This window comes from Streptococcus sp. 'caviae', from assembly GCF_001937065.1.
Lineage (GTDB): Bacteria > Bacillota > Bacilli > Lactobacillales > Streptococcaceae > Streptococcus.
The window spans coordinates 230,687-288,357 of sequence record NZ_MOWR01000002.1 but is presented as its reverse complement, the minus strand read 5'-3'; the positions used below and the strand labels follow the sequence as shown (position 1 = coordinate 288,357).

Genomic DNA, 57,671 nt, shown 5'->3' with positions numbered 1-57,671 from the left:
CCTGCCCGTCCAGTTCAATCAGGGCTGTGCGTCCCGGATGCATATTGGGCATTTCTTTGGCAGCGACAAACTGAACACTGAGATCCAGTTTTGTCAAAATCGCTTCAACAATTCCCTTAGCATAAAAGAAGTCCACCGGAACGGCCTGAGTCTGAAAATCTTTTTCGGCAGTCAGACCGGTCAGAGCTATGGCAAAAGTATCGATTTCCTGAGGCAGGTCTTTTTGAGGGTCAGCCGTTTGTTCAAATACTTTGCCGATTTCATAGAGGGCAAGGTTGCTGCTTTTACGAGCCACATTGTAGGCAATCGTATCGAGCATACCAGAGACCATATTTTGACGCAGAGCCGAACGCTCAACAGTCATGGGCCAGAGCAGCTCTGTCAATTTTGTCGGATTAGGCGTGAAAGCTACCGCTTTTTCCGGTGTTGTCAGCGCATAGGAAATAATTTCTGACAGCCCGGCACCCTCAGCTAAACTTCTCAATTTGCGGCGGAGTTTTTGTGTCTGTGTCAATTCCCCTACAGTTCCGTCAGCCTTTGGCAGAGTTGTTGGCAATTTGTCATAGCCATAAATCCGAGCAATTTCCTCAACCAAATCGGCCTGAATGCTGATGTCCCAGCGGCGGCGCGGAACAGAAACCGTAAAGGAATCCTCATTTCCAGACAGACCAAAGCCCAGGCGGGCAAAGACAGCCTCAATATCCGAATAGGTCAAATCAGTTCCCAAACGAACGTTAACATAATCAAGAGTCGTTGACACTTTGACATCATCTGTCGGCACAGCACCGGCGCTGACTTGACCAGACAGGATTTCAGCGTTAGCCAATTCGGCAATCATGGCAGCCGCAAAATCGAGAGCCTCAACAACATCGCTGTAATTAACACCCTTTTCAAACCGTGATGAACTCTCAGAACGCAAATTCAAGCGGCTGCTGGTCTTGCGGACAGCTTTGCCGTCAAAGACAGCCGCTTCAAGAACAATATTTTTTGAAGCTGCGTCAATTTCAGTTGAGGCGCCGCCCATGACCCCAGCCAAAGCAACCGGCTTGTCTGCCACGGTGATGACGAGGTCTTCATCAATTAAATCGCGTTCTTCCCCGTCAAGGGTCACCAACTTTTCACCTTGGCGCGCCCGACGGGCAATAATCGTATCTGCTTCAAATTTGTCCAGATCAAAGGCATGCATGGGCTGACCAAAATACAGCAAAACATAATTGGTTACGTCAACAACATTATTGATGGGGCGGATTCCCGCATTCATCAGTAGGTTTTGCAGCCACTGAGGACTTGGTTTGATGATAACATTTTCAAGAACGCGGGCCTTGTAGGTCAGGACACCGTCAGATTCGATGGCTACCTTGATAAGATCGGCTGCCTTTTTCTCACTTTCATGCAGCGTTTTCTCTTCAAAGTGAACGCTTTTATCGTAGATGGCGGCCACTTCGTGGGCAACGCCGCGCATGGACAGAGCATCCGCCCTGTTAGGTGTAATGGACAGTTCGATAATTTCATCATCCAAATCAAGATAAGGGAAAATACTGTCTCCAGGAACTGCATCTTCAGGCAGGATTTGAATGCCGTCTGAAAATTCCTTAGGAATAATCGAATCAGAAAGTCCCAGCTCTTGGAGGGAGCAGATCATACCGAGTGACTCCATGCCGCGAATCTTGCCTTTTTTGATTTTATAATTATCGGCAATGCGGGCTCCCGGAAGTGCTACGATTACCTTAATGCCAGACTTGATATTGGGAGCACCGCAGATAATCTGCCTAGTTTCCTCATCACCAGTATCGACCTGACAAAGGTGCAGATGGGTTTCCGGAACATCCTGGCAGGAAAGCACCTGACCGACTACAAGCTTAGAAAGCCCTTGAGCCGGTACCTCAACTCCTTCAACTTCAATACCCGTTGTTGACATTTTCTCAGCCAATTCCTGACTGGGAACATCAATGTCAACCAATTTTTTTAACCATTTATAACTTACTAACATAATTAAAACAGAAAAAGCCTCATGCCTTATCAGAAGGCGAAAATAGTTGATCTTTAAAGATAAAGACAGACTGATATTTGAGCCAGAAAACGTTCAACATTCCAGCTTCCCGCAAGAGGCTTCTTTAATTCCTTCCTTTTTAGTTTAGACATCTGAATGACAGACTCATGCTTGTTTAAGGCTTTTCTTCAGCAGCCAATCGGTATCAGCCTTGTCACCGACCATAAAACGGTGCTGACTAAAGCGCTCAAAACCATATTTTTTGTATAAGGCCTGCGCCTTAAAATTATATTCCCAGACGCCCAGCCATGCCCAGTCACAGCCTGAGGCAGATGCTTTCTCCAGCGCAAATTCTAGTAATTTTTTCCCTAGACCTTGTCCTTGAAAGGCTTTGAGAATGTAAACCCGCTGAATTTCAATAGCATTATCAAGCTTTTGTTCGGTCTGAGCTGAGCCTTGATTAAGTTTGAGAAAACCAGCGATACGGCCATCCATCTTAATAAAATAGTTCTGGGATTCAGAATCTGCCAGCTCTTTAGACAAAACAGCGGTTGATAAATCCGAATCAAAAAATGCCTGCAGCTGCTCCTCGGTATTATCGTGTTCAAAGGTTTCCCGAAAGGTTTTGATGGCAAGTTCCCTTAGCGTTTCAACTTCTTCTAGTAAAATGGGCTCAATTGTTATCATTTAAACTGCTCCGTAAAGCGGCTGTCACCTTGGTAGAAGCCGCGGATATCATTGATGCCGTAGCGCAGCATGGCAATACGTTCCTGACCTAGACCAAAGGCAAAGCCTGAGTATTCTTCGGAGTCAACGCCCGACATTTCAAGGACGCTTGGATGAACCATGCCGGCACCAAGAATTTCAATCCAGCCTGTTTTCTTGCAGACATTGCAGCCTTGGCCGCCACATTTAAAACAGGAAACATCAACTTCGACAGACGGCTCTGTAAATGGGAAATAGGATGGACGCAGACGAATCTTGCGGTCTTCACCAAACATTTTCTTACTGATCAATTCAAGAGTGCCTTTGAGGTCAGCCATAGAAATGTTTTTACCAACGACCAAACCTTCGATTTGATGGAATTGATGGGAGTGTGTCGCATCATCCGTATCACGGCGGAAAACGCGTCCGGGTGAAATCATCTTAAGCGGTCCCTTAGAAAAATCGTGTTTATCCAAGGTACGTGCCTGTACAGGACTGGTATGCGTCCGAAGCAAAATATCTTCAGAAATATAGAAGGTATCCTGCATATCACGCGCCGGGTGATCCTTAGGCAGATTCATGCGTTCAAAATTATAGTAATCCTGTTCAACTTCATAGCCGTCGACAACCTGATAGCCCATTCCTAAGAAAATATCTTCAATCTCTTCGGTGGTCTGGCTAAGCACATGCCTGTTGCCCATAGAAATCTGGCGCCCGGGCAAGGTAACGTCCAGCGACTCTGATTCCAATTGGGCCTGAATTTGGGCTTCGGCAAGAATCTTGCCCTGCTCTTCAAAGGCCTTGGTCAAGACATCGCGTACCTCATTGACCTGTTTGCCAACAACAGGCCGCAGTTCATTGGGCAAATCCTTAAGCCCTTTTAAAAGTTCAGTCAAGGAACCTTTTTTCCCCAGAACCTTGACGCGCAGCTCCTGCAGCTCTTTAGCATTTTCAGCCTTGATGGCCTTCAGCTGAGCCTGTGTGCTCGTTCTTAATTCTTCTAATTGTGCTTGTAAATCCATACGTCCTCCATATAAGGTATAAATAAGCGATCCTAAGCTGGCTGTAACGAATCTTCTGGCCGTAAGATCGGCTTTACGTTGAACTGCCAGTCCATTAAAAAACCGCCTGCCCTCACTCACATCGGAGCGTTGACACGCGGTACCATCCGTTTTTTATCCAGCATCTGCCGGACCTTAATTTCCAAGTCTGCTGCCTGAGTGAATTCACTAAACTTTCATCCAGCGGGCTTCCAGTCACGGCCCGCATTCCCTGTCAGACTGCCATAAAGTTACTAATCTCATAGACTTTTTTATTCAATTGTTATCATTTTATCAAATTTCAAAGACTTTCACAATAGCCGCCTCAAAATTAATATCCGCTAAAGGCAAAGAGTCATATTATTTCTTGAGAAAGGCAAGCTCTTAGTCTTGCAAAACAGAGTCTGCTTCCTTAAGTTTGACAGAGACAATCTTTGAAACACCCGATTCCTGCATGGTTACACCGTAAATGCTGTCAGCCGCAGACATGGTTCCCTTGCGGTGGGTAACAACGATGAACTGGCTGGACTTGTCAAAACGGTTGAGGTAATCACCAAAGCGTTTAACGTTGGCTTCATCAAGAGCCGCCTCAACCTCATCCAAAATAACGAAAGGAATCGTCTTCACGCGAATAATGGCAAACAACAGTGCCAGAGCTGACAGAGCTTTCTCACCGCCCGACATCAGGTTGAGCGACTGAATTTTCTTGCCTGGCGGCTGTACTGAAATATCAATACCGGCTGTCAGTAAATCGCCTTCAGTCAGCAGCAAATCGGCACTGCCGCCGCCGAACATCTGAGTAAAAGTCGTCTTAAAGCTTTCCCGAATAGCTTCAAAGGTCGTCTTAAAGCGCGCCTTTACCTCATTATCCATGTCATGAATTGTGCTCAGCAAAAGGTCTTTGGCACGGACCAAATCATCTTTTTGCCCATTTAAAAACTGCAAACGTTCAGAGACTTCTTCATATTGACCAATAGCGTCCAAATTGACCGGTCCCAGCCGTTTGATTTGTTTTTCTAACTGCCTTAGATGAGTCTTGGCAGCTTCTGGATTATCCACCGCCTGAGCCTGTTTTTTCGCCTCATCTAAACTCAGCTGATAGTCTTCAGCAAGATTTCCGGCAAAATGGCGCAGCTGATCAGATAGCTGATCAATTTTAACTTCAAGCTGAGTCTGGCTGCGGATTAATGCTTCATTTTTCTCATTGGCTTTTAAAAGACTCGCTTCAATTTCTTCCAGCTGGGCTTCACAGTCTTCTAACTCAAAACGATAGCGAACCAAAGCTTTTGCACTGTCTGCTTTTTTGACCTGACTGGCTGTCAGCTGCTCTTCCAGCCTTGGCAGACGATGTTCGTCCAGATCTTCTTCCTGACTGCTGAGAAGCTGAGTCATATTGGCTTCATTTTTTTCCAGTTCAGACAAATCAGCAAGCAAACGATTTAAATTGCTTTTTTCAAATCGCTCTGTATTGGCTAAATCGCGCTCTGACAGACGCAGTGCAGACAATTCCTGACTGAGGTCAGCTGTCTTTTGCTGAATGCTGTCTTTGTCTTCCTTGAACTGGGCAATCTCCTGACTGAGCTTTTCCTTAGCCGCTGCTATTTTTTCAAGTTTTGTCTCCAGATTGGTCTGTTCTTTTTCTAAATTGAGCGTAGAATCCAGTCTGTCAGCCTGCGTCAGCTGTTGATAAAGAAGACGCTGCTCCTCTAAGCGGGCCTGCAGCTGCTGATATTCCAATTCTGCCTTTTGTTCAGACAGTCTGGCCTGATTGCCCTCTTCTCGGAGCTCCAAAAGACCGGCTCTTTGTTCATCTAAAGCCTGCTTGGCCTGACTGACCTTGTTTTCCTGCTGGCTCTGCCTGTCTTCTAAAGCAGCCAATTCCTTAGTCAGGCTGTCCAATTCTGGTTTAATAAAGGTGCTGTTATTTTGACGGCTGGCTCCGCCTGAAAAAGAGCCTCCCGGACGAATTTCTGTCCCATCAAGTGTTACAAGGCGCACTTGATAGCGCAGTTTGCGGGCGGCTTGATTGGCATGGTCAACACTGTCAAAAATAGCCGTAATCCCCAACAAGTTACCAAAGATTCCGGTCAGACGGTCATCAAAACTGACCAAGTCACGGGCTAAGCCGAGAAAACCTTGACTGGATGTCAAAATGGTTTGATGTTGTTCAGATAAACGCCGCGGTTTAATCGTTGTCAGCGGCAGGAAAGTTGCACGGCCCTGACGGTTTCGCTTGAGGAAGTCAATGGAGCGTTTAGCGGCTGCTTCATCCTCAACAATAATATTTTGGCTGCTGCCGCCCAGAGCGATTTCAAGAGCCGTCTGATATTTTTTATCAAAGGTCAAGTGTTCGCTGACAGCACCGATAATTCCTTGAATTTGGTCAGCCCGCTGCAAGACGGATCGGACTCCAGCGTAAAAATTGCTGTGACTTTTTAAAATAGACTCTAAACTGTGCTTGCGGGCTCTTTTGTCTTTCAGCTCATCCAGCAAGGTAAACATCAAGTCCTGCTGCTGATTGTAATCAGCTTCCAGATTTTGAACAAGCTGTGCTGCTTTCTGATAATCAGCCAGCAGTTTCTGAACTTTGTCTTTAGCAGCCTTTAAAACCTCTGCTTCTTTTGCCGCCCGCTGATCAGTCTCATCCAAGTCTGCTTTTAACTGTTGGACTTCAGCCGTCTTATTTTCAGATTCCTGCTTTTGACTGTCAATCTCCGCCTTTAAAATAGTCAGCTGATTAGACACATCAGCTTCGTCCTGCATGAGCCTGACAAAGTCTTCACGCAGATTTTCAATCATCTGGTCAGGATCCGTTGAAAAGCGTGACAACTCAGTTTCTAAATCTACAATGGCCTGCTTTTTTTGCTGACTTTGTGTTTCTAAATCAGCTAATTTATGCTCTTTCTCAGCAATCTCATCTTTAAGAGCAACTTTTTGCTCAGTCAGCTGAGACAGCCGCTCCTGAGTGGACTGTTTCTTTTCTGCTTTCTGGCTGGACTCGAGTTTAATAAGCTCAATCTGCCGCTCATAATCACTGATAAGACGCGTCACTTCAAGCAGCTCAGCCTGCTTTTGGTCAATCTGCTGAGACAAATTGTGGCGTTTCCCCTTTAGCTGCTGATTTTTGGTCTCCAGCTGTTCACGCTCTTGGTAATAGGTTTGAAGGTCTTGTTTGACTGCCTTTAAGCGGCCTTGCTGATCCTCCAGCTGCTCCTTATGATTTAAAATTTGATAGACCAGCAAATCCAGATGCTTTTCCTTGCGCTCTGCTTCTAAAACTAAAAATTCCTCAGCCGTCTTGGCCTGTTTCTCCAGCGGTTTAATCTGTGTTTCCAGCTCATAGATAATATCGTCCAGACGGTCCAAATTGTCCTGGGTCTGATTCAGTTTGGATTCAGTTTCTTTTTTACGTGTTTTGTACTTTAAAACACCGGCCGCCTCTTCAAAAATAGCACGGCGTTCCTCAGGCTTGCTGTTAAAGATTTCTTCAACCCGCCCTTGGGAAATAATCGAAAAAGAATCCCGCCCTAAACCAGTATCCATAAATAAGTCATGAATATCCCGCAGGCGGACCTTTTTGCCATCAATCAGGTAATCACTGTCTCCATTGCGGTAAATGTGACGCTCCACCCGAATTTCTTCCTGAGCGTTCTTAATAAAGGCATCGCTGTTATCTAAGACAACCGTTACCTGTGCATAGTTGAGAGGTTTGCGATTTTCGGTTCCGGCAAAAATAACATCCGGCATTTTGCCGCCGCGCAGGCTCTTGGCACTCGACTCCCCCAAAGCCCAGCGCAGACTTTCGGTAATATTGCTTTTTCCAGAACCATTGGGACCGACAACGGCTGTTACGCCCCTGTCGAATTCAACCTTGGTCTTGTCAGCAAAGGACTTGAACCCCTGCATTTCAATCTCTTTTAAAAACATTAGGAACCTCGTTGAAGTTTTTCAAGCGCATTTTTGGCTGCTTCTTGTTCTGCTAATTTCTTAGAGCGGCCCGCTCCGCGGCTCAGCTGTTTATGGTTCACAGCAACAGCGACTTCAAAATACTTGGCATGAGCCGGTCCTGATTCTCTTAAGACTTCATAATCAATAAAAACATCACCGTCCACCTGCAGGAGCTCTTGCAGGGCTGTCTTATAATCCGTCACCCGTTCATAATTGCCATTTTCAACCTGCGGGATAACAACCTGACCCAGAAAAGCCTCGACAGCTTCAATGCCCGCATCCAATAAGAGTGCACCCAAAAAGGCCTCAAATAAATCACCCAAGATTGTGTCTCGTTTGCGGCCGCCGGATTTTTCTTCACCCTTGCCCAGCTTGATATAACGATCAAATTCGCAATCTCGGGAAAAACCAGCCAAACTTTCCTCACGGACAATCATTGAACGCATTTTTGATAAGTCCCCTTCAGCTCTCTGAGGGTATTTGTCAAACAGATAACGAGAAATCGTTAATTGCAGAACGGCGTCTCCTAAAAATTCCAAGCGTTCATTGTGTGAAATGTTTAGGAGACGATGTTCATTAGCGTAGCTGGTATGCGTAAAGGCAGTTCCCAGCAGTTCCTTATCAGCAAAGACAATATTAAAATCGTTTGCTAATTTTTTTTCCAGTGCTTTCATATAAATCCTTTCCATTGTTGTCGTCAGACCATTCTATTATAGCAAAAATTACCCAGAACAGCTAATTCTGAGTAACCTTCCTTGTTTATTCTTCCTTATCAGGAATAACCCTGAAAAGATAGTAGGTAATGAATATTGTCAAGCCAAACAGAGCCACTTTCACCCAGATTAGAGGGGCAAAATAAATCGAAATACCCATCAAAAGATAAATTTGCAGAATAATTTTTTTCTTGCGGCTGGCCGAGATACTTTTACTTTCGGCATAGTCAGCTACATAGAATTGGTAAATTCTGCTTGAGCGCAGCCACTTTTCAAATCGCTTGGAACTTCTGGCAAAGCAAAAGCCTGCTAAGAGCAAAAGAGGCGTTGTCGGAATGATTGGGAGAGCCATCCCGACCAAACCCGTTAGGAAGCTCAGCCAGCCTGCCATTAAATAAAATAAACTTTTCATAAATCGTCTGTCTAAATCTTTGTCAAAGGCAGAGGAGTATCAGGCGAGGTATCATAAATCTTAAAATCATGACCCACAGCCAAGTCCGCCTGCATCAGAGCATTTTCCATAGTCATATGAGCCAGCTCCTTAATATTATTTTCCTTACTGAGGTGGCCCAAATAAATTTTCTTGGTTTTATTTCCCAGCGTTCTGATCATGGTTTCTGCACCGTCATCGTTTGAAAGGTGCCCTTTGTCTGATAAAATCCGCTGTTTCAGCCGCCAAGGATAAACGCCGGAGCGCAAAATCTCAATATCATGGTTGGACTCAATCAGATAACCATCAGCATTTTCAATAAGACCGGCCATTCGGTCACTGACATAGCCGGTATCTGTCAGCATCACAAAGCTCTTCCCATCTTTCATAAAACGGTAAAATTGAGGTTTGACAGCATCGTGGCTGACACCAAAACTCTCAATATCAATGTCGCCAAAGGTCAGCGTTTTTCCCATCTCAAAAATATGCTTTTGACTGCTGTCAACCTTGCCAATGAGACCATCCATAGCCTGCCAGGTTTCTTCGTTGGCATAAACATCCAGACCGTATTTTCTGGCTAAAACACCGACGCCATGGATATGATCCTTGTGTTCATGCGTAATTAAAATAGCATCAACATCATCCAATTTCCGATCAATACCTGCCATCAGCTGACTGATTTTCTTTCCCGAGAGCCCTGCATCAACCAAAATTTTTTTCTGAGGAGTTTCAAGATAAAAACTATTACCACTTGAACCAGACGCCAGAATACTGTATTTAAAACCTGTTTCTGTCATGATTCGTCTTCATCTTCCTCCCATTCATCAATTGTGCCATTGTCGCTTTCATAAGGCAGAACAATCGTAAAGGTTGAGCCCTTGCCTTCTTCACTGTTGGCCCAAATAAAGCCATTGTGCTGTTTAACAATTTCTTTGGCAATCGCAAGTCCCAGACCGCTGCCGCCCTGTGCCCGGCTTCTCGCCTTATCAACCCGGTAAAAACGATCAAAAATAAGCGGAAGATCCTTCTTAGGGATGCCCAGACCCTGATCGGATATGGAAAGGATAACTTGGGTATCGGTTGTCTTCATGCTGACCGTAATCTTACCGCCGTCAGGCGAATACTTAATCGCATTGTTTAAAATGTTATCAACCACCTGAGTCATCTTGTCTGTATCAATTTCAATCCAGACAGAGCTGTCAGAATAGTCCCTGACGATCTCATAGACCTTGGCGCCTGACTGCTGGCTCTGAATTTGGTCAAAGCGATCGAGAATGTAATCCAAAAAAGCCGTGAAATTAGTCAGCTCAACATCTAAGCGGCTGGTCTGATTATCAATCCGCGACAGGCTGAGTAAGTCTGTAATCATCCGCATCATTCGGTTGGTCTCATCTAGCGAGACCTTTATAAAACTCGGAGCGACCGATTCAGTCAGAGCACCGTCATCCAAGGCTTCCAGATAGGATTTTACAGAAGTCAGCGGTGTTCGCAGCTCATGGCTGACATTGGAAACAAAGAGACGGCGTTCGCGCTCTTCTTTTTCCTGCTCAGTAGCATCATGCAAAACCGCAATCAGACCCGAAATAAAGCCGCTTTCGCGCCGATTCAAAGCAAAGCGAATCCGCAAAGTGATAAATTCATCATACTCGTCGCGGCGGTTTAAGACAATCTCAGGCGTTTTGGTAATCAGATCATTATAAGTATAGCTGTCATCATCCAAGATATCAAGGATATTGTACTCCAGAGCCTGTTCGCGGGTCAGATTGAGCTGCTTTTGAGCCATATCATTAATCATGGTGATTTTTCCGCTGCGGTCTGTCGCCAGCACCCCGTCAGTCATGTAGGCCAAGATACTGGTCAGTCGGTTTTTTTCCTGAGCCAGATTTTCATGGGTCAGCCGAAAAACTTCAGACAGATCGTTGACATTTCTAACCAGCTCTGACAGCTCGGGATTGGCCTTGATCTTTAACTTTTCGGTATAGTCGCCGGCAATCAAAGAGCGTACCTTAGCATTTAACAGCTTAATGTGATTGTTGTTTTTGTATTCTCTGTAGTTGAGAAAGACAAAATAAATAAAGAGCAGAATCAGTAAAACTGCTAATAATATTCGTAAAAATAAAGGACTTGATTCAAACGTATTAGTCATATGATTTCATATAATAACCAACACCGCGTCTCGTCAGAATGTACTCAGGACGGCTCGGTGTATCTTCAATTTTTTCACGTAGGCGGCGGACCGTCACATCAACGGTTCTGACATCGCCAAAGTAGTCGTATCCCCAGACAGTTTCAAGCAAATGCTCGCGGGTCATTACCTGACCGGTATGAGTTGCCAAATGATGCAGGAGTTCAAACTCCCGATGTGTCAGCTCTACTTCCTGACCATGCTTTTTAGCAACAAAAGCATCGGGCAGAATCTGCAGATCACCGATAACAATCTCTGGCATTCCTGAAGCATTTTCTTCGGCTACAGCGGTTTCAATATTTTCCGTTCTGCGCAGGTGTGCCTTGATTCGAGCCAGCAGCTCACGGTTTGAGAAGGGTTTTGTCACATAATCATCGGCACCGATTTCAAGTCCGATGACCTTGTCAAATTCGCTGTCCTTGGCCGAGAGCATGATAATAGGTACATGGCTGCTTTTTCGCACTTCTTTAGCCACTTCAAGACCGTCTAATTCCGGCAGCATCAAATCAAGAATAATTAAATCAGGATTTTCCTCTTCATACTTAGCCAGCGCTTCACGTCCGTCAAAGGCCGTAATCGTGTCATAGCCTTCCTTGGCCAGATTAAATTTGATAATATCAGAAATTGGTTTTTCGTCATCAACGATTAAAATTTTCTTCATTATGAATACCTCACTTATGGCTCTAAACAGGTTTCATTAAATAAGTAAGAAATTTCAGAAATCAGAATACTTTTTAATAATTATCTGACTTTTATTTCAAACTAATTAGAATCCTCCTCCTAGCAGAACCATTCTTATTTTACTTCAAACCTTACTGTTTTAAGTAATCTCCATTCGATTATACCAAAATCACTAACAAATGAAAACCAACAAGTTTATTTCAAATATTATAAAAAGTTATCTTACTGAATTTTCTGATAATATTTGACAAGGAAAAATTTGTATGGTAGTATATTTGTACAATGTTAGAAAATCTAACAATGAATTTATGTTAAACAAGGAGAAGACTATGGCGCTTATTACCTTTAAAAACGTCGAAAAATACTACGGGGACTACCACGCCCTTCGCAATATTAACTTAGAAATCGAGAAAGGGCAGGTCGTCGTTTTGCTCGGACCGTCTGGTTCCGGCAAATCTACGCTGATTCGCACCATAAACGCTCTCGAATCTATCAACTCCGGTGAACTTATTGTCAACGGTCATGAAGTTACCAATGCTTCCAATAAAGATTTAGTTCAGCTGCGTAAGGAAGTCGGCATGGTCTTCCAGCATTTCAACCTCTATCCTCATAAAACTGTGCTAGAAAATGTGACATTAGCGCCTATCAAAGTGCTCGGAATGGACAAGGATAAGGCCAATGCCATTGCTGAAAAATATTTAACCTATGTTAACATGTGGGATCGCAAAGACTCTTATCCAGGCATGCTCTCCGGCGGACAAAAACAACGGATTGCTATCGCCCGCGGACTTGCTATGAATCCCGAACTCCTGCTCTTTGATGAACCTACTTCGGCACTGGACCCTGAAACTATCGGCGATGTTTTGGCTGTTATGAAAAACCTGGCTTTAGAAGGAATGAACATGATTGTGGTTACTCACGAAATGGGCTTTGCCCGAGAAGTGGCTGACCGTATCATCTTCATGGCTGACGGTGAAATTCTTGAAGATACAACCGATGTCAGAGGTTTCTTTGAAGATCCAAAAGACCCGCGTGCCAAACAATTCCTCAGCAAGGTCATCCACCATACCAGCGACCGTGTTTCTACCAAAGATTAGGATATTTAAGGAGAAAGTCTATGAATGTAAAAAAGATAATAGCTGCAATCGGTCTCCTTCTCATCTTGCTTGTCGGTTTTGCAGGTGTTCCAAAAGTTTCTGCGGACACAGCCTTTAAGGAAGTTCAGAAAATAAAAAAAGCCGGCGTGCTAAAAGTCGGCGTCAAACAAGATGTGCCTAATTTTGGCTACTACAGTGCTGAAACTGGCAAATACGAAGGAATGGAAATTGACGTTGCCCGCAAGATTGCCAAATCTATAGGTGTTAAATTAGAGCTCGTTCCTGTTACCACACAGACGCGTGAACCGCTCATGGATAACGGCCAGGTTGATCTGGTGATTGCTACCTATACCATTACTCCTGAGCGTCAGGCTTCTTACAGTATTTCTAAACCTTACTACTACGACCAGATTGGTTTTTTGGTTCGCAAGTCCAGCAAAATCTCAAAAATCTCTGACTTAGACGGACTAACCATCGGGGTTTCTCAGGGAGCAACAACCAAGGCCAGTCTGGAAGCTTATGCTAAGGAACATCATTTAAAATTTAAGTATGTTCAGCTGGGAAGTTTTCCAGAATTAGCTATTTCTCTTTACTCTAAACGTATCAATGCCTTTTCGGTGGATAAATCGATTCTTACCGGCTATGTCAGCAAGCAGTCACGTTTGCTAAAGGCAGGTTTCAACACACAAGAGTATGGAATTGCCACGAAAAAATCAAATATCGGATTGACTAAATACGTCAATCAGTTACTCGATAAATGGTCAGCTGACAAGAGTCTGGAAAAGATTTACGACAAATACAGCCTGGAATCGGCTGAACCAGACAGTCAGCAGTAATTGAACACGGCTACACTGGGCAAAAAGATAGCTTCTCCAAGAGCCCTATGACTCTTGGTCGAACCTCCTATTTTGTCTTTGCTCGCTGACGCCCTTTGCGACACTTCGTTTGAGTAGTCGATCTTACTAACCAAACGAAGTTAGCGGGAGAGGTAGCCAATGCACTGTGGTGATTGGCGTTTGTTATCAAGTGCAAAGCACTTAGATAACAATCCTCTGCCGTATCTTAATTAAAGGAGACATTATGATACTACTCACAACAACCTCTGGACCTTTTGCCTTGAGCCGCTGGGGGGCCTTCTTTGCCAACTTCGGAGAGTTCTTAAAAGGTTTCCTCTATACCCTTGAAATGTCAATTCTTGCCCTGCTTCTTTCTTTGCTTTTAGGCATTGTTTTCGGGGCAATGGGATCTTCTAAAAACAAGGTCCTTAAAGGATTGGCCCGTGTCTATGTTGAAATTTTTCAAAACACCCCCTTGCTCGTTCAGTTTGTTTTTGTTTACTATGGCTTAGCCATTCTAACAAACGGTGCTGTTATGATTTCGGCCTTTTTCACGGCTGTTCTCTGTGTGGGCGTTTACCATGGTGCCTATATCGCAGAAGTCATCCGTTCCGGTATCGAATCTGTTCCTAAAGGACAGACAGAAGCAGCTTTGTCTCAAGGATTCAGCTATCGTGAAACCATGAGCCTGATCATTCTGCCGCAGGCTGTCCGGACAATTTTACCGCCGATGACAAACCAGGTGGTTAATCTTATCAAGAATACCTCAACGGTTGCTATTATTTCCGGTGCAGATATCATGTTCACAGCCAAGGCCTGGGCCTATGATACCACCAACTATGTTCCGGCCTTTGCCGGTGCTGCTCTTCTCTACTTTATCATGTGCTTCCCGCTTGCCACTTGGGCGCGCCGTAAAGAAGAGGCCAATAAAAAGGCTTATAACTTATAAAAGGAGGTTAAGGAATGAAAGAACTCTTAACATCAACAAATATCAACTTCTTACTTGAGGGTTTATGGTTAACACTCTATATCTCCTTTATTTCTATCGTCCTGTCAACAATTTTCGGCACTATCTTAGCCGTTATGCGTAATGGTAAAAACAAGCCTCTCAAATGGATTGCCAGCATATATATCGAATTTGTCAGAAATGTTCCCAATCTTTTGTGGATATTCATTGTTTTCTTAGTCTTTCAGATGAAGTCAACACCTGCCGGTATCACGGCTTTTACCGTATTTACCTCTGCTGCTTTGGCAGAAATTGTCCGCGGCGGCCTTAATGCCATTGATAATGGGCAGACAGAAGCAGGCCTGGCTCAGGGATTTACCCAGTTTCAAATTTTCATTTATATCGTCTTTCCGCAGGCTATCCGAAAAATGCTGCCCGCCATTATTTCTCAGTTTGTAACGGTCATTAAGGACACTTCCTTCCTTTATTCTGTTATCGCCCTCCAAGAGCTGTTCGGCAAGAGTCAAATTCTTATGGGGCAGTACTTCGAAGCCGATCAGGTCTTTGCGCTTTATGGTATCGTTGCAGCAACTTATTTTGTCATCAACTTTATCATTTCAAGCTTCTCACGCCGTCTGGCTAAGCGTTGGGAACAGGCTGCTGACTAAAAAATACAATCTTCATTTTCAATTACACTAAAAGTGCCGGACTAACAGTGATGATCTCTGTTAATCCGGCACTTTTTTTGATCTTCAATTAGTCCTAACCTGACCTGTAGCATAATCAAAGGTCAAACCGCTCTGAACATTTGGAATGAATACATTAAACTCTAAACTGCCATCAGAAGATTTGGCCTCTAAATGGCTGCCGCTTGCTAAAATATTATTGCCCTCGTACAGGAGAGTTACGCGGTAGCGAACACGCTTGCGGCGGTCCAGAGCTCTTCTGATCATCGTTTCATAATAATTTTGCCCGGTTGAATTCGAGCTGCTGGCTTGATTAGACCAAGCCGTTTGGGTTGCTACATTCTCAGGATTGCTCGTTGAAGCATCAAAGCCCTTTAAACCGCCGACCAAAGCATAACCCAGTAAGTGTCCGCGGTCAACAGCATGATCATAGTCACCGCTCAGTCTATAGAGCTGATGCCAGCCGGCAGGTTCCCAGTCGGTTGTTCCATTTCCCGTTTCCGCGCGGTTTCTGTACTGGCGCGTTGCCTTGGTCAAAAGTGCATTAGCTACTGTCGGAACGGTCTCTCCCTGTACTGTTTTGGTTTTATTGTTAGCATAAGGGAGACTGGCAACATCAGCTTTAAGATTAGTCTTGTTATGATTGATGATAAAAGCACCGCTGCCGTTCCATTCAATCTGAGAGCCCAGCGATTTTTTGACAGAGGGTGTTAAGACCGTATTCGCCAGCTCTTGACTGGGCGCTGTTTGATTGCTTTGAGAACCGTTTGAGGGAATCCTTGGAGACTGCTTCTTGCCAGTCACCAGCTGAGCCACCTGTTTTATTGGATTGCTGTCAGCAATGCGCTCATCAGTCGCAATATAGGTCAAAAGCAGCAGGAGCAATGCTGCTGCCAGAGAAATCAGTAATTTGGTTTCTTTTTTCTTGGACCTGTAATTCCTTCTCGCCATAACCTTCCTCATTTATCCTCAATATGCCAGTAAAAAAGCAGGGAGGCCCTACTTTTTACTTTCCTGTAAATTTATCAATCAGCGACTGCCACTTATCCCAGGATAAAATAGACAGGGGATTCTTGCCTTCGCCGATGAAACTGTAGCCAATCATCAGCCCGGCTGCTAAAAAAATACAGCACAAAAGAGCTATCAGAATAACAAAAGCCAGTTGATTACGAACATATTTCCATCCGCTGTTCATTGTCAGTCTCCATTAACACGCTGAATTGCTGCACCAAGTTGGGCTAATTTTTCATGAAATTGAAAGTAACCGCGATCCAAATGATTCAAATTGCCGACAATCGTACGGCCCTCAGCCACCATACCTGTCAAGATAAGCGCAGCACTGGCACGCAGATCGGTTGACATCACCTGTGCTCCTTGAAGCCGGCGGCCACCGTGAATCATAGCAGTATCCCGTAAAATTTCCGATGTCAGCCCCATCCGGCGCATTTCTTCCAAATGCTGAAAACGATTTTCAAAGACGGTTTCAATCATGGTAGATTCACCTGGAACTACGGCCATCAAGGCTGTAAACTGAGCCTGCATATCTGTTGGAAAACCGGGATGCGGCATGGTCTTAACAGTGACTGGTTTTAACTTAGTCACATCAGAGACCACTCGAATTCCTTCGTCTTCTTCAGTGACCTGCACTCCCATTTCTCTTAACTTAGAAATGAGCGGACGATTATGCTCCCAGACAGCATCTCTGATCAAGACATTGCCGCTGGTCATGGCAGCTGCTACCATGAAAGTCCCTGCCTCAATGCGATCCTGAACAACGCTGTGTCTAGCACCATGCATCTTGTCAACACCGATAATGGTTAGGGTTTCAGTTCCTGCACCGATGACTCTAGCTCCCATTTTATTGAGAAGGTTAGCCAAATCAACAATTTCGGGCTCGCGCGCAGCATTTTCAATAATCGTCGTTCCTTCTGCCAAGGTCGCAGCCATCATCAAATTTTGCGTTGCACCGACACTTGGAAAGTCCATGTAAATATTTGCGCCCCTTAGACGGTCAGCACTGGCTGTAATATCACCGCCAGCCTGCTCAATCTTAGCGCCCATAGCTTCTAAGCCTTTAAGATGCAGGTCAATAGGGCGGCTTCCGATTGTGCAGCCTCCCGGCATAGAAACCTTAGCATGCCCGTTTCTGGCCAAAATAGGCCCTAAAACAACGATTGAAGCACGCATCTGGCTGACATACTCATACGGAGCCACATCAAGAATGTCCCCTGTCGCATCAAGCAAGACCTGATTGTTAGCCTCGTCAAAATCCACTTTGACATTGAGACCGCGTACAACATTATTCATTGTAAATACATCTGACAGAATTGGTACATTTTCCAAAAGCGTCTGTCCTTCTGTCGGCAAAATAGCAGCTGCTAAAAGGGGCAAAACAGCATTTTTAGCCCCCTCGATAATAACATCACCTTTAAGCTGCGTTTGACCGCCTTCAATAATAATTTTATCCACAAATTTCTCCATTCACTATATTATATTCTTGCATTATACCATAATAAATTATGAAGACAATTATTTAGACCGCAAAAAAGAGATCCTGACTCAAGGAAATGATAGACCAAATAAAGGTGCTGACCATATAACCTACCGCAATACTGACAAATAATAAAAACAATTTTAAGCGGCTCACATTTTCAGCGCTGCTCTTAATAATTTTTCCCCAATCAAACAGATGGATGAGCAAATGATAAAAAATAGCAATAAAAATTAAGTGACTCATCAGCATCACAGCATCATTTAAAATATTCATAAATCTATTATATCAAAAAAGAGGAGCGGACTGAACTTAGAAAAACAAAGATTTTCAGCTCACAGCTAAAAACCATCAAAAACGGCTGAATTCTGCCAGACGTTTAAAGATCTGGGCAAGGTTTTTCCTCTCCTTCTCCTGCATGCGGTAAAAACAGAAAAAGACAGCCGTCATAGCCGCCTTTTCTAAGTTGTTCATCCTACTATTTGGAGCCGACATTGATACGATTAAGGGCACGTCTGAGAGCAACCTGAGCACGCTGTACTTCATCAATACGATGCTGCTCTTTGGCTTCTTCAATTTCTTTTTCAGCCCGAATTTTAGCCCGCTCAGCTCTGGAGACATCAATATCGCGCTCGCGTTCAGCCGAGTCCGCAACAATAGTGACAATATTATTTTTAATCTCAATAATGCCGCCATTGACTGCCACCCAGTCCACATGCTTGTCATCATCAATGCGTCTGATTTTCATTTCGTGAACTTCCAGCGGTGCCATCAAATTTTCATGATTAGCTAAGATCCCCATTTCCCCATCGGGCGTTTTTACCAGAATAAACTTAGCGTGATGGTCGTATTTTAAGCCGTCGGGCGTTACGATTTGTACAGTCATTTCTGCCATTGGATCACCTCATTAAAAGCCCATCTTTTTCGCTTTTTCAACAACATCTTCAATAGCGCCGACACTGCGGAAAGCATCTTCAGGAAGGTCATCATATTTTCCTTCGAGAATTTCTTTGAAACCGCGGACTGTTTCAGCAACCGGTACATAAGAGCCTGGCTGACCGGTAAACTGCTCTGCAACATTAAAGTTTTGTGACAGGAAAAACTGAATGCGGCGGGCACGGCCGACCAAAGTTTTTTCTTCATCAGACAGTTCATCCATCCCAAGGATAGCGATGATATCCTGCAGTTCACGATAGCGCTGCAGCACATGCTGCACTTCTGTTGCTACGTCATAATGCTCCTGTCCGACAATTTCCGGAGAAAGAGCACGAGAACTTGATGCCAAAGGATCAACCGCCGGATAAATCCCCATCTGCGTCAGACGGCGTTCAAGATTGGTGGTTGAGTCCAAGTGAGCAAAGGCTGTTGCCGGTGCCGGGTCAGTGTAGTCATCGGCTGGCACATAGATAGCCTGAATAGAGGTAACAGAACCCTTTTTCGTTGATGTGATCCGTTCCTGCAGCTGACCCATTTCGGTTGCCAGAGTTGGCTGATAACCAACGGCTGACGGCATCCGGCCTAAAAGGGCCGAGACCTCAGAACCTGCTTGCGTGAAGCGGAAAATATTGTCAATAAAGAGCAGCACATCCTGACCTTCCACATCACGGAAATACTCCGCAATCGTTAAACCAGTCAGAGCGACACGCATACGTGCCCCAGGTGGCTCATTCATCTGACCAAAGACCATGGCTGTCTTTTCAATAACACCGGATTCCTTCATTTCCCAGTAAAGGTCATTCCCTTCACGGGTACGTTCACCCACACCGGTAAATACTGAAATCCCGCCATGCTCTTGAGCAATGTTGTGAATCAGCTCCTGAATCAAAACGGTCTTACCAACCCCGGCACCGCCAAAAAGGCCGACTTTACCACCTTTAAGGTAGGGGGCCAAAAGGTCAATAACCTTGATACCAGTCTCTAAAATTTCAGTTGAGGTGGATAAATCATCAAAGGAAGGTGCCTTTTTATGAATAGGCTGCCGCTCAGCATCTTCTGGAAACGGCGTGTCAAGGTCAATGGTATCTCCAAGAACGTTAAAGACACGGCCCAGTGTTTCCTTACCAACCGGGACACTGATGGCACGGCCGGTATCGAGAACCTCCAGACCGCGTGTCAAACCGTCTGTTGACTCCATAGCAATGGTACGCACAAGACCATCGCCAAGTTCCAGAGCCACTTCGAGAACGATTCTTTGTTTTTGATCGCCATCTTTATAAACAATCAATGCATTATTAATCTCAGGAAGTTTATCATCCGCCGCAAATGCAACATCGACAACAGGACCGACTACCTGAGCAATTTTGCCTGTGCTCATTTTCTTCTCCTTTAATTAAGATACGGTAGAGGACTGTTATCTAAGTGCTTTGCACTTGATAACAAACGCCAATCACCATAGTGAATTGGCTGCCTCTCCCGCTAACTTCGTTTGGTTAGTAAAATCGACTAACCAAACGAAGTGTCGCAAAGGGCGTTTCAAATCCCTATAAAAATAGGAAACTGACGCCCGTGTTACTAAGACACAAGGAAGTTTATCTTTTTTACTAGGATTTTAGCCCGTGTTCAATTACTAAGATACTAAGGCGTAAGCGACACAAAGCAAAATAGGAAAGCTGACGAAGATGCCTAGGCATCTAGGAAGTCTTTCTCTTTTTGCACAGTGTCGTAGCCGTGTTCAATTTTAGAGAGAGATTAATCCAGGGCGTTGGCTCCCGCGACAATCTCTGTAATTTCTTGTGTAATCGCGGCCTGACGCACACGATTGTATAATTTGGTTAAATCTTTAATGACCTTATCAGCATTGTCTGTCGCTGTCTGCATGGCTGTCATGCCTGCCGCATGCTCTGCTGTTTTCGCATCAATAATAGCCCCGTAAATCAGGCTTTCAGCATACTGAGGCAAAAGCTGTTCTAAAATCGCTTCCCGGTTGGGTTCCAATTCGAAGCCAGTAACATTGCCTTCGCTCGCTTCGTCTGCATCCAAATCCGAAATAGGAAGCATCTTTTCCACACGCACCTGACTGGTCAGACTGTTGATATGATGGGTGTAACAAACATAGAGTTCATCAAAGATTTCATTTTTGTACATTTCAACCGATTTTGAAATAATCCGGTTAACTTCTTCAAAACTCGGATTGTCTTCCAAGCCGCGCAATTCAAAGGCAACAGGAATATTGCGGGCCTTGAAAAAATCAGAACCCATGCCGCCGATAGAAATAATGGTATAATCGCTGCCATCCGGATGGTAATCCTTGATAGTATCCATAACAGCCTTGAGGATGGTTGAATTGTAAGCTCCAACCAAGCCCTTATCAGAAGTGATGACGATATAGGCTGTCTTTTTAATCGGCCGCGATATCAGCATAGGATTCGTCGATCCCTTGGTGAGGTCCGAATGCAGCAGGTCTGTTGTAATCTGACGAATTTTAGAAGCATAAACTTGAAAATTCTTAGCGGCCTGTTCAGACTTCACCAATTTGGCAGAAGAGACCATTTTCATGGCGCTGGTAATCTTCCCGGTCTTTTGCGTTGACGTAATTCTCACTTTAATTTCACTAAGAGAGCCTGCCATATTAGATCCCTCCTGTATTAACTAAATTGTGACTGATCTTTAAAGCTTTGAATAGCCTTGTCCAAAACTGATTCTTCCGGAAGGTCTTTTGTCGTCCGAATTGTTTCAAAGATGTCATTGTAATGTGAATCAAAATAATCAAACATATCATCCTGGAAGGTCAAAATGTCATTGACAGGAACACTGTCCAAGAAACCATGCGTAAGCGCATAAAGGATAAGCACTTGCTTTTCAACCGCCAAAGGTTTATGAAGGCCTTGTTTAAGCACTTCTACCGTACGGCGGCCGCGGTTGAGCTTGGCCTGTGTCGCCGAATCCAAATCAGAGCCGAACTGCGTAAAGGCTTCGAGTTCACGGTAAGAAGCAAGGTCCAGACGCAGAGTTCCGGCTACTTTTTTCATAGCTTTAATTTGGGCAGAGCCGCCGACACGTGACACTGAAGATCCCGCATCAATAGCCGGCCGAATGCCTGAATTAAAGAGATTTTCCTGAAGGAAGATCTGACCGTCAGTAATCGAAATCACATTCGTCGCAATATAAGCCGAGATGTCTCCTGCCTGTGTTTCAATAAAGGGCAGGGCTGTAACAGAACCGCCGCCTAACTCGTCTGAAAGCTTGGCAGAGCGTTCCAAGAGGCGGCTGTGGAGATAGAAAACATCCCCCGGATAGGCTTCCCGTCCCGGCGGACGGCGAAGAAGCAGCGAGAGTTCACGATAGGCTACCGCCTGTTTGGATAAGTCATCATAAACAATCAAGGCGTGTTTGCCCTTGTACATAAATTCTTCCGCCATGGCAACACCTGCATAAGGCGCAATGTAGAGCAAAGGCGATGGCTGTGAAGCGGAGGCTGTAACAACAATCGTATAATCCAAAGCCCCGTATTTACGGAGAGTCTCTACCTGACTGCGGACAGTGGACTCTTTTTGACCGATGGCAACATAGATACAAATCATATCCTGCCCTTTTTGATTGATGATGGTATCAATAGCAATCGAGGTTTTACCCGTCTGACGGTCACCGATAATCAATTCACGCTGACCCCGGCCGATCGGCACCAAAGCATCAATAGCCTTGATTCCCGTTTGCAAGGGCTCTGAAACGGACTGGCGCTGCATAACACCGGGAGCCGGTGTTTCAACAGGACGGGTGTTCTCCGTGGCTATTTCTCCCAGCCCATCAACCGGCTGACCGAGCGGATTGACAACACGGCCGATAAGAGCTTCTCCAACCGGCACTTCCATGATTTTGCCGGTACGTTTAACCGTATCACCTTCGCGAATACTGTCAAAATCTCCCAGAATAATGATACCCACATCATTGGATTCCAAGTTTTGCGCCATCCCAAAAGTTCCATTGCCAAATTCAAGGAGTTCCCCGCTCATGGCATTGTCCAAGCCGCGTGCGCGGGCAATACCATCACCGACATAGGTAACAACACCAGTCTCTGTGACATCAAAATTTGGCTGGAAGTTTTCAATTTGCTTTTTAATTAAAGCGCTAATTTCTTGTGCGTTAATTGCCAAAAATCACACCACTTTCTATTTCAAATTCATTTTTAATTCTTGTAATTGGCTGCGAATACTAGTGTCAATTACCTTGTTATTCGCCTTGAGGACAAAGCCGCCAATGAGCTCTTCATCGATATGTTCGATGAATTCTCGCTTGGTCAAGTCGAATTTCTTTTCAGCCAATGCAGCCAGCCGTTCTTTTTGGCTGTCTGACAAAGCAACGGCCGCTGTCACCTCAATGTCAAAAGTCTGCGTTTTGATGCTGAGCTCTTTTAAAACCTCTTCCATAATCGGCTTAAGCAAGCTCTGGCGCTCATTGTGCAGAATTATCTCAAGAAAATTGTTCATGTAATCTGAACCAGACTCTTGAAATAACCTGACCAAACGAGCCTTCTCAGACAGGCTGACAGCCGTGCTGGCTAGGAAATTCTGCACTTTGTTATCATCAAGGACACTTAAAATAGATTTAACATCATCATAGACAGCTGCTGTTGCATTTTTTTCAACCGCCACATCTACGAGACTTTTTGCATAGGTTTCTGTTAAAGCCTGCGTTTTCTTATCCATTAGGCATCTCCCAGCTTGTCTAAGTAACTGTCAATCAGGTCGCTCTGAGCCGTTTTATCAAGATTTTTTGCCATGATTTTTTCAGCTAAAAGAACACTGAGATCAGCGACATCTGCTCTGACACTTGACAGTGCTTCTGCCTTGCTGGTAGCAATGTCCTGATTAGCCTTGTCCTTGAGACGACCGACTTCTTCATGGGCTTCTGTGACAATCTTAGCCTCCTGAGCTTTGCCCGTTTCTTTGGCATTTTCAATAATTTGAACAGCTTCATCCTTAGCCTGATTGAGCTCAGCCTGACGCTTGTTTTCCAAAGTCTGGGCATTCTGACGCGCGTTTTGGGCATCGTCGATGTCTTTTGAAATCTTTTCTTCCCGAGCCTGAAAAATAGCAGTAATTTGAGACCAGGCAAATTTTTTAAGAAGAACAAACAGCAGAACAAAAGACCCTGTAGCAATAATAAAATTTCCGATAAATTGACCAACTGATACCGACATTTATTCTCCTTTCTTACTCTCCATTAACCTTTTTACTCAAATATATAGACGTCAACAGGGTGAAAACATAACCTTGCAAACATGAGATAAAGACAGAAAAAGCCGTCCAGACCAGATTAAGAGCAAGGGCAACAGGAGAGACAAAAACACTAACATCAACCATTTTTAAAATAAGACCTGTGACCACTTCTCCCGCATAAATATTCCCATAGAGACGCAAAGCAAGAGAAGCTAAGTTCGTGACTTCTTCTAATAAGTTCATCGGTGTCAGGCCGATAGGGGTAACAAAAGCTTTTAAATAGTTTTTTATACCGCGGCGTCTGATACCTTCAGCATGGACAATGATGGTCACAAAAATGGCCAGAGCAAAGTCATACATCATATTAGCAGTAGGTGATGTCCAGAGATTATACTCATTTGTTTCAACCCTGCTCATTAATCCCAGATTATTAGCAAAAGCGATAAAAGTGAACAAAGTAAACAGGAAAAGCGAATAGCGCTTCCCGTTTTCTTCACCTAAATTTTCCTTAGCAATTCCTGTTACAAAATCATAGAGATATTCTAAGACATTTTGTTTGCCCTTAGGCTTTAGTGTCATATGACGGCTAGCCCAAAAGACAAATCCAAAGACAGCAGCAACTGTCAAAAGAGACATGGCAAGTAAGGTCAAATCAAATGTTACCGGTCCAATGCTAATTGTTGGTGTGTTTGATTCCAACTAACTCCCCCCTTTTCTAAATAGGCAGGACACAAACCCTTTATCTAAGAATAAGTGTCATACCAAGGGTAACGAAGAAAGTACCTTCAATAAAGGCAACACCCAGAATCATAAGCGTTCTTAACTGACCGATAATTTCAGGCTGACGAGCGGCTGCTTTAAACAAGTTAGCGACCAAGTAACCTTCTGCCAAACTAGCACCAAAACAGGCCAAGCCAAGAGCCATAATACCTAAATTCATTTTGAATTCTCCTTTTAAATTTTTTTACTTGTTTAGTTTATTCCTATTTTCAGTGTTTGTCAACGAAAACCACAAATTGTTTGCGCTTTCCTGACCTTTAAATTTAAGCCTTTCCGAACATCCTTTTTCAGTCACAAAAAAGAAGCCAAATGGGGATTTACGACCCGGCATTTTTAAACTGAAAATGAGCACAGCTGCTGATTTTGCCGGATTAAATTGGCAGCAAAAAAGAGAACGGGAGCAAATTCCGTCAAAAACTTAGAATTTACTGTCCCGCCCTCTTTGGGAAGGCTTATTTTTCTAATTGCCAAATATCTTTAGCATACTCTGTGATGGTATCATCAGAGGTAAATTTATCAGAATTAGCAATGTTGCGCAGACTCATGCGAGCCCAACCTTCACGGTCACGGTAGAGAGCATCAATTTTTTCCTGCGCTTCCACATAAGAAGTGAAATCCTCAAGCAGGAAGTACTCATCATTATGCGTAATGAGAGCTTCGTAAATTTCTGCGCCTTCGCTTTGACAGTTTAGAATTGTTCCATTGATAAAGGTATCAACCACGCGCTTAATGACCGGGTTAGACTCATAAACACCGCGCGAATAATAATCATGATTGCGATAGTGACTGTACACATCATCCTTGTTCATTCCGAATATGACAATGTTATCATCACCGACTTCATCCTTAATTTCAATATTAGCACCATCAAGCGTTGCTAAGGTAATAGCACCTGTCATCATGAACTTCATGTTGGATGTTCCCGATGCTTCCTTGGAAGCCAATGAAATCTGTTCAGAAACATTGGCAGCCGGGATAATCAGCTCTGCTAAACTGACATTATAGTTTTCAAGAAAGACAACTTTAAGTTTACCTTGAAGGCTTTCATCGTTGTTAATAAGATTAGCCAATTCGTTAATAACTTTAATGACAGATTTGGCGAAATGGTAACCCGGTGCTGCCTTGGCACCAAAGATAAAGACACGGGGAACAAGATCAAGATTAGGATTATCCTTTAAATCCCAGTAAAGTTTGACAATATGCAAAACATTGAGCAGCTGACGCTTGTAGGCGTGGAGCCGTTTGACCTGAACATCAAAGATGGCATCGGTCGATACTTCAATACCGGTCGTTTCTTTGATATAGGCAGCCAGCTTCACCTTGGAATCCTGTTTAACGCGGTAGAAGGTGTTGAGAACTTCTTTATCATCAGCAAAGTCATTCAGCTTTCTGAGCTCGTGAATGTCTGTACGCCAGCCCTTGCCGATGGTTTGGTCAATTGCTGCCGATAATTCCGGTGCTGCAATCTGTGTCCACCGGCGTTGGACAATGCCATTGGTCTTATTATTAAATTTACCCGGATAGAGCGTGTAAAAATCATGCAGAGTATCTTCTTTAAGCAGCTCTGTATGGAGTTTTGCCACGCCGTTTACAGAATGGCCGCCGATAATAGCAAGATTAGCCATATGAATCTGATTGTCTTTTACAATCCGGGTGTTTTCAATAATATGCGGATCAATGCCTTTTTGTGCCAGACTGGCAACAAATCGATTGTCAATTTCGAGAATAATCTGGTAAACGCGCGGCAGGACATTTTTGAAAAGTCCGGCATCCCATTTTTCCAAGGCTTCTGAAAGAATGGTGTGATTGGTATAACTCATGGTCTGTACCGTCGTTTCCCAGGCCTGATCCCACTCTAAACCGTAATCATCAACTAAGAGACGCATAAACTCAGCCGGTGCAACCGCTGGATGGGTATCGTTGATGTGGACAGAGATTTTCTCATGAATCTTCTCCAAGGGCCGTCCCTGTTTCAGATAAGATTTGATAATGGTTTGCAAGCCGGCACTTGTCATGAAGTACTCTTGAATTAAACGCAGCTCTTTTCCTTCATAATTAGAATCATCCGGATAAAGAATAGCTGTGATATTTTTCACCCGCCGGCGGTCTTTCAATGTCGGGTAATTAAGCTCATATTCTTCGGGGATTTCAACGTCCCAAAGACGGAGATTGTTGATATTGTCATTGCCAAAACCAATCTGCGGAACATCGTAAGGTACGGCGCGGAGAACCTGAGCACCATCATAGGCAGGAACAATGCGCCCGTCTTCATTGGCCTGCAGATTTACATTGCCAAAGAGCTTCACTTCAACGGCATCATGGTCTTTACGGGTTTCCCAGACATTGCCGACCGATCCAAACCAAGAATCAGGCAGCTCTGTTTGATAGCCATTGACAATACGCTGTTTGAATAAACCGTATTTATAACGAAGTCCATTACCAAAGCCAGGATAACCGGTTGTTGCCAGCGAATCCATGAAAGCTGCCGCTAAGCGTCCCAAACCTCCGTTACCCAGAGCCATATCATGCTCAGCATTTTTAACATCATTAAAATCAATGCCCAAGTCGGCAAAACCTTCTTTAACGGTATCAAGAATGCCCAGATTCAGCAGATTGGTTTCAAGCATCCGGCCGGGAAGAAATTCAATGGAGAAATAATAAGCTACCTTTTGATGATTCTCTGAAATTTTGCGGTTTCTTTCCAGCCAAAGCGGTGTGTAATATTTGCGAATAACCTTTGCCAGCGAACTAAAAAGTTCTGTCGGGGTGGCATCAGGTACCTTAATCAGCTGTTCTTCATGAAGCGTATCTTTGAAATCACGGATAAATTTTTCTTTTGTGAGTTGCATTTTTTTCCTTTCATAAGAGACTGCAATAACTGCTAGAATTTGTGCTCTCAGCCGACAGACTGACTGCTGTTTTAAAGTCAGAGCAGGCAGCAACTTGCTGCTGACTGAAAAAATCTTTAAGAGCTGTCAGTCTATACTGGCTGAAAACACTGAATCCTAAGAGGCAAAAGCCTGCTGCTGCAGGACAATTGCTATCTTTTTATTTTGCTATTTCCTTGTAGAGATCTTCATAAGCCTGACTGGCTGTATCCCAAGAGAAATCCATGCTCATCGCATTTTGCTGCAAAATTTTCCAGTCTTCCTTCTTATTATAATAAACATCCAGCGCAGTCTCAAGTGTTTTGGTCAGCCAATAGCCTGAAAAGTCTTGGAAACCAAAACCAGTACCCGTTTTTTCAAATTCATTATAAGGAATAACAGTATCGCGAAGGCCGCCCACTTCATGCACCACAGGCAGCGTACCGTAGCGCATAGCCATCATCTGCGACAGACCGCACGGTTCAAAGGCGCTGGGCATCAGGAAAAGATCGCTGGCAGCATAAATCTGTTGGGCCAATTCTAAATCGAATGTGATGTTAGCAGAAATTTTTTCCGGATAAGCGTAGCTAAACCATGAAAAGGCATTTTCAAAATCAGCATAGCCTGTTCCCAGTAAGACAATCTGCAAGTCCAGCTGCATAATCGTATTGAGCTCATCAACAACCAGATTGAAACCTTTTTGGTCTGTCAAACGAGAGACAATGCCAATCAAAGGCACATCATCACGTACCGGCAGTCCGACACGTTCCTGCAGGGCTGCCTTGTTTGCAGCCTTTCCTGACAGGTCGTCTTTGGAAAAATGAGCTGTTAAATACGGATCTGTTTCCGGATTGAGCAAATCAGTGTCAATACCATTGACGACACCGCTCAGTTTGCCTGATTCCATCCGCATAATCTGATCAAGCCCCTTACCAAATTCGGGCGTCATAATTTCTTTGGCATAGCTTGGCGACACTGTTGTGACACGGTCAGCATAGAGAACGCCTGCTTTCATCCAATTCAAACAGTCATTCCAGCGCAGCGTCCCATCGCGGTAGCGCTCATCACCGACACCGAAAAGTTCTCCCAGCATAGACGGATTAAACTGACCTTGAAATTCAATATTGTGAATGGTGAAAACAGTCTTAATTCCCCGATAAGCATTGATCCAATGGTACTTTTCCTTGAGCAGATAAGGAATCATGCCGGTGTGATAATCATGCACATGAAGAACATCAGGAATAAAATCAATCTTTTCCATGGCTTCTAAGGCGGCCAATTGGAAGTAAGCAAAACGTTCCCCGTCATCAAATTCTCCGTAAACCTGACCGCGGTAGAAATAATGCTTGTTGTCAACAAAATAAAAATTAACTCCATCCTTAAAAATGTGTTTGATGCCCACATACTCGCGGCGCCAGCCCACATTGGTAAAGAAATAAAACAGATCCTTTATCTCACTACCAAACTTAGCATCAACAGCATCATAATAAGGAAGAATGACACTGACGTCGTTTCCGTTTTTAACAAGGGATTTAGGCAATGCCCCGATGACATCGCCTAATCCGCCAGTCTTCGCAAAAGGAGCTCCTTCTGCTGCTACAAATAAAATTTTCATCAAACCATATCCTCAACAATTTCACTTGCTTTTGCTATAACAATCGGGTTATCTGCTGTTCCGCGAATCGTTACTCCCGGTGCAATCTTGACATTCTTATCCAAAATCGCATTTTCAACCACAGCTCCTTCACCGATAGTAACCTTAGGAAAAACAATACTGCTTACAACTCTGGAATTATCCGCAATATAGCAAGTCCGTGAAATAATGGAATGCTCTACCGTACCTTTTACAATACTGCCTGAAGCAAACTGAGCATTTTTCACGGTTGAGTTAGATGCAAAATAGGTTGCTTCTTCATTTTTAACCTTGGTATAGACCTTTTGGTTAGAATAGAGGAGAGAATAGAATTTTTGGGAATCCAGCATATCCATATTGGCATCGTAATAAGACTTAACTGATGAAATATTAGCCAGATAGCCAGTGTATTCAAAGGCCAGAGCTCTTTCAGAAACCGTCAGATCACGAAGCAGGAAGCGAAGATTATGAGGATTTTCTTTTTGATTTTCTTTCTCCATCTGCTCAATCAGCCAAGGGGTATTAACAATGTAAATACCTGCAGACATTTTTTCAAATTCATTGCCGACATGGCTATCGTGACGGCCGGTAACGGTATCTGTTTCATCAATTTCCAAAATATCATTGGCCTTAGAAATAATATCAACAGGCAATTTCTTGTAAACAACTGTGATATTGCGCTTATTGGCATTGTGCAGGTGAATGACCTGCTGGAGATCAATGTTACACAGGATGTCGCAGGACATGTAGATGGTCTGATCTGACCCTGAGCGTTTGAGATAAGTCAAAATTTGATCATAGTAATCCTTGTCTGCGTAGATACTGTCTTCTCTGGTATTGTAGAATCCTAGGAAATAGTGACTCAAAAGAGTATTTAAGCCCCATTCGCGGCCGCTTCTGATATGGTCAAAAATGGAACGAATGTTTTGTCCACGGAAAATACCATAAATACTGCGAATCCCTGCATTAGCTAAATTCGATAACTGAAAGTCAATCAAGCGGTATTTGCCGTCAAATGGCAGGTTTGCCAAGGGACGCGTATCTGTCAGTCCTTCCATTTCAGGAAAGCCAATAGCGCTGCCTAAAATTGCAGAATATTTATCAATCTTCATTTGGAACCCCCACTACTTCATTGTAACCAATAACTTGAACTTCATCTGTTCCGTCAACTTCAACACCTTCACCAATTTTAGCACCTTCACCGATAATGGCACGGGTAATCTTAGCGCCTTCACCGATAACAGCACCGCTCATAATGAAGGAATCCTTAATTTCAGCGCCTTCTCTCACCTGAACATTGGTTGACAAAATGGAATGTTCAACCTTGCCGGATACAAAGCAGCCATCCACAACAAGGGAATCCTTAACGTCTGCTTCATCAGTAATGAAGTTAGGCGGTGCGATTAAGTTTCTGGAATAAATTTTCCAAGAACGGTCGCGGCTGTGGAGCTCATTGTCTTCTCCAATATATTCCATATTGGCTTCCCAGAGCGATTCGATTGTTCCCACATCTTTCCAGTAACCCTTGAAGTTGTAGGTATAAACACGTTCGCCTGATTCAAGGTAGGCCGGAATAACGTTTTGACCAAAGTCAGACATGTCAATATTATTTTTTTCAGCGTCTACAAGCATGGTCCGCAGACGGTCCCAATTAAAGATGTAAATTCCCATTGAAGCCTTGGTTGATTTTGGTTCTTTTGGTTTTTCTTCAAACTCAACGATACGGTCATTTGAATCGGTATTCATGATACCAAAACGGCTGGCTTCCTTGAGGGGAACATCAATAACAGCTACAGTCAGGCTGGCCATGTTGTCTTTATGCGTCTGAAGCATATCATCATAGTCCATCTTATAGATATGGTCTCCTGACAAAATCAATACATACTCAGGATTAATGCTGTCAATATAATCAATATTTTGATAGATGGCATGGCTGGTTCCTTGGAACCAACGATTTCCTTCTGTTGCGGAATACGGCTGAAGAACTGTCGTTCCAGAGTCAATGCCGTCAAGACCCCAGCTTGATCCATTTCCAATATGATTATTAAGAGCCAGTGGCTGGTACTGGGTAATCACACCAACATTATTAATTCCTGAATTAGCACAGTTTGACAGTGCAAAATCAATAATACGGTAACGTCCCCCAAATTGAACAGCAGGCTTTGCAATACTTTGTGTCAATTTGCCCAGACGTGTCCCTTGTCCTCCTGCGAGGATCAAAGCTAACATTTCATTCTTCATGTGAATTTCCTTCCCAAATGTTTTTATTTTCTTAAACGACGTTTAATTTTCCAGATACTTGCTCCCAAAGCCGGCAGAGTGAAACTGAGCGTATTTTCATAGTCCTTCCACAAATCCTTTTGCGTTTTGACCGTTTCATTATGCTCTTTCCAGACGCCGCCAAATTCTTCAAGTTCTGTGTTCCAGATTTCCTCATAAATACCGGCAACCGGCACACCTATGGTGAAATCTTTGCGTTCCACAGGAGCCATATTAAAGACGCAAACCAGTAAATCTCCTTTCTCGTTTTTACGGATGAAAGACAGGACACTTTGATCAACATTATCCGCATCAATTATTTCCAAACCATCATAGCTGGTATCGACCTGCCAGAGAACTTTGTGATCCTTGTAAAATTGATTGAGCTTGCTTGTAAAGGCCTGCATTTTCAAATTCAGCCCGTCTTCTTCCTCTAAATTGCCCCATTCCAATTCATGGTCGTATTTCCATTCTAAAAACTGGCCGTATTCGCTGCCCATAAAGAGCAGCTTCTTGCCGGGATGGCACATTTGATAGGTGTAGAGATTGCGCAGCCCTGCAAACTGATTGTAGCGGTCTCCCCACATCTTATGCATCAGACTCTTTTTCCCATGAACAACCTCGTCGTGCGAGAAGGGGAGAATAAAGTTTTCAGAAAAGAGATACATGAAACTAAAGGTTACCAAATTGAAATCATACTTGCGGTAAATCGGATCTTCTTCATAGAATTTAAGGATGTCATTCATCCAGCCCATATTCCATTTATAGTCAAATCCCAAACCGCCTTCCTCGCGGCGGCCTGTAATCTTGGTCATGGCCGTTGATTCTTCAGCAATCATCATGACATCCGGATGAGCCAGCTTAAGCACTGTATTTAAGCGCTGCAGGAAGTAGTAACCTTCCAGATTGCGGTTCCCGCCTTCTTTGTTAGGCTGCCAAGGCCCTTCATCATAATCCAGATAGAGCATATTGCTGACAGCATCAACCCGAATACCGTCAATATGATAAAAATCTATCCAAAATTTAGCACTGGAAATAAGGAAAGACTGCACCTGATTCTTCCCGAGGTCAAAGTTCAAAGCTCCCCAACGGTAGTTGTGGGCCCTGTCATGATCCTGATATTCAAAGGTCGGTGTGCCGTCAAAGTAAGCCAAGGCATCATCATTGATAGTGAAATGCCCCGGAACCCAGTCAACAATAACACCAATGTTGTTTAAGTGGCAGGCTTCAACAAAGTCTTGAAATTGCTCCGGTGTTCCATAAGTGTGTTCAAAAGCAAAGAATCCCATGAGCTGATAGCCCCAGCTCATGCCCAGAGGATGAGCCATAAGCGGCATGAATTCAACATGCGTATAGTTCATCTTAACCAGATAAGGAACCAGCTCATCTTTTAATTGGTCAAAGGTGTAAGGACTGCCATCCTCATTGTGCTTCCATGAGCCAGCATGAACTTCGTAAATATTAACCGGACGCTTAAAGAATCCTAAGCGTTTGCGGCGGCCTAGCCACAATCCGTCTTTCCATTTCTTTTCAGGAATGGTTCTGATCACGGAGCCTGTCCCCGGACGCTCTTCCAGATAAATAGCAAAGGGATCAATCTTTTCGACAATCTGTCCGCCCTGACGCGTCACAAGATATTTATAAATGTGCCCCTCCTTAGGCAAATCAGTAAAGACCTCCCAAACACCGGCTTCATTTTTTTGCATCTGCAGAGGATTGTCAAACCACCCTGTAAAATCACCGATCAAATGAAGATCTTCAGCATTGGGCGCCCAGACTCTAAAGACATATCCCTTAACACCATCTCTTTCGGTTTCATGAAAACCAAAATAATGCTGCGCATGGAAATTTTCACCCGTTCCGAATGTTCTCAATGCCTCTTTTTCGTCCATTCAACCACCTCCTCTAGTTAATTCGTTAAAAATATAATAATTATGCCTTAATAAAACAAAAACAACCCAAGCAAAAACTTGGATTATTTTTTAATTCAAGGACCACAGCTATCAAATTTTCAAATCAATGATTCAATATGAAAGCGCTATCTATATCTTTACTCATATTATAGCATACTTTTCATTCTATGTCATATTAATTTCAGTCTTTTTCTCATTTGCATTAAAGTCTAATTGGAAAACTTTACCAGCACCGCTGACATTGACAGTGACCAGTCCCGAGCCATATTCAGCCGACGCTACATAAACGTGTTTGCGAATGTCCTCAAAGCTCTGATATGAAAAGGCGGTTTCCTGCGTTTTCAAATAAATCAAATTTTTTACAAAATCAACAGTCGATCGATAGAGAGTGACATGATCCCAGTTAATCTGATTGACAGCATCGGGTGCATTATAACTGTTCATGGCCCGTTCCTTATCCGCAGCGGTCAGCTCCCCGTCAGAACCTGTCGCAAAGAGCTTAGTCCGCAGGAATTCCTGTCCCAACTGCATAAAGACCATACCCTGCATGAGAATGCCCAGACTGGTAGCCAGTTCCACCCGCTTAATGTGACTGGCCTTGTCATCTTCAGGGTGCAACTCTAAAAGAAGGTCATTCAGATTGTAGTTATCATGTGCTTCAACATAGTTAAGTACCTGATTGGGTGCCAGATAAGGTGCTAGCTCATCGCTTCCCAGCATTCCCTTGGCCAGTTCGTATTCGGTTGCTTCTCCAGAAACAAAGCCGCGTTTGAAATCCCCGTAAATCTCAGCACCTTTAATAGCATTTCTGACATCATCATTAAAGAAACCGATGCGAGGCATCTGATGGGCATTGTCTTTTTTAGCCTTATCTTCGGGCATGAGCCCAACCCCCATGTCCCAACCTTCGCCGTAAAGCAGAATATTCGGATCAATCTCATCAACAGCCTGCCTGATAGCGTTCATGGTTTCAACATCATGGAGCCCCATCAAATCAAAACGAAAGCCGTCAATATTATAGGCTTTTATCCAATAAAGGACAGAGTCAATCATATATTTGCGGAACATTTCCTTTTCGCTGGCTGTTTCATTGCCGCAGCCAGAGCCGTTTTGAAAGGAGCCGTCACGGTTCATGCGATAGTAATAGTCCGGCACTGCCAGCTGAAAGGCCGAATCTGAATTCGAATAAGTGTGATTGTAGACAACATCCATGATAACACCGATTCCTGCATCATGATAAGCCTGAATCAGCTGTTTGAGCTCAAGAATTCTAGTAGTCGGCGCTTGAGGATTGCTGGCAAAGCTGGCCTCAGGGACATTGTAATTTTCGGGATCATAGCCCCAGTTATAGGCATAGGAGCCATCTGCCTCAAAGGTTTGATGATGGTCAAAGACCGGCTGCAGCTGAACATAATTAATGCCTAAATTTTTAAGGTAGTCAAAGGCAGTTGAGTCGCCGTACTGATTTTTAGTGCCCTTTTCAAAGGCTCCCAGAAATTTTCCGCGGTTTTCCGGCCGAACGCCTGATGTTTGAGACTTGGAAAAATCTCTGATATGCATCTCTGTGATTACTGCTTTATTGGGATTGCTGAGCCGCCAGACGGCATCCCTGCCCTGCTTAACCGCAAAGCCCTCAGGCTGCAAATCGCTGGCTGCGACAACGACAGAACGTCTGCCGTCTGCTGTCGCTGCAATCGAATAAGGGTCTCTGGTATCCCTGAACGTCCGCTTCCTGTAATAAACACGATAACGGTAAGCATTAAAGTTCAGATCCCCTTCCACTTTTAAGAACCAGACTCCCTGCGTATTGGTCCTGTGGTCGGCAGGTGTTCTGCTGTCTCCCCGATTCATGCTGATGACCTGACTGACACTGGCGTTTTCAGTGGTTGAACTGTAAAGAATCAGCTCAACCCTCTTAGCTGTCGGCGCCCAGAGGCGAAATTCCGTCGCATCTTTTTGGTAGGAAAAACCCAGCCAGCCCTGAAAGCCCCATTCTTGGTCGAAACGCTTGCTGTTAACAGCCATATCAAAGGCATGCGGCTGGCGCTGACGGTAAGCATGGCTGGTCACAGCAGCCTGTCTGGAATAGTAAAGGGTGTTATCACCTTCAACAATCCACACCTCCATTTTAGGCAGACCGGGCTGACAGTTAATCTTAAAATCAGGTGTCCTGACAGACCAATCTGTATTTTTGACAATCAAATAAACATGATTTTGAAATGACTCTGATTCATAGGTAAGACTGCCGACAATTCCAAAACTGTCAAAGCGAGAAAAGGAAGCATCCTTTCCCATCTGCCCTTCCAGCCATTGCCACATGCTGAAATCAAAATAACGTCCTTTATTGCTGTGGTAGTGTACAACTACAACATTTTTCATGTATTCCTGCCTAACTAATTTGTCTCCTCTGACTTGTCCAGCCCATCTAAACTTTCGGCTTCTTTAGCGAATTTCTGAGCGATTGCTTCTAAGGCCAATTCTTCCGTATCAAGCGTAATCGCATCGTCAGAAATCTCATCTGTATTGGCGAAAAATTCAATATGATTATTCAGATTGCGCAATTCAATCGGTGCATCGCCGCCGTACTCACCATCAAGGTTAATCATCATTCTCTTAGGAGGATTGCCCTGAGGAATTATTTTCAGATAGCTCGTTTTGATGTATTCAATTTTTTTATGGTTGATATGCCGGCCGCCGGTAAGAACAAGCCGAATCAGATCAGTCAGTTCGAAGAGGTTGGCCGTCTTAACCAAAATCAAGGTGAATTTGCCATCGTCTAATTTGGCATCCGGAGCAATGGTTTCAAAACCGCCGACCGAATTGGTCAGAGCCACAAAAATCATGGAAGCTTCGCCTTCAAAAACACCGTGGTCGTGAAATACCTTGACAGGAACATTGCGGACGCGCGGCAGCAATTCAGCTCCCTTGACCAGATAAGCCAAGTAGCCAAATATCGTTTTCAGCTGACTGGGCACACTGTAAGTCAGTTCAGTCAGACTGCCAGCTGCGGCAATATTGATAAAGTATTTGTCCTTGTAAGCCTGACCGATGTCCATATGGACCGTCTGATTCTTGCCGATGAGCTTCGCTGCTTCAACCGGATTGCCGCGAGGAATCTTAAGGGCTCGGGCAAAGTCATTGGTTGTGCCGGTAGGAATAATGGCCATCTTAGGACGCCGTTTCAAAGGCGCAATACCGCTGACCACCTCGTTGATTGTTCCGTCTCCGCCTGCTGCAATAACAAGGTCAAAACCGGCAACAGCAGCACGCCTTGCTTCGTTTTTGGCAGAATCTGCTTCAGGAGTCGTTTGAAAAGCACTGGTCTCATAGCCAAAGCCCTCAAGAAGGTCTAAAACATCTGCCACATTTTTCTTCATGATTTCCTGACCGGAGGTCGGATTATAAATCAAACGTGCCCGTTTGCGTTTTCTTACCATATTCTTTCTCCCTTCACAGACTTTCTAACCAAGCCTCATCTTTAATTTCAATGCCTAAACTTCTGGCTTTTTCTAATTTTGAACCGGCATCGCTTCCTGCCACCACCAAACTGGTTTTTTTAGAAACACTGCCGACAACATTGGCACCAAGATTCTGCAGTTTTTCCTTGGCTTGACTGCGGGTCAGTTTTTCCAGCTTACCTGTCAGGACAACGGTCAGGCCTGACAGAGCCGCATCATCCGACACGCGCTTGCCCAGATAAGCCAAATTTAAGCCCGATGCCTGCAATTCCGCCAGGAGTTTTTGAGCGCCGCTGGTAGCAAAATAAGTTTTCAGTGACTGAGCAATAACTGCTCCAAGACCGTCAATAGCAGCAATTTCGTCAAAATCTGCCGCAGCCAACTGCGGAATAGTGTCAAATTTTTCCAGCAGAAGCCGGCTGGCCTTGCTGCCGACATGACGGATACCAAGGCCAAACAGCAGTTTTTCTGCCGAATTCTCCTTGGAAGCCTGAATGGCTTTATACAGTTTAGCCGCTGATTTTTCTTTGATCCCTTCAAGCTGCATCAAATCCTCAGTGCTCAGCTGATAAATATCAGCCACATCATGAATCAAGTCCGCCGCAAAGAGCTTCTCTACGATGGCAGGACCGAGCCCTGCAATATTCATGGCATTGCGGCTGGCAAAGTGAATCAGCTTTTCCTTGAGCTGGGCGGGGCAGCGAGGATTGACACATCTCAGCGCCACCTCATCCTCAAAATGAATCAGCCCGCTTTGGCAGGACGGACACAGATTAGGAATCGGCATTGCTTCCTGCTGCTGGCGCTTGGATTTGACAACATGCAGAACCGCCGGAATAATATCGCCTGCCTTATACACAACAACGGTGTCCCCGATTCGAATATCCTTATCAGCAATATAGTCAACATTGTGCAGGGTTGCCCGGCTGACAGTAGTTCCTGCCAGCTGCACCGGCGTCAGATTGGCTGTCGGTGTCACAACACCGGTTCGTCCGACCGTCCAGTCGACCGATAAAATTTCCGCTTCTTTTTCTTCCGCTGGAAATTTATAGGCAATAGCCCAACGCGGCGCCTTAACTGTAAAGCCAAGCTCCTCCTGCATGGCTAAGCTGTTGACCTTAATGACAATGCCATCAATATCATAATCCAGCTGAGAGCGCTCCTTTGCAACAGCTTCAATAAACTGCCAAATATTATCCATTGAGGAAGAAACGATATGGCGCGGATTAACAGTAAAACCCAGTTCAGCAAAGCTCTTAAGCACTGCTTCCTGACTTTCAGCAGCAGTTGGTCCGGCTTCTTGATAGATGAAAGTTGCCAGCCTGCGCTTGGCTACGATTCTTGTATCTAGCTGCCGCAGGGTTCCTGCCGCAGCATTTCGGGGATTGGCAAATTCCGCTTCCCCATTTTCACGGCGTTCAGCATTGATACTTTCAAAAGAAGCCTTGGGCAGATAGCATTCGCCCCTCACCGTCAGATTGATGGGCTGAGGCAGGTGCAAGGGAATGTCCTGGACGCGCTTTAGATTTTCCGTTATATTTTCACCGACGGTACCGTCTCCCCTTGTGGCACCGACCTGAAGAATTCCGTCTACGTATGTCAGAGAGATGGAAAGACCATCGATTTTCAATTCTGCTAAATATTCGGCCTGCGGAAATTCCGTTTTCACCCGCTGATCAAAAGCTTCCAGCTCCTCACGGGAAAAAGCATCCTGCAAGGAAAACAGAGGATACTCATGAGTGTACTTTTCAAATCCCTCTAAAACAGGTCCTCCCACTCGGTGGGTGGGGCTGTCCGGCAAAACATCCTGCGGGTACTTTTTTTCTAATTCTGCCAGTTCCCGATAGAGCCTGTCATACTCCGCATCAGAAACACTGGGACTGTCTTTGGTATAGTATTCTTTGGCATATCGGTTCAGCAGCTGAACCAGCTCATTCATACGTTCTTTCATACCTTTTATTTTACCATATTTTCACTGGCTTTCCTTAATTTTTAAATCAGAAAATAAAAACAAGATGAAAATTCATAAAAATGATTTCACCGACTGAAACGCATGCTCTGCTGCTTACTCCTAAACCATAATCCCAGCAGACTGCTTGAGCTGATAAATTCGGCAATTTTTTCCTGCAAGCATTGCCTTTCTTATACTCAATAAGAATCAAAAATAGACTAGGCGACGAGCTGCAGGCTGTACTAAGGTAGGGTAGGCAAAGCGAAGGCAACGACATATAGTTTTGATTTTTGAAGAGTATAAAAAATAACCTTCACACAGAAGGTTATTTAGTGAAATCAATATGTTTGCCGGCTCGGTCAATCACCAGTGCACCGATAAGCAGGGAAGCAAATTCTCCCAGAGCTGTTGTCAGCCAAGTTATCCAAAAAGGCGTATTAAAAATCACCTTTAATTCTGCTGCAATGGTAAACATAGACAAGGAAAAAAAGATGGCAAAATAAAAGAAGGCTTTGTTGATGAACCCTTTAAAAAGATAAGCATCTTTGTATTTGGCAAAAAGAATAACGCCTAAGCTGACAAAAATAAGGGTTGAGCCGCCGCCGACAAAAACATCTACCAGACCAATTGTGCCCATGGCATTGGCAATCATACAGCCCAGCGTTACAGCAATAATGTATTTAGGATTGAAAAAAGCCAAAAAATAAAGCATCTCAGCTAAACGAAACTGTATGCCGCCGTATGACAGAGCATTGAGAGGCGGTGTGGCAGTCAGCACCACGTATACAGCTGCTACAATAGCAATATGGCTTAAATCACGAACAGTTAATTGTTTCATTATTTCTCCTTTGACGGTTGTCCCGTTTATAATATGCTTGGTGAAAGGGAAGTAAGCACCAAGGGTTGCTGAGCAACTTATTCAGTATAGCATATTTCCACTTTTTTTGATATAGTAAGTTTATGAAAAAATTATTAACGACTGATTTTCTAAAAAGAGTAACCCGGCACGAAGTTTTTAAGTATTTGGTTGCAGGGGTTCTAACAACTATCTTTTATGCTATTCTTCGCATTGTAATCATCTACCCTATTTTGAAAAATGCCACCCTGACAACAACTATCGCTAATGTCTTGGCTATTGTTTTTGCTTTTGTGGTTAATGATACCTATGCTTTTAATCAGGCAAGGCAGGGCTGGCAAAGCCGTTTTGTCAAGTTTTTCTTGGCGCGCCTGTCAACATTGTCTTTGGATACTGGTTTAGCCTATCTTTTAGTTGACCAATTCCCGGGAATTATCGGCCAGTTTGTCGGCAATAACATGTCCTGGGTTAATGCTATCGCTACCTTAATCGGTCAGGTATTAATCATGGTAACCAACTATGTCATCAGTAAATTCTTTATTTTCAAAAATAAAAAATAAAAAAGCAGTCTTGCTGCAAATAGAAAAAGGAGAAAACAGCACGTTCATGATATGACATCGTGAGCCGCTGTTTCTCCTTTTTTAGTTGCAAATTATTTTTATCGATCTTAAATCCAATTCTCTTCACGCGCAATTCTGACAGCCTCTGTACGATTGCTGGCAGACAGCTTGTTAAAAATACCAGTCATGTAATTTCGGACTGTGCCGTTGGACAAGAAGAGTTTTTCAGAGATCTCCTGATTAGACAGACCTCTAGCCGCTAAAAGCAAGACTTCCTGCTCTCGCTGGCTCAGCGGATTTGACGTAAAAGTGACTTCCTCAATCAGCTCAGGAGAATACTCTCTTTGTCCGGACAAAACGGTGTGGATCGTCTGCATCAGCTCAGCAGTTGAGCGATCCTTCAAGACATAAGCATCAACATGGGCTGCTAAGGCACGCTTAAAATAGCCTGAGCGCTTGAAGGTTGTCACAATAATAACCTTAGCAGCCTGGTGGTGAGCACGAATCCACTCCAGCACATCCAGCCCTGTTTTCTTGGGCATTTCAACGTCCAAAATAGCCACGTCAATAGATTCTTTTTGCAGCAAGTCTATTGCCTCGGCACCATTGGAAGCTTGAAATATAGCCTCAACGTCATCTTCCATGAGCAAAAGCTGACAGAGAGCATCCCTCAGCATAGACTGATCTTCAGCTACTAATAATCTCATACTAATTCTCCTTATCTTTAAGTCTGATCTGAATAACAGTCGGCTGTTTGCTTGATAAAATATCAACCTGCCCGTTGACTAAGTACAAGCGCTCACGAATAGAGCTGAGCTCCTTTCCGGTCAGTTCATCAAAACCGCAGCCGTTATCTTCTATTTTGATGATAAAGCCGTCTTTTTCAAAAATATGAATCTGACAGGCCGAAGCCTTGCTGTGTTTGATAACATTGTTGGTCAGCTCCCGCAAAATCATAGTCATGCTGGATTGGATAACCGGTGATAATTGGTCCGTATTGACCGTATTTTCTACTGTTAGGCCAATATCAGACAGGGCAAACATCTCTGTAATCGCCGCCAATTCTTCTGTAACTGTCCGGTATTTGAGATTATTGATAAGTTCACGGACATTTTTCATAGATTCTTTGCTGATTTGATTGAGATCCAGCAGTTCCTTGCGGACAGCTTCTGTATTTTGCTTGTTCAGCTGTTTCAGCGCCAGTTCCGTTTTTAAGGTCATCATGGCAAAGGTGTGTCCCAAGGTATCATGCAAATCACGGCCGATACGGTTGCGCTCATTTTCAGCGGCCAGGAGATTAATAGCTTCATTCTGCTTGTACAGCTCCCTCTTCATTTGTTCTTCAATTTGAGTCTGATGTTGAGTATAAAGCATAGTTAAGACGAAAATCGCGACAAGAAAGAAGTAAACTTTGTTGAATGTTGATGTCGCACGAATAAAACCAACTAAGACCACAATCACGATTCCAAGTAAAAAGGAAATAAAGCGATAACTCTTTATCTTATCCCCAAATCGCCAGACGAGAAGATTAACGAGAAAGAAGAAAAACCACATCATAGAGCCTTCGATAAAGCAAGATATCCAGACGATATAACCTAACAAGTAAAACCAGAGGCAGGCAATTATTTTAGGATAGTCATCCTTAATATGAATAATGGCGATAAAGGCCAGCGCAAAAAGCACGGACGGTAAAAGCGTCCACAAGGGATAGCCAAACCAGCTGACACCGCCCAGCGGAAAAATCATAAAGACCAGCGCTACATAGTAGAGCGGATCCGTTTTTTGAAAGGGTCGAAACATCATTTCACCTCAAGCTTTTTTCCGACTGCAATAGCAATCGCTAAGACTATGATAGCATATCCAAAGAGAATCGAGAGTGACTGGATGGAAAAATCTTTATCAAAATAAGAAATTACCGTGTTATTAAAGTGATACGTCGGTGTCCATTTGGCTAGTTTCTGCATCACATCAGGAAAGGTTGATACCGGCATCCACAATCCGCCCAAGACAGACAGCCCCATGTAAAATATATTAGCAACTAAAGAGAGGGTCTGCGCAGACTTGATATGAGCAAAAAGGGCACCAAACGGCATGAAGCAGGAAGCTCCGACGAATAACAATCCTCCTGCTGTCAGCCAGTCTTTCCAGGGCATGGACACATCTTTGACAAAGTGACCGACCAGAAACACAGCTATGATCGCCAAAACAAAGTGCACCAAGATAGTTATAATTTTACTGGCATAATACTGCCACAAGGGGACAGGGCTGTGCTGAACAGCCTTTAAACGATTGCCGGTCTTATCCTCGTGAAATGCAAAAGGCAGCGAGTAAAAAGCAAAACTGAGGCTGGAAAAAGCGGTCATTTGCAGCATGTACTGTCTGATCCAGACTTTAGCCATTTCTTTTGGCATGGATTCATCATTAGCCCAAATAGTAGTAAAGAGCAGGAAAAAGCCAATTGGCATGCCAACAGCCATAATTAAATTAGATAAAGAACGTTTATTGACAAGGTATTCTTGCCTTAACATTGCTTTAAAGGTTTTCATGAGCTTTTTCCTCTCTTTCATTTTCAAAAATACTGTCAAGCAGGGTTCGGTTGGCCATTTCAATATCTTCAATAGGACATCCGGCATCTTCTAAAATCTGCCAGATTGTTTGAACTTCCTTGGTTGTGAAGGTTATTCTGTCTGATTTAACAGCTAAATTGTAAATAGACTGATCTTCTATATTCTCTAGATAGGCAAGCGGCAGCGTGAAGACCTTCTCTTTTTCTTCAGCCCGCATAAGATAAGGCGTAGTATCGCGCAGCAATTTTCCATCATGCAGCACCAAAATGCGATCCGCTGTATGCTCTACTTCCTCAATATAGTGCGACGAATAGATAATCGTTTTCCCCGCTGCCTTTAGCTCATTAACAATTTCCCAAAAGCGTTTGCGCGTGCTGGTATCCATCCCGGCTGTCGGCTCATCAAGAAAAATAATATCCGGCTGACCGATAATGACTTGAACAAAAGCCAGCAAGCGGCGCTGACCGCCGGAGAGCTTTTCAGCAAATTGATTTTTTTGCTCAGTCGTAAAACCAAGCAGCCTGTCAATCGCTGTGTCAGACAAAGGATTAGCATAGATACTTTGCTGAAACTGAAGAAGTTCTGAGACTTTTAACTTTTGTTCGGTTAAATTTTCCTGAAAAAGGATGCCGACCTTGCCCTTAAGCTGTGAATCATGGGCCGATTTCCCCAGCACTTCAATCTGACCGGCTGTTGGATGATAGTCTCCCAAAAGACAGGACATAAGTACCGTCTTGCCTGCCCCATTGGGACCGATCAAGGCCATACAATCGCCCTCATTAACCTCAAAAGAGAGGCTTTTCAGTACTTTTTTATCCTTAAAATTTTTTGTCAGCTGTGAAACTTTAATGACTGTTTTAGTCATATGGGTTCTCCTTTCATGAGCTGCAAAAGCCTACTGAACCTATAGTGACAATAGAAAAAGCAGCAAGTCACAAAGCTCTGGGAGCTCTGCCTTTTTCGAAAGTGGGATAAAAGCCTGTATGCCTGGTAATTTTGGCACCTCCTGTTATAAGCACTAAAAAGCAGACAGCAGCTATTATTCTTTCTTTTTTCTTCACTTTCTGCTTTTATTATAAAAAATAAAAAACATTCCGTTTAGCACAGAATGTCATATCATGACATGACTTTTGTCATGTCTCATTGTATAAAGGCTGACCTTTCACAGCTGATTACCCAGAATGAACAGGCAGCTAACCTGGCTCAAGCCATCATTTCTTGTTTTCTTCATCTTTTTTGGCCATATAATCCCGTCTGGATTGGATAATAGTGATAATGTTGCCTCGTCTTGGTTTAAATTCCTTAACGTATTTTTTTTGATAACTGGCATTTAAAACAGCCCCTAAAATCAGAATTCGGGCAAAGACAATAAACCACAGCATTAAAGCAAACAAGGTCACCGATCCAAAAACCCGGAGATTTTCCATGCTGGCGGTGGCATATCTCAGATAAGTCCCAAACACGCTCGTCATTGTAAAGAAGAGAATACTTGTAAAGATCGTACCCGGCAGAATATAGCGGATTTTCCTGATTCGAACATTAGGCAGAATATAGTAGAGAACTGCTAAGGCAACGAAGAAAATCGCAGCAGTTACCGGCTGGGTTAAATTCATCAACATATCATACAAATCCTGATTGAGATAAGAATTGTGATATAAAAAAGTCAGCACCGTCTTACCAAACGTTGACAGTATGATGGCCAGTGCTAAAAAGAAGATCACCAGCAAACTGGAAAAAATTCCGACAATATGCCCTAAAATCAAATCACGGTGATCTTGAATGCCGTAGGATTTATTCATGGACTTCTGCAAAAAAGTCAAACTCTTTGACATGGTCCACAGACCCGTAACAACAGCCAGCCACAAGAGACTGGTGGAGGGTTTGTTGAAAATCCCGACAACAATACCTGAGGTGCTGTCATAGAGCTGTTCAGGCAGATTATTCTTCATAAACGATAAGAGTTCCGAAGTATCTATATTCAGATAAGGAAACAAGTTGGCAAGCAAGATCAAAAAGGGAAAGATGGTCAAAATCAAATAGTAAGCTACTGCTATACTGGAGAGGTCCATCTCAGAGCTTTTATAGTAGGTTAAAAAATTTTGAACATACTGGCTTGCCTGTAATTTTTCAATAAACTTTTTCACTGCAACTCCTATTAATAGGTGCCTTCTTCTCCTTGACTGGTAAGAATACGCGGACCGTCTTTGGTAATAACAAACTGATGTTCATATTGGCAGGAAAGACCGCCGTCAAGCGTCTTGTGAGCCCAGCCTGTCTGCATATCAGTATCAATTTCCCAGGTTCCCGTATTGATCATAGGCTCGATTGTCAGCACCATTCCTTCTTTCAAGCGCAGACCGCGGCCGGCTCTGCCATAGTGGGGAACATTGGGTTCTTCATGCATGGTCGGACCGACACCGTGGCCGACTAAGTCGCGGACAACACCATAGCCAAAGCTTTCAGCATATTCCTGAATGGCTGCACCAATATCGCCGATACGGTTGCCGACAACAGCTTTTTCAATACCCTTATAAAGACATTCTTTGGTAACATCCATGAGCTTTTTGACTTCTTCAGAAACATTTCCGACAGCATAGGCCCAGCAAGAATCAGCGATACCGCCGCGGAAACTGTCTGTATGTTTTTTGACTTCAGCAACGTTGTCAAAATTCAATTTCGACACATCCAGATCCTCTTTAGCAATGGGTCCGCCAAGCACCATATCGACTTTAAGAAGATCGCCCTCCTTCAAAGTATAATGGCGCGGAAAAGCATGAGCCACTTCATCATTTAAACCGCAGCAGGTGGCATAGGGATAATCCATAAAATGACCGTCTGCCCCAATTTGTAAGGGCAGGAAATTTTCTTCCTTGCAGCGTCTGCGGACATATTCTTCAATTTCCCACATGTCCAGTCCCGGCTTAATCAAATCACGCAAACCGATATGAATGCTGGCTAAAAAATCGCCGGCCTCATCCATCGCTTCAATTTCACGCGCTGATTTCAATGTAATCATGTTTTAGTTAACTCCTTAGTTTTAATTCAATTTTGTCGTCACGACGGCTTTGGTGACAACCTGACTGCCGTGGTAAATTTCAAAGTCAAGCGTCGCACTCCGTCTGTTTTCAGTGATGACCTTGGGCTGAATTTTCAGCAGGTCATCAATTTGAACGGCCTGTAAAAAGTATAACATCATTTGTTCAATAATGATATTCTTTTTATGCTTTTGCGTCAAGACGCGCATGGTAATATCTTTTAGAAATTCTGTTAAAACACCGTGTGCCAGATTGCCCGCCGGATCAATCATAGCCGGTTCCACTACAAATTGAAAGCCGGTTTTTTCCTCCTGCAGATTGGCGGTAATCTGTTCGCTGTAAGTATAAGTGCTGGTTCTTTGAAAATTTTGCAGATTTTCCATCACCTGCCGGCGCGTAATAACACCTAAAAGGCTGTAATCTTCCTTAACCACCGGCAGCATATCATAATCTTCAAAAATCATCTTTTGGCTGATATTGGCCAGACTAAGCGTCGGTTTTGCGACTACAGGGTTCTTAGTCATCAGCTGATTAAGAATCACATTGGGAGCCTTGCCGGCGACATCTCTCATACTGATAACACCGACAACCATATTATGGCTGTTGATGACCGGATAGCGGACATGATTGGTCTTTTTAATCAGATTGTTATAGTCCTTGACGGTGTCTGTGTCGTGCAGAAAGCCATGATAGACCTTTTCCTGATAAACCTCTTCAACCGTCTTAATATCAGTCTTGATACGAACATTGGAAAGAGCTTGATTGATAAGTGTGGCAACGGTAAAGGTATCATAGTTAGTTATCATGACGGGAATTCCCAGCTGATTGGAGGTTTCACGCACTCTGTCAGACACAGGAAAACCCCCGGTTACGAGGATGGCATTTTTATTTTGCAGAGCCAAAAGCTGAATATTTTCACGGTCTCCGACAATCAAAAGGCCATCCTTGGTCAGATAGCGGTGAATATTGTCAATGGTCATGGCACCGATAGAAAACTTGCTGAATTCGTGGCTGAGCCCAGATTCGCCGGAGACAACTTCTGACTCGCTGATATTGGCAATTTCCTTGTAAGTCAGCTTATTTAAACGCACACGCACCTTTTTTTCGACACGAATGGTGCCGCTGCGCGGCCGGGTCTCAACAATTCCGCGGTTTTCTGCTTCTTTAATGGCTCGGTAGGCAGTTCCGTCGCTGACTTTCAAATGATTTGAAATGCTTCTGACACTGACGCGTTTGCCGATAGCCAGATTTTCCAAATATTCTAAAATATCTTGATGCTTACTCATCTGTCTTCTCACCTATCCTTCGTTCATATCTTAAATAATCACGCATCCTATGAGTGTAGCGGTCGCTTCCTTTAAACTGTTTGACCAAACTAAAGCCGGCTTTTTCTGCCACTCTGGCACTGGCCGCATTCTCCTTATGGATAACAATCTGCAGCAGTTTTAAATCAAATTCCTGAAAGGCCAGAAAAACCAGATTTTTGAGCGCCTCAGTCGCCAGCCCCTGCCCCCAGTAATCCTTATGCAGAAAATAGCCAATTTCCGCCCTTTTAGCCGTCACATCAAGTTTATCAAAACGGATAGCTCCTATCATTTTATGATTTTCCTTGTGTTCAAGGGCCCAGACACCCAAGGGATTTTTCATAAAATAATGGACCAGCAAAAAATCACTTTCTGCCAGACTGGCCTGATGAGGGAAAATAAAGGGCAGATTCTGTTTATTCCCAGCTATTTCATAAAAATCTTTGTGGTCCTTAAAGGTAAAGGGACGCATGAAGAGATGCTGGATCTCAAATTCCGAAAAACGTCCTAACTGTGTCCATATATCCATAGTGTTATATTACAGTTTTTTAAGCCAAGAGTCAAAGAAAATGTAGGATTTTTTAGTAGTCTAAGGCTTAGAGAAAACAATAAAACAGTTGTTCAGCCAAAAAGAAAAAGCTGTCTAAAAACTGTTTGCAGACAGCTATAAATTATCCAAAAACCAAAGAAAAAACGAGACCGGGCAGGTTCTTAACTGACAAGTCCCTGCTTGTCCCGTGTTTTTTATCAAAGAGCTCCCACAACCTTATGCGGCAGGTATTTCTCATCCAGATAAGCCATATCTTTGTCGGTCAGTTTAAGGTCAAAAGCACCCATGAAATCATCAAGGTATTTTTCCTTAGTCACACCTACGATTGGAGAATCCATACCCTTTTGCCAAAGCCAGGCCAGAGCAATCTGAGCACGCGTACGGTCATACTTATCAGCCAGTTCTCCAACACGTCTGACAATGGCCATATCTTGTTCCTCTGTGCTGTCGTATTTTGTTCTGGCAAAACTGTCCGTATGGCTGCGGGCAGTATCTGCATCCCAGTCGCGAATAACCCGACCTGCTGCAAAAGGACTGTAAGGCGCTAAGCCAACACCAGAGTCCTTACAAAACGGAATCATTTCCCTCTCATCTTCGCGATAGAGCATATTGTAGTGATTCTGCATCACTGAAAATTTGGTCCAGCCGTTTTTCTCAGCAATATACTGGGCTTTTTGGAACTGCCAAGCATACATGGCCGATGCTCCCAGATAGCGAACCTTGCCGGAGCGCACTAAGTCATTGAGCGCTGACATGGTTTCTTCAATTGCTGTATTGTAGTCCCAGCGATGGATATAAAGAATGTCAATATAATCCATTCCCAAGCGCTTAAGACTGGCTTCAGCCTGATTGAAAATAGCCTTGCGGGAGAGTCCTCTCGTATTGCGGCCTTCATGCTGCCCATCACCAAAGAAAAGTTTGGTGGCAAGGACAATCTCATCACGGTCAGCAAAATCGCAAATGGCCCGTCCCATAAATTCTTCGCTGGAACCCAGCGTATAAGCATTGGCTGTATCAAAGAAATTAACTCCCAAATCCAGAGCCTTTTTCATAATCTGCCGTGTTTTATCTTCATCTAAAACCCAGCCCTGGTGCTGACCGCCCCGGCTGGCATCGCCAAAGCTCATGCCGCCCAGACAGATTTTTGAAACTTCAAGTCCTGTCTTACCCAATTTTGTATATTCCATAATCGTCTCCTTTATTCTTCTATCAGCACTTTATTCCATTTTGGCCGAACAGCAGCCCTTTGTTTTTTCAGATAAAAAATACTCATTCTTAAATAGCTGTTCTGCTGCTTATTGTTAAGTTCTTTCTTCTGAACCTAAATCGTACTCAGCCATTTCTTCACGCTGGCTGAACTTGATAAAATCTGGCCTTTGGGCAGACGAAGACCTGTCCACTGCTCCATCGCCCTTTGGGCTTCATGATAATCAGAACCGCCAGAAGTTGCAAAACTGGCCACCTTTTTACCGGTCAAATCTAGATCTTCAAGAACTGTACGGATAATTTTGGGAGGAATCCTCCACCAGATGGGGTGACCGATGATCACTTGATCATAAGAGGTCAAATCCGGCAGGCTGCCGCTGTAAGCGGGACGACTGGCTTCATCGTTTTGTTCCTGATTAGCCCGGCAGTTGGCATTGGTCCAGGTCAGATCTGCTGCTGTGTAATCTTGCTCAGCCAAAATCCGATAAAGGTCTGCTCCCAATTCCTGAGCCATTAATTCAGCAACCCTTTTGGTAGTTCCCGTATTCGAAAAATAAAGAATAAGCGTCTTTATCATAGTTTTTTCCTCCATTATTTAAGCTGCTTTCATTATAAACCTTAAAGTCAACTCCAAGTCAAGTAAAAATAAATAGTTAAACTTTCAAGACAAATATGAAAAAAATCTGGAATCAGAAACAATCCCAGATTTTACATCTTTTTACAAACTATGCCAGATATCCTTATCGTATTGTTCAATGGTCCTGTCGGATGAGAAGAAACCAGCTTTGGCAATGTTATGAACGACTTTGGTGTTCCAAGCATTACGGTCTTCATAGTCCGCGTAAACTTCTTCTTTTTTAGCAATGTATTCTTTTAAATCAATGAGGGTCATGAACCAGTCTTTGTTAATCAGTTCATTGTAAAGGCGTTCTAAACGCTCTTTATTACCGACTTTAAGCAATTCATCACTGACAATGAAGTCCACCGCTTCTTTAATAGCTTCATCGCCTTCATAATAATCACGAGACACATAAGAAGCCTTGTCATACATATCGATAATGGTATCTGAATCCTTACCAAAGGTATAGATATTTTCCTGACCAACAAGCTCAGCAATTTCAACATTGGCACCGTCCATGGTTCCCAGCGTCAGAGCGCCATTTAACATGAATTTCATGTTACCAGTGCCGGAAGCTTCTTTAGAAGCCAGTGAGATTTGCTCTGAAATATCAGAAGCCGGAATCAAGTGCTCAGCCACAGTGACATTATAGTTCTCAACAAGGAAAACATTCAGATAAGGGCTGACATCAGGATCCTTATTAATCAATTCTGAAAGGCTGAGAATCAGGTGAATAATATCCTGAGCAATGATATAAGCAGGAGCTGCCTTACCACCAAAGATTAGTGTAATCTTTCGTTTTGGCAGGTTGCCTTTTTTAATATCCAAATATTTATGGATAATATAGAGGACATTCATCTGCTGACGTTTGTATTCATGGAAACGCTTGATTTGTGTATCAATGATCGAATTTTCATCCAAATCAATACCTTTATTAGCTTTTAAGTAACGTTTGAGAGCCAGCTTGTTGTCATATTTAATTTGTGACAGTTTCTCATGGACTGCTTCATCTGCTGCCAAAGCATCTAATTTTTCTAGCTCTGTCGCATCTTTAAGATAACCGTCGCCAATCAATTCTTTGATATAAGCCGCCAATTCTTGGTTGGCAAATTCCAGCCAGCGACGGAAGGTAATCCCGTTGGTTTTATTATTAAATTTTTCAGGATAAATATCATAGAAAGGCTTGAGCTCACTATTTTTAAGAATCTCAGTATGCAGCGCAGCCACCCCATTGACGCTGGTTGAAAAGTGAATATCCATGTGTGCCATATGAACACGGTCAGACTTATCAATAATTTGTACTGTTTCATCGTCATATTCGGCACGAATCAGCTCATCCAATTTTTTAATAATGACAACCAGATGCGGCACAACCTCTTCCAAATAATCCAGAGGCCATTTTTCAAGGGCTTCTGCTAAGATGGTATGGTTAGTGTATCCGACCATATTTTTGACAATATCAACTGCTTCATGAAAGTCAAGACCATGTTTTTCGTTCAAAAGACGGATGAGTTCTGGAATAACCATGGACGGATGCGTGTCATTGATTTGCACGTAGGCATAATCCGCTAAATCATGCAGGTTTGAGCCGCGTTCCAAAGCCTCGTCAATTAAGAGCTGAGCCGCATTTGAAACCATGAAGTACTGCTGATAAATACGCAGCAATTCCCCGTTTTTATCGGAATCATCCGGATAGAGGAAAAGGGTCAGATTTTTTTTGATTTCTGTCTTATCAAAGGTAATGTCATCCTTGATCAGACCGTAATCAAGCCCTTCAATATCAAATAAATTAAGATAATTTTTGCTGTCCTTGTGATAACCCAAAATATCAATACGTTTTAATGCAGATTTAAGGGTGAAGTCACGGAAAGGCACATCGTAGGAAATGTCAGTCGAAACCAGCCACGAATCATCTTCGATCCAGTAATCGGCTTTGGCTTCCTGCTGATTATCGCGGAAAACCTGCTTGAACAGGCCGCAGTGGTAATTGAGGCCGACACCTTCACCATTGATTCCTAAAGTTGACATGGAATCGATAAAGCAAGAGGCCAGGCGTCCCAAACCGCCGTTGCCAAGCGACGGTTCCAGCTCAATATCTTCGACCTGACTGATAGATTTACCGGCCGCAGCCAAATCATCTTTGACAGCCTCATAAAGCCCCAAGTTAATCAAATTGTTGGACAGCAATTTACCAATTAAAAACTCGGCCGAAATGTAATAGACCTTGCGTTTAGAACTGTTTTTAGGCATATCCTTGGCTGCTTCTTTGACAAAATGCAAGAGCTGAATGTAGATGTCCCGATTGCTCAATTGTGAGAGGGCTTGCCCTGTTTTGTTCTCAGCATAGTTAGCAAACTGTTTAGTCTTTGATGTCATTTTCTTCATTTCCTCTTTGATATAGTTTAGTTAATGCAATTAAAAAGTCTTTTTTGTCTTGAGTCAGATCTTTGGCCCGCATGCGCCACTGCCAGTTACCACCAATGGTAGATGGTGTGTTCATGCGTGAGCTGGCAGGTTTATTGAGCAGATCCTGCATGGTCAAAATCACTGTATTGCTGACGGTTGAGAAAAGCAGCCGCAGCATGGCCTGATTAACCGGTTCAATCGGTTTTCGGTGGGTATAGGCATCAACAAATTCTTCTTGTTCTACACTAAGGCTGTCATACCAACCGTTGACAACTTCATTATCATGAGTTCCGATATAAGCAACACTATTGGGGGTGTAATGATGCGGAATATCAATACTGTGTCCAGTTAAATCATAAAAACCAAATTCTAAAATTTTCATGCCAGGAAAGCCAGTATCTTTTAAAAGCTGCCTTGCTCTGTCATCAACATAACCCAGATCCTCAGCAACAATCGGTAGATCCCCCAAAACATTTTGAACAGCTCTAAAAAGTGCTATGCCAGGGCCCGGCTGCCAGCAGCCTTTCCTAGCTGTTTTTGAGTCTCCTTCAATTTCCCAGTAGTCTGAAAAACCTTTAAAATGATCGATCCGCAGAATATCATAAATTTTGAAGCTTTCTTGAATACGGTAAATCCACCAGGCAAAACCTGTTTCCCTATGCTTTTTCCAGTCATAGATAGGATTTCCCCAGAGCTGTCCTTCGTCACTGAATTCATCTGGTGGACAGCCAGCAACCGATAAAGGCTCCAAATTTTCATCCATTTTAAAGAGCTCAGGCATGGTCCAGACTTCAACGCTGTCCTTGGCAACATAGATAGGCATATCGCCAATAATTTTGATATGCTTCTTATTGGCATATGCTTTAAGCGCCAGCCATTGTTCAAAAAAGAAATACTGAGTAACCTTGTAATAATTAATCTCATCAGCCAAAAGACGCCGGTAATGAACCAGTCGCTCTTCATCACGCTGGATAGCCTTTTTATCTCCCCATTCCTGCAGGGCCTTGTGCCCAAAATGTTCTTTTATTGCCATAAACTCAGCATAATCATCAAGCCAAGTCTCATTTTGCTCTTCAAAAATCTTTAATTTTTCACGATTTTTTTCAGCTGTCAAAAAGTTAGCAACAGCCTTTTCTAAAATTGGCCTGCGAACTTTAAACAAAAGGGCATAATCAACAGTTTCTTCATCATCTCCAAAGGAGACCGTCGCATAATCTGCTTCCTGAAGCAGCCCTTTTTCCCGCAGTAAATCAAAGTCAATAAAATTAACATTGCCGGCAACTGCAGAAAAAGATTGATAAGGAGAGTCTCCATAACTTGTTGATGTCAAAGGCAATAGCTGCCAGTAGGTTTGATTGGTTTCTTTAAGAAAATCAACAAAACGGTAGGCTTCCTGACCAAAGGTGCCAATACCAAACTTTCCAGGAAGAGAGCTGATATGCAGCAAAACACCACTTGCACGTGTTTCCATACTTTTCTCCTTTATTTAAGATACAAAGGGCGTGAAGAAATCCGTATAAAATAGGAAACTGCCGCTGTGTCTCCAAAACACAAGGAAGTTTATCTTTTTTACTAGGATTTTAGCCCATGTTCTATTATTTGCTAAGCTAAGAGAATTATAACGCAAGCGTTTGCGTAAGTCAAGAATTTTTAGAAAAAAATAAAAAAGAACAGCAAGAATGCCATGAAATCATATCAAAGCACACTTCTTCCGATCTTTTTCAGTAAAAAATTTAGTTTCCCTTTTTGAGATTGCGAACACTCTCGCGTTCCTTTAAGGTAAAAGGAACAATCACTTTTTCATTTTGAGTTTGACTGTCTTTAATTTTTTCTATCAGTCTATGCAGACTCAGTCTTCCTAGACTGCTGACATTAATATCAAAGGTAGTCAAATAAGGATGCAAAATAGTTGCATAACTGGAATTGTTAAAAGAAACAATTGATATATCATCCGGCACAGTAAAACCATAATAAGACAAAAACTGTATGATTTTAATTGACAAAACATCCCCAATAATCATCAAAGCACTTATTTTTTCCCTTTGAATTGTCTCAATAAAAGCTTCTAGCAGCTCCGGCCGTTTGGAATCAAACAAAGCACTGTTATAAGACTTTAATCCTAATTTCATCATTCCTTTTTGGTAACCAATGTAGCGTTCAAGATAGATTTCACTCTTTTGATCATTGGTGACAAACAAAATCTTTTGATGCCCTCTTTGGTTGAGATAGTTAACTGCTGTTTTGGCCATCAGCTGGTTATCATTATCAACATATGTGGTTTCATTTTCGTAGTCTACCGGCGCTCCTATAATAACAAAAGGAATCTTGTATTTCATAAGAAATTGACGGACAGGATCCTTTTCTTCCGAATAAAGGACAATAAATCCATCAACTCGCTTTTGGCGATACATGAGCTGAACCTGACTTTCCAAATCTGACAGGGTGTCGCTGGTAGCAATGGAAACCGTAAAATTATTGATGGTTGCTTCACCATTGATTGCTGTTAAAATTTCCATAAAAAAGGGCTCACTCAGTCGATCCGGACCAGACAGAGGAGGTAAAACCACACCTACACAATAAGTTAGACCACTGGCTAGCATTTGGGCTGCCAGATTTGGAACATAGCCCAAGTCATTCATGGCTCTTTTGACACGATCTTTAGTTTTCTGAGAAATTGATGAATTGTTTTTTAGAGCCCGGCTGACAGTGGAGGGATTGACACCAGCCTTTTTTGCTACATCTTTAATGGTAACCATATCATTTTCCTTTGTTTTTGCTGAATTCTATTTTACAACAGATTTTCCTGACTTACAAGATTATTAGAAAATTAAGAGAGTGGCCAAAAAGTTCTGTCTCATTTAATTATTTAAGATACGGCAGTTTGACGTATTAGTTTTTACTTTATTTATCCGCTTAAAAGCTTATTAAAACAAGCGTTTGCATGACTTTGTTATTCATTAAAAGCAGGTAATATCTATTTTTTAAAATATTTTTTAAAAAAGACTTGACTTTTTTTGCAAACGGTTGCATAATAAAAGATGTATTTTTGATAAAAACTTTCAGGAGGAACAAAGCTATGAAAACATGGCAAAAATTACTTATTGGCGGTGCGAGTCTTGCTCTTGCAAGCAGCATCCTTGTTGCCTGCGGGTCAAAGGAGTCCAAATCCAGCTCAGCAGATCCCAAAACCATTAAACTTTGGGTTCCAACAGGAGCTAAAAAATCTTATGAAAACATTGTGAAAAAATTCGAAAAAGATTCCAACTACAAGGTTAAAGTCATCGAATCTGAGGATCCAAAAGCTCAAGAAAAGATTAAAAAGGACCCTAGTACTGCAGCAGACGTCTTTTCTCTGCCGCACGATCAATTAGGTCAGTTGGTTGAGGCTGGTGTTATTCAGGAAATTCCAGAAAAGTATACTAACGAAATCGCTAAAAACGAAACAGAGCAAGCCAGTGCCGGTGCCAAATACAAGGGCAAAACTTATGCCTTCCCATTTGGTATTGAATCTCAAGTCCTCTACTACAATAAATCCAAATTATCAGCTGAAGATGTTACATCTTATGAAACTATTACCAGCAAGGCAGCTTTCGGAGCAAAACTAAAACAAGTTAATGCCTATGCTACTGCACCGCTCTTTTTATCCGTCGGTGATAAAATCTTCGGAGAAAACGGTGAAGATGTTGCAGGGACCAATTGGGGCAATGAGGCTGGTGTATCTGTTCTCAAATGGATTGCCAGCCAAAAAACAAATAAAGGCTTTGTTAACCTCGATGATAATAATGTCATGTCCAAATTTGGCGACGGCGCTGTAGCTGCTTTTGAGTCAGGACCTTGGGACTATGAAGCTGCGCAAAAAGCTATCGGCAAAGAAAATCTTGCTGTTACAGTTTATCCAACTATCAATATTGATGGTAAAGTTGTTCAGCAAAAAGCCTTTTTAGGGGTTAAACTTTATGCTGTCAATCAAGCACCGTCTAAAGGCAATACAAAACGTATCGCTGCCAGCTATAAATTAGCATCTTATCTCACTAGTGCTGAAAGTCAGGAAAATCAATTCAAGGATAAGGGACGCAATATCATTCCATCTAACAAGACCGTTCAAAATTCTGCAGCTGTTCAAAACAATGAATTAGCACAGGCTGTTATTAAAATGGGCTCATCTTCAGATTACACAATGGTTATGCCTAAACTAAGCCAAATGACAACATTCTGGAATGAAAGTGCTGCTATTCTCAGTGATACTTATAATGGTAAGATAAAAGAAAGTAATTACCTTGCTAAATTGAAACAATTTGATAAAGATTTAGCAGCTGCTAAATAAATATCATAGTGAGGGGAGTCACATCTCCTCACTTTTGTTAATCGGATAAACAAAGGAGATATACATGGCTAATTCATCTTTATATGATCAGGTGTCTGTGCCAGAGGCCTTTAAAAAAGGCAGTATAGACATCAAATTATCCTTTTTCATTATGGGATTTGCCAACCTAGTCAATAAGCAGTTTATCAAGGGTTTCCTCTTTCTTATAAGTGAAATTGCCTTTTTAATCGCTTTTGTAACCCAAGTTATTCCATCCTTTCAGGGCTTAATAACACTGGGCAGCCAAACACAGGGTATGAAAGAAAAGGTGGTTGACGGAGTTAAGCTGCAAGTCGCCGTTGAAGGGGATAATTCCATGCTTATGCTGATTTTCGGCTTAGCATCACTGATTTTTTGCTTGGTTTTCGCCTATATTTATTGGTGCAATTTAAAAAGCGCCCGAAATCTCTATGTCATTAAAAAGACTGGAGCCAAGGTTCCTTCTTTCAAGGAAGATTTTATGACCCTGGCAAACGGACGCTTCCATATGACCTTGATGGCAGTTCCTTTAATCGGAGTTTTGCTCTTTACTATTTTGCCGCTGGTTTATATGATTTGTCTGGCCTTTACCAACTATGACCACAATCACTTACCGCCTAAATCACTCTTTGATTGGGTAGGCCTAGCTAACTTTGGCAATGTTTTAAACGGTCGGATGGCAGGAACCTTTTTCCCTGTTTTATCTTGGACACTGATTTGGGCCGTTTTTGCAACAGTGACCAACTTTATTTTCGGTGTTATTTTGGCCCTCATTATCAATGCCAAAGGTCTTAGATTAAAGAAACTGTGGCGGACAGTTTTTGTTATCACTATTGCTGTGCCGCAATTTATTTCACTGCTGCTAATGCGGAATTTCCTCAATGACCAAGGACCTTTTAATGCTCTTTTGGAAAAAATTGGATTGATTTCACATCCTCTGCCCTTTTTATCAGATCCTTTGTGGGCAAAAGTATCTATTATCTTTGTCAATATGTGGGTTGGTATTCCCTTTACCATGCTAATTGCAACTGGTATCATTATGAATTTGCCTAGTGAGCAGATTGAAGCCGCTGAAATTGATGGCGCAAGTAAATTCCAGATTTTCAAATCAATTACTTTCCCGCAGATTCTTCTTATCATGATGCCGTCTTTAATTCAACAGTTTATCGGTAATATTAATAATTTCAATGTTATCTATCTGCTTACCGGCGGCGGGCCTACTAATTCTCAGTTTTATCAGGCTGGCAGCACCGATTTGCTGGTTACCTGGCTCTATAAGCTGACAGTAACGGCAGCGGATTATAATCTAGCTTCTGTTATCGGTATTATTATCTTTGTTATTTCTGCTATTTTCAGCCTTTTAGCCTATACACGTTCAGCATCTTATAAGGAAGGAGCGATCAAATAATGAAAAGGAAAAAACGATTTCAGCTGGGGCTCACCTATGCTTTATTAATCCTAT

At 43.1% G+C, this 57,671-nt stretch carries 52 protein-coding genes and 1 riboswitch (2 of these 53 running past the window's edge); of the genes, 8 read left to right on the top strand and 44 right to left on the bottom strand.

Going from position 1 to position 57,671, the window contains the following annotated elements:
* The 9 genes from pheT to yycF all read right to left on the bottom strand — a co-directional run.
* Positions 1-1,990 carry the 5' portion of a phenylalanine--tRNA ligase subunit beta gene (pheT, locus tag BMI76_RS03405; RefSeq protein WP_075346201.1) on the bottom strand. 416 nt of this gene lie to the left of the window's left edge, so the window shows 1,990 of its 2,406 coding nt (coding positions 1-1,990); its start codon is at positions 1,988-1,990; its stop codon lies off the left edge, out of view.
* 165 nt (positions 1,991-2,155) lie between these two features.
* A complete protein-coding gene (locus BMI76_RS03400) occupies positions 2,156-2,677 on the bottom strand; it encodes a GNAT family N-acetyltransferase (protein WP_075346200.1) in 522 nt (173 codons plus the stop codon).
* Positions 2,674-3,717, bottom strand: coding sequence for a phenylalanine--tRNA ligase subunit alpha (gene pheS, locus BMI76_RS03395; protein ID WP_075346199.1), 1,044 nt, complete (start codon positions 3,715-3,717; stop codon positions 2,674-2,676). The genes BMI76_RS03400 and pheS overlap by 4 nt, the downstream gene beginning before the upstream one ends.
* Positions 3,718-4,119: 402 nt before the next feature.
* Complete coding sequence (gene smc, locus BMI76_RS03390; protein WP_075346198.1) at positions 4,120-7,662, bottom strand: chromosome segregation protein SMC; 3,543 nt, start codon at positions 7,660-7,662, stop codon at positions 4,120-4,122.
* The gene (gene rnc, locus BMI76_RS03385) at positions 7,662-8,357 is read right to left on the bottom strand and encodes a ribonuclease III (RefSeq protein WP_075346197.1); all 696 of its coding nucleotides are present in this window, start codon (positions 8,355-8,357) and stop codon (positions 7,662-7,664) included. Before rnc ends, smc begins: the two co-directional genes overlap by 1 nt.
* An 85-nt stretch (positions 8,358-8,442) precedes the next feature.
* Positions 8,443-8,808: a YbaN family protein gene (locus BMI76_RS03380; RefSeq protein WP_075346196.1), complete on the bottom strand. Its 366-nt coding sequence runs from the start codon at positions 8,806-8,808 to the stop codon at positions 8,443-8,445.
* A gap of 11 nt (positions 8,809-8,819) precedes the next feature.
* Positions 8,820-9,623 (bottom strand): MBL fold metallo-hydrolase, encoded by an 804-nt coding sequence (locus BMI76_RS03375; protein ID WP_075346195.1) that lies wholly within the window; start codon positions 9,621-9,623, stop codon positions 8,820-8,822.
* Positions 9,620-10,972: a cell wall metabolism sensor histidine kinase VicK gene (vicK, locus tag BMI76_RS03370; protein WP_075346194.1), complete on the bottom strand. Its 1,353-nt coding sequence runs from the start codon at positions 10,970-10,972 to the stop codon at positions 9,620-9,622. Before vicK ends, BMI76_RS03375 begins: the two co-directional genes overlap by 4 nt.
* Positions 10,965-11,672: a response regulator YycF gene (gene yycF, locus BMI76_RS03365; protein ID WP_075346193.1), complete on the bottom strand. Its 708-nt coding sequence runs from the start codon at positions 11,670-11,672 to the stop codon at positions 10,965-10,967. The genes vicK and yycF overlap by 8 nt, the downstream gene beginning before the upstream one ends.
* A 349-nt stretch (positions 11,673-12,021) precedes the next feature.
* Between yycF and BMI76_RS03360 the strand changes: the two genes are divergently transcribed.
* The 4 genes from BMI76_RS03360 to BMI76_RS03345 all read left to right on the top strand — a co-directional run bounded on the left by BMI76_RS03360 (position 12,022) and on the right by BMI76_RS03345 (position 15,239).
* Positions 12,022-12,789: an amino acid ABC transporter ATP-binding protein gene (locus tag BMI76_RS03360; protein ID WP_075346192.1), complete on the top strand. Its 768-nt coding sequence runs from the start codon at positions 12,022-12,024 to the stop codon at positions 12,787-12,789.
* A gap of 20 nt (positions 12,790-12,809) precedes the next feature.
* Positions 12,810-13,625 (top strand): transporter substrate-binding domain-containing protein, encoded by an 816-nt coding sequence (locus BMI76_RS03355; RefSeq protein WP_075346191.1) that lies wholly within the window; start codon positions 12,810-12,812, stop codon positions 13,623-13,625.
* Between the two features lie 244 nt (positions 13,626-13,869).
* Positions 13,870-14,574: an amino acid ABC transporter permease gene (locus BMI76_RS03350; protein WP_075346190.1), complete on the top strand. Its 705-nt coding sequence runs from the start codon at positions 13,870-13,872 to the stop codon at positions 14,572-14,574.
* Positions 14,575-14,588: 14 nt separating this feature from the next.
* Complete coding sequence (locus BMI76_RS03345; RefSeq protein WP_075346189.1) at positions 14,589-15,239, top strand: amino acid ABC transporter permease; 651 nt, start codon at positions 14,589-14,591, stop codon at positions 15,237-15,239.
* A gap of 84 nt (positions 15,240-15,323) precedes the next feature.
* Here BMI76_RS03345 and BMI76_RS03340 read toward each other — a convergent pair whose 3' ends face one another.
* The 22 genes from BMI76_RS03340 to BMI76_RS03240 form a co-directional block, all read right to left on the bottom strand.
* Positions 15,324-16,208: a DNA/RNA non-specific endonuclease gene (locus tag BMI76_RS03340; protein ID WP_075346188.1), complete on the bottom strand. Its 885-nt coding sequence runs from the start codon at positions 16,206-16,208 to the stop codon at positions 15,324-15,326.
* 55 nt (positions 16,209-16,263) lie between these two features.
* Positions 16,264-16,452: a DNA-directed RNA polymerase subunit beta gene (locus tag BMI76_RS03335; RefSeq protein ID WP_075346187.1), complete on the bottom strand. Its 189-nt coding sequence runs from the start codon at positions 16,450-16,452 to the stop codon at positions 16,264-16,266.
* A gap of 2 nt (positions 16,453-16,454) precedes the next feature.
* Complete coding sequence (gene murA / locus BMI76_RS03330) at positions 16,455-17,726, bottom strand: UDP-N-acetylglucosamine 1-carboxyvinyltransferase (protein ID WP_075346186.1); 1,272 nt, start codon at positions 17,724-17,726, stop codon at positions 16,455-16,457.
* A gap of 64 nt (positions 17,727-17,790) precedes the next feature.
* Complete coding sequence (locus BMI76_RS03325; protein WP_075346185.1) at positions 17,791-18,024, bottom strand: DUF1146 family protein; 234 nt, start codon at positions 18,022-18,024, stop codon at positions 17,791-17,793.
* Positions 18,025-18,099: 75 nt separating this feature from the next.
* Positions 18,100-18,222, bottom strand: a complete 123-nt coding sequence (locus BMI76_RS10860) for a hypothetical protein (RefSeq protein WP_257615236.1) — start codon at positions 18,220-18,222, stop codon at positions 18,100-18,102.
* A gap of 4 nt (positions 18,223-18,226) precedes the next feature.
* Positions 18,227-18,643 carry a F0F1 ATP synthase subunit epsilon gene (locus BMI76_RS03320; protein WP_075346184.1) on the bottom strand — a complete coding sequence of 139 codons (417 nt, stop codon included), beginning with the start codon at positions 18,641-18,643 and terminating at the stop codon, positions 18,227-18,229.
* A 12-nt stretch (positions 18,644-18,655) separates the two neighbouring features.
* The gene (gene atpD, locus BMI76_RS03315) at positions 18,656-20,062 is read right to left on the bottom strand and encodes a F0F1 ATP synthase subunit beta (protein WP_075346183.1); all 1,407 of its coding nucleotides are present in this window, start codon (positions 20,060-20,062) and stop codon (positions 18,656-18,658) included.
* Positions 20,063-20,436: 374 nt separating this feature from the next.
* Positions 20,437-21,315 carry a F0F1 ATP synthase subunit gamma gene (locus BMI76_RS03310; protein ID WP_075346182.1) on the bottom strand — a complete coding sequence of 293 codons (879 nt, stop codon included), beginning with the start codon at positions 21,313-21,315 and terminating at the stop codon, positions 20,437-20,439.
* A 17-nt stretch (positions 21,316-21,332) separates the two neighbouring features.
* Positions 21,333-22,838, bottom strand: coding sequence for a F0F1 ATP synthase subunit alpha (gene atpA / locus BMI76_RS03305; RefSeq protein ID WP_075346181.1), 1,506 nt, complete (start codon positions 22,836-22,838; stop codon positions 21,333-21,335).
* A gap of 15 nt (positions 22,839-22,853) precedes the next feature.
* A complete protein-coding gene (locus BMI76_RS03300; RefSeq protein ID WP_075346180.1) occupies positions 22,854-23,390 on the bottom strand; it encodes a F0F1 ATP synthase subunit delta in 537 nt (178 codons plus the stop codon).
* Positions 23,390-23,884 (bottom strand): F0F1 ATP synthase subunit B, encoded by a 495-nt coding sequence (atpF, locus tag BMI76_RS03295; RefSeq protein WP_075346179.1) that lies wholly within the window; start codon positions 23,882-23,884, stop codon positions 23,390-23,392. The genes BMI76_RS03300 and atpF overlap by 1 nt, the downstream gene beginning before the upstream one ends.
* A gap of 13 nt (positions 23,885-23,897) precedes the next feature.
* Positions 23,898-24,602 (bottom strand): F0F1 ATP synthase subunit A, encoded by a 705-nt coding sequence (atpB, locus tag BMI76_RS03290; RefSeq protein WP_075346178.1) that lies wholly within the window; start codon positions 24,600-24,602, stop codon positions 23,898-23,900.
* 40 nt (positions 24,603-24,642) lie between these two features.
* On the bottom strand, positions 24,643-24,843 hold the full coding sequence (locus BMI76_RS03285) for a F0F1 ATP synthase subunit C (RefSeq protein ID WP_027975677.1): 201 nt from the start codon (positions 24,841-24,843) through the stop codon (positions 24,643-24,645).
* Between the two features lie 292 nt (positions 24,844-25,135).
* The gene (locus BMI76_RS03280; protein WP_075346177.1) at positions 25,136-27,532 is read right to left on the bottom strand and encodes a glycogen/starch/alpha-glucan phosphorylase; all 2,397 of its coding nucleotides are present in this window, start codon (positions 27,530-27,532) and stop codon (positions 25,136-25,138) included.
* A 199-nt stretch (positions 27,533-27,731) separates the two neighbouring features.
* Positions 27,732-29,165, bottom strand: coding sequence for a glycogen synthase GlgA (gene glgA, locus BMI76_RS03275; RefSeq protein WP_075346176.1), 1,434 nt, complete (start codon positions 29,163-29,165; stop codon positions 27,732-27,734).
* Entirely contained in the window at positions 29,165-30,295 is a 1,131-nt protein-coding gene (gene glgD, locus BMI76_RS03270) for a glucose-1-phosphate adenylyltransferase subunit GlgD (RefSeq protein WP_075346175.1), read from the bottom strand. Before glgD ends, glgA begins: the two co-directional genes overlap by 1 nt.
* Entirely contained in the window at positions 30,285-31,424 is a 1,140-nt protein-coding gene (locus BMI76_RS03265; protein ID WP_075346174.1) for a glucose-1-phosphate adenylyltransferase, read from the bottom strand. The genes glgD and BMI76_RS03265 overlap by 11 nt, the downstream gene beginning before the upstream one ends.
* A 23-nt stretch (positions 31,425-31,447) precedes the next feature.
* Positions 31,448-33,334, bottom strand: a complete 1,887-nt coding sequence (glgB, locus tag BMI76_RS03260) for a 1,4-alpha-glucan branching protein GlgB (protein WP_075346173.1) — start codon at positions 33,332-33,334, stop codon at positions 31,448-31,450.
* A gap of 186 nt (positions 33,335-33,520) precedes the next feature.
* Entirely contained in the window at positions 33,521-35,734 is a 2,214-nt protein-coding gene (gene pulA, locus BMI76_RS03255) for a type I pullulanase (RefSeq protein ID WP_075346172.1), read from the bottom strand.
* 14 nt (positions 35,735-35,748) lie between these two features.
* The gene (locus BMI76_RS03250; RefSeq protein WP_075346171.1) at positions 35,749-36,792 is read right to left on the bottom strand and encodes a diacylglycerol kinase family lipid kinase; all 1,044 of its coding nucleotides are present in this window, start codon (positions 36,790-36,792) and stop codon (positions 35,749-35,751) included.
* A 13-nt stretch (positions 36,793-36,805) separates the two neighbouring features.
* Positions 36,806-38,764 (bottom strand): NAD-dependent DNA ligase LigA, encoded by a 1,959-nt coding sequence (gene ligA, locus BMI76_RS03245; protein ID WP_075346170.1) that lies wholly within the window; start codon positions 38,762-38,764, stop codon positions 36,806-36,808.
* Between the two features lie 325 nt (positions 38,765-39,089).
* A complete protein-coding gene (locus BMI76_RS03240; protein WP_075346169.1) occupies positions 39,090-39,602 on the bottom strand; it encodes a QueT transporter family protein in 513 nt (170 codons plus the stop codon).
* A riboswitch (PreQ1 riboswitch) is annotated at positions 39,600-39,696 on the bottom strand. Its footprint overlaps the gene before it by 3 nt.
* Before the next feature lie 28 nt (positions 39,697-39,724).
* Between BMI76_RS03240 and BMI76_RS03235 the strand changes: the two genes are divergently transcribed.
* Positions 39,725-40,180 carry a GtrA family protein gene (locus tag BMI76_RS03235; protein WP_075346168.1) on the top strand — a complete coding sequence of 152 codons (456 nt, stop codon included), beginning with the start codon at positions 39,725-39,727 and terminating at the stop codon, positions 40,178-40,180.
* A 107-nt stretch (positions 40,181-40,287) separates the two neighbouring features.
* Here the strand turns inward: BMI76_RS03235 and BMI76_RS03230 are convergent, their stop codons facing one another.
* The 13 genes from BMI76_RS03230 to BMI76_RS03170 all read right to left on the bottom strand — a co-directional run bounded on the left by BMI76_RS03230 (position 40,288) and on the right by BMI76_RS03170 (position 54,623).
* Positions 40,288-40,887, bottom strand: a complete 600-nt coding sequence (locus BMI76_RS03230; protein WP_075346167.1) for a response regulator transcription factor — start codon at positions 40,885-40,887, stop codon at positions 40,288-40,290.
* A gap of 1 nt (position 40,888) precedes the next feature.
* Positions 40,889-41,980 carry a sensor histidine kinase gene (locus BMI76_RS03225; protein WP_075346166.1) on the bottom strand — a complete coding sequence of 364 codons (1,092 nt, stop codon included), beginning with the start codon at positions 41,978-41,980 and terminating at the stop codon, positions 40,889-40,891.
* Positions 41,980-42,726 carry an ABC transporter permease gene (locus BMI76_RS03220; RefSeq protein ID WP_075346165.1) on the bottom strand — a complete coding sequence of 249 codons (747 nt, stop codon included), beginning with the start codon at positions 42,724-42,726 and terminating at the stop codon, positions 41,980-41,982. Before BMI76_RS03220 ends, BMI76_RS03225 begins: the two co-directional genes overlap by 1 nt.
* Positions 42,713-43,612, bottom strand: coding sequence for an ABC transporter ATP-binding protein (locus BMI76_RS03215; protein ID WP_075346164.1), 900 nt, complete (start codon positions 43,610-43,612; stop codon positions 42,713-42,715). The genes BMI76_RS03220 and BMI76_RS03215 overlap by 14 nt, the downstream gene beginning before the upstream one ends.
* 346 nt (positions 43,613-43,958) lie before the next feature.
* Entirely contained in the window at positions 43,959-44,891 is a 933-nt protein-coding gene (locus BMI76_RS03210; protein WP_075346163.1) for a YihY/virulence factor BrkB family protein, read from the bottom strand.
* Positions 44,892-44,902: 11 nt separating this feature from the next.
* Entirely contained in the window at positions 44,903-45,763 is an 861-nt protein-coding gene (locus BMI76_RS03205; protein ID WP_075346162.1) for a methionyl aminopeptidase, read from the bottom strand.
* Between the two features lie 21 nt (positions 45,764-45,784).
* A complete protein-coding gene (gene spxR / locus BMI76_RS03200; RefSeq protein WP_075346161.1) occupies positions 45,785-47,068 on the bottom strand; it encodes a CBS-HotDog domain-containing transcription factor SpxR in 1,284 nt (427 codons plus the stop codon).
* Positions 47,061-47,615, bottom strand: coding sequence for a GNAT family N-acetyltransferase (locus BMI76_RS03195; protein ID WP_075346160.1), 555 nt, complete (start codon positions 47,613-47,615; stop codon positions 47,061-47,063). The genes spxR and BMI76_RS03195 overlap by 8 nt, the downstream gene beginning before the upstream one ends.
* 218 nt (positions 47,616-47,833) lie before the next feature.
* Positions 47,834-48,823, bottom strand: a complete 990-nt coding sequence (locus tag BMI76_RS03190) for an aldo/keto reductase (RefSeq protein WP_075346159.1) — start codon at positions 48,821-48,823, stop codon at positions 47,834-47,836.
* A 134-nt stretch (positions 48,824-48,957) separates the two neighbouring features.
* Positions 48,958-49,419 carry a flavodoxin gene (locus BMI76_RS03185; protein WP_075346158.1) on the bottom strand — a complete coding sequence of 154 codons (462 nt, stop codon included), beginning with the start codon at positions 49,417-49,419 and terminating at the stop codon, positions 48,958-48,960.
* A 141-nt stretch (positions 49,420-49,560) separates the two neighbouring features.
* A complete protein-coding gene (gene glgP / locus BMI76_RS03180) occupies positions 49,561-51,837 on the bottom strand; it encodes a glycogen/starch/alpha-glucan family phosphorylase (RefSeq protein WP_075346157.1) in 2,277 nt (758 codons plus the stop codon).
* Positions 51,821-53,338 carry a 4-alpha-glucanotransferase gene (malQ, locus tag BMI76_RS03175; RefSeq protein ID WP_075346156.1) on the bottom strand — a complete coding sequence of 506 codons (1,518 nt, stop codon included), beginning with the start codon at positions 53,336-53,338 and terminating at the stop codon, positions 51,821-51,823. Before malQ ends, glgP begins: the two co-directional genes overlap by 17 nt.
* A 262-nt stretch (positions 53,339-53,600) precedes the next feature.
* On the bottom strand, positions 53,601-54,623 hold the full coding sequence (locus BMI76_RS03170; protein WP_075346155.1) for a LacI family DNA-binding transcriptional regulator: 1,023 nt from the start codon (positions 54,621-54,623) through the stop codon (positions 53,601-53,603).
* A gap of 320 nt (positions 54,624-54,943) precedes the next feature.
* Between BMI76_RS03170 and BMI76_RS03165 the strand changes: the two genes are divergently transcribed.
* The 3 genes from BMI76_RS03165 to BMI76_RS03155 all read left to right on the top strand — a co-directional run.
* Positions 54,944-56,191 carry an extracellular solute-binding protein gene (locus BMI76_RS03165; RefSeq protein WP_075346154.1) on the top strand — a complete coding sequence of 416 codons (1,248 nt, stop codon included), beginning with the start codon at positions 54,944-54,946 and terminating at the stop codon, positions 56,189-56,191.
* Positions 56,192-56,255: 64 nt separating this feature from the next.
* Positions 56,256-57,617, top strand: a complete 1,362-nt coding sequence (locus BMI76_RS03160) for a carbohydrate ABC transporter permease (RefSeq protein ID WP_075346153.1) — start codon at positions 56,256-56,258, stop codon at positions 57,615-57,617.
* Positions 57,617-57,671: the beginning of a sugar ABC transporter permease gene (locus BMI76_RS03155; RefSeq protein WP_027975649.1), read on the top strand. The gene runs 782 nt beyond the window's last position; the window shows 55 of its 837 coding nt (coding positions 1-55); the start codon lies at positions 57,617-57,619; its stop codon lies beyond the right edge, outside the window. Before BMI76_RS03160 ends, BMI76_RS03155 begins: the two co-directional genes overlap by 1 nt.

Bases quoted from the DNA above. Each gene is read 5' to 3' on its own strand.
- BMI76_RS03400 (WP_075346200.1), bottom strand. From the start codon at position 2,677: ATGATAACAATTGAGCCCATTTTACTAGAAGAAGTTGAAACGCTAAGG.
- pheS (WP_075346199.1), bottom strand. From the start codon at position 3,717: ATGGATTTACAAGCACAATTAGAAGAATTAAGAACGAGCACACAGGCT.
- smc (WP_075346198.1), bottom strand. From the start codon at position 7,662: ATGTTTTTAAAAGAGATTGAAATGCAGGGGTTCAAGTCCTTTGCTGAC.
- rnc (WP_075346197.1), bottom strand. From the start codon at position 8,357: ATGAAAGCACTGGAAAAAAAATTAGCAAACGATTTTAATATTGTCTTT.
- BMI76_RS03380 (WP_075346196.1), bottom strand. From the start codon at position 8,808: ATGAAAAGTTTATTTTATTTAATGGCAGGCTGGCTGAGCTTCCTAACG.
- BMI76_RS03375 (WP_075346195.1), bottom strand. From the start codon at position 9,623: ATGACAGAAACAGGTTTTAAATACAGTATTCTGGCGTCTGGTTCAAGT.
- vicK (WP_075346194.1), bottom strand. From the start codon at position 10,972: ATGACTAATACGTTTGAATCAAGTCCTTTATTTTTACGAATATTATTA.
- yycF (WP_075346193.1), bottom strand. From the start codon at position 11,672: ATGAAGAAAATTTTAATCGTTGATGACGAAAAACCAATTTCTGATATT.
- BMI76_RS03360 (WP_075346192.1), top strand. From the start codon at position 12,022: ATGGCGCTTATTACCTTTAAAAACGTCGAAAAATACTACGGGGACTAC.
- BMI76_RS03355 (WP_075346191.1), top strand. From the start codon at position 12,810: ATGAATGTAAAAAAGATAATAGCTGCAATCGGTCTCCTTCTCATCTTG.
- BMI76_RS03350 (WP_075346190.1), top strand. From the start codon at position 13,870: ATGATACTACTCACAACAACCTCTGGACCTTTTGCCTTGAGCCGCTGG.
- BMI76_RS03345 (WP_075346189.1), top strand. From the start codon at position 14,589: ATGAAAGAACTCTTAACATCAACAAATATCAACTTCTTACTTGAGGGT.
- BMI76_RS03340 (WP_075346188.1), bottom strand. From the start codon at position 16,208: ATGGCGAGAAGGAATTACAGGTCCAAGAAAAAAGAAACCAAATTACTG.
- BMI76_RS03335 (WP_075346187.1), bottom strand. From the start codon at position 16,452: ATGAACAGCGGATGGAAATATGTTCGTAATCAACTGGCTTTTGTTATT.
- BMI76_RS03325 (WP_075346185.1), bottom strand. From the start codon at position 18,024: ATGAATATTTTAAATGATGCTGTGATGCTGATGAGTCACTTAATTTTT.
- BMI76_RS10860 (WP_257615236.1), bottom strand. From the start codon at position 18,222: ATGAACAACTTAGAAAAGGCGGCTATGACGGCTGTCTTTTTCTGTTTT.
- BMI76_RS03320 (WP_075346184.1), bottom strand. From the start codon at position 18,643: ATGGCAGAAATGACTGTACAAATCGTAACGCCCGACGGCTTAAAATAC.
- atpD (WP_075346183.1), bottom strand. From the start codon at position 20,062: ATGAGCACAGGCAAAATTGCTCAGGTAGTCGGTCCTGTTGTCGATGTT.
- BMI76_RS03310 (WP_075346182.1), bottom strand. From the start codon at position 21,315: ATGGCAGGCTCTCTTAGTGAAATTAAAGTGAGAATTACGTCAACGCAA.
- BMI76_RS03300 (WP_075346180.1), bottom strand. From the start codon at position 23,390: ATGGATAAGAAAACGCAGGCTTTAACAGAAACCTATGCAAAAAGTCTC.
- atpF (WP_075346179.1), bottom strand. From the start codon at position 23,884: ATGTCGGTATCAGTTGGTCAATTTATCGGAAATTTTATTATTGCTACA.
- BMI76_RS03285 (WP_027975677.1), bottom strand. From the start codon at position 24,843: ATGAATTTAGGTATTATGGCTCTTGGCTTGGCCTGTTTTGGTGCTAGT.
- BMI76_RS03280 (WP_075346177.1), bottom strand. From the start codon at position 27,532: ATGCAACTCACAAAAGAAAAATTTATCCGTGATTTCAAAGATACGCTT.
- glgA (WP_075346176.1), bottom strand. From the start codon at position 29,165: ATGAAAATTTTATTTGTAGCAGCAGAAGGAGCTCCTTTTGCGAAGACT.
- glgD (WP_075346175.1), bottom strand. From the start codon at position 30,295: ATGAAGATTGATAAATATTCTGCAATTTTAGGCAGCGCTATTGGCTTT.
- BMI76_RS03265 (WP_075346174.1), bottom strand. From the start codon at position 31,424: ATGAAGAATGAAATGTTAGCTTTGATCCTCGCAGGAGGACAAGGGACA.
- glgB (WP_075346173.1), bottom strand. From the start codon at position 33,334: ATGGACGAAAAAGAGGCATTGAGAACATTCGGAACGGGTGAAAATTTC.
- pulA (WP_075346172.1), bottom strand. From the start codon at position 35,734: ATGAAAAATGTTGTAGTTGTACACTACCACAGCAATAAAGGACGTTAT.
- BMI76_RS03250 (WP_075346171.1), bottom strand. From the start codon at position 36,792: ATGGTAAGAAAACGCAAACGGGCACGTTTGATTTATAATCCGACCTCC.
- ligA (WP_075346170.1), bottom strand. From the start codon at position 38,764: ATGAAAGAACGTATGAATGAGCTGGTTCAGCTGCTGAACCGATATGCC.
- BMI76_RS03240 (WP_075346169.1), bottom strand. From the start codon at position 39,602: ATGAAACAATTAACTGTTCGTGATTTAAGCCATATTGCTATTGTAGCA.
- BMI76_RS03235 (WP_075346168.1), top strand. From the start codon at position 39,725: ATGAAAAAATTATTAACGACTGATTTTCTAAAAAGAGTAACCCGGCAC.
- BMI76_RS03230 (WP_075346167.1), bottom strand. From the start codon at position 40,887: ATGAGATTATTAGTAGCTGAAGATCAGTCTATGCTGAGGGATGCTCTC.
- BMI76_RS03225 (WP_075346166.1), bottom strand. From the start codon at position 41,980: ATGTTTCGACCCTTTCAAAAAACGGATCCGCTCTACTATGTAGCGCTG.
- BMI76_RS03220 (WP_075346165.1), bottom strand. From the start codon at position 42,726: ATGAAAACCTTTAAAGCAATGTTAAGGCAAGAATACCTTGTCAATAAA.
- BMI76_RS03215 (WP_075346164.1), bottom strand. From the start codon at position 43,612: ATGACTAAAACAGTCATTAAAGTTTCACAGCTGACAAAAAATTTTAAG.
- BMI76_RS03205 (WP_075346162.1), bottom strand. From the start codon at position 45,763: ATGATTACATTGAAATCAGCGCGTGAAATTGAAGCGATGGATGAGGCC.
- spxR (WP_075346161.1), bottom strand. From the start codon at position 47,068: ATGAGTAAGCATCAAGATATTTTAGAATATTTGGAAAATCTGGCTATC.
- BMI76_RS03195 (WP_075346160.1), bottom strand. From the start codon at position 47,615: ATGGATATATGGACACAGTTAGGACGTTTTTCGGAATTTGAGATCCAG.
- BMI76_RS03190 (WP_075346159.1), bottom strand. From the start codon at position 48,823: ATGGAATATACAAAATTGGGTAAGACAGGACTTGAAGTTTCAAAAATC.
- BMI76_RS03185 (WP_075346158.1), bottom strand. From the start codon at position 49,419: ATGATAAAGACGCTTATTCTTTATTTTTCGAATACGGGAACTACCAAA.
- glgP (WP_075346157.1), bottom strand. From the start codon at position 51,837: ATGACATCAAAGACTAAACAGTTTGCTAACTATGCTGAGAACAAAACA.
- malQ (WP_075346156.1), bottom strand. From the start codon at position 53,338: ATGGAAACACGTGCAAGTGGTGTTTTGCTGCATATCAGCTCTCTTCCT.
- BMI76_RS03170 (WP_075346155.1), bottom strand. From the start codon at position 54,623: ATGGTTACCATTAAAGATGTAGCAAAAAAGGCTGGTGTCAATCCCTCC.
- BMI76_RS03165 (WP_075346154.1), top strand. From the start codon at position 54,944: ATGAAAACATGGCAAAAATTACTTATTGGCGGTGCGAGTCTTGCTCTT.
- BMI76_RS03160 (WP_075346153.1), top strand. From the start codon at position 56,256: ATGGCTAATTCATCTTTATATGATCAGGTGTCTGTGCCAGAGGCCTTT.